Source organism: Gammaproteobacteria bacterium (genome assembly GCA_029882975.1).
GTDB lineage: Bacteria > Pseudomonadota > Gammaproteobacteria > SZUA-152 > SZUA-152 > JAJDNG01.
On the sequence record JAOUJW010000028.1, the window covers coordinates 1 to 55,349 of the forward strand.

61 protein-coding genes and 2 pseudogenes are annotated in these 55,349 nt (G+C 48.9%); 44 read left to right on the forward strand and 19 right to left on the reverse strand.

Features of this window, described 5'->3' with window-relative positions; all coding sequences use genetic code 11:
* The coding region (locus OEY58_17290) for a sodium-translocating pyrophosphatase (protein ID MDH5327214.1) at positions 1-1,513 on the reverse strand (1,513 nt) is incomplete at its 3' end.
* A gap of 261 nt (positions 1,514-1,774) precedes the next feature.
* On the opposite strand from OEY58_17290, the gene ppa reads away from it, so the two are divergent.
* Together ppa and OEY58_17300 are read left to right on the forward strand one after the other, a co-directional pair.
* Positions 1,775-2,323: an inorganic diphosphatase gene (gene ppa, locus OEY58_17295; protein MDH5327215.1), complete on the forward strand. Its 549-nt coding sequence runs from the start codon at positions 1,775-1,777 to the stop codon at positions 2,321-2,323.
* A gap of 24 nt (positions 2,324-2,347) precedes the next feature.
* Entirely contained in the window at positions 2,348-2,905 is a 558-nt protein-coding gene (locus OEY58_17300) for a metallophosphatase family protein (protein ID MDH5327216.1), read from the forward strand.
* Positions 2,906-2,950: 45 nt separating this feature from the next.
* Here OEY58_17300 and OEY58_17305 read toward each other — a convergent pair whose 3' ends face one another.
* Together OEY58_17305 and OEY58_17310 are read right to left on the reverse strand one after the other, a co-directional pair.
* The gene (locus tag OEY58_17305) at positions 2,951-3,379 is read right to left on the reverse strand and encodes a molybdenum cofactor biosynthesis protein MoaE (GenBank protein MDH5327217.1); all 429 of its coding nucleotides are present in this window, start codon (positions 3,377-3,379) and stop codon (positions 2,951-2,953) included.
* A 139-nt stretch (positions 3,380-3,518) separates the two neighbouring features.
* Entirely contained in the window at positions 3,519-3,752 is a 234-nt protein-coding gene (locus OEY58_17310; GenBank protein ID MDH5327218.1) for a MoaD/ThiS family protein, read from the reverse strand.
* A 220-nt stretch (positions 3,753-3,972) separates the two neighbouring features.
* On the opposite strand from OEY58_17310, the gene moaC reads away from it, so the two are divergent.
* The 12 genes from moaC (at position 3,973) to OEY58_17370 (ending at position 14,544) form a co-directional block, all read left to right on the forward strand.
* On the forward strand, positions 3,973-4,446 hold the full coding sequence (moaC, locus tag OEY58_17315) for a cyclic pyranopterin monophosphate synthase MoaC (GenBank protein ID MDH5327219.1): 474 nt from the start codon (positions 3,973-3,975) through the stop codon (positions 4,444-4,446).
* A 22-nt stretch (positions 4,447-4,468) separates the two neighbouring features.
* Positions 4,469-5,371, forward strand: coding sequence for a diaminopimelate epimerase (dapF, locus tag OEY58_17320; GenBank protein ID MDH5327220.1), 903 nt, complete (start codon positions 4,469-4,471; stop codon positions 5,369-5,371).
* Complete coding sequence (locus OEY58_17325) at positions 5,368-6,063, forward strand: DUF484 family protein (GenBank protein ID MDH5327221.1); 696 nt, start codon at positions 5,368-5,370, stop codon at positions 6,061-6,063. Before dapF ends, OEY58_17325 begins: the two co-directional genes overlap by 4 nt.
* Before the next feature lie 7 nt (positions 6,064-6,070).
* Positions 6,071-6,994: a tyrosine recombinase XerC gene (gene xerC / locus OEY58_17330; GenBank protein MDH5327222.1), complete on the forward strand. Its 924-nt coding sequence runs from the start codon at positions 6,071-6,073 to the stop codon at positions 6,992-6,994.
* Positions 6,995-7,097: 103 nt separating this feature from the next.
* Positions 7,098-7,640 (forward strand): ATP-dependent protease subunit HslV, encoded by a 543-nt coding sequence (gene hslV, locus OEY58_17335; protein ID MDH5327223.1) that lies wholly within the window; start codon positions 7,098-7,100, stop codon positions 7,638-7,640.
* Between the two features lie 31 nt (positions 7,641-7,671).
* The gene (gene hslU, locus OEY58_17340) at positions 7,672-9,012 is read left to right on the forward strand and encodes an ATP-dependent protease ATPase subunit HslU (GenBank protein ID MDH5327224.1); all 1,341 of its coding nucleotides are present in this window, start codon (positions 7,672-7,674) and stop codon (positions 9,010-9,012) included.
* A 26-nt stretch (positions 9,013-9,038) separates the two neighbouring features.
* Entirely contained in the window at positions 9,039-9,401 is a 363-nt protein-coding gene (locus OEY58_17345; protein ID MDH5327225.1) for a DUF971 domain-containing protein, read from the forward strand.
* 81 nt (positions 9,402-9,482) lie between these two features.
* Positions 9,483-10,241, forward strand: a complete 759-nt coding sequence (gene ubiE / locus OEY58_17350; GenBank protein MDH5327226.1) for a bifunctional demethylmenaquinone methyltransferase/2-methoxy-6-polyprenyl-1,4-benzoquinol methylase UbiE — start codon at positions 9,483-9,485, stop codon at positions 10,239-10,241.
* Positions 10,238-10,696: an RDD family protein gene (locus OEY58_17355; protein MDH5327227.1), complete on the forward strand. Its 459-nt coding sequence runs from the start codon at positions 10,238-10,240 to the stop codon at positions 10,694-10,696. Before ubiE ends, OEY58_17355 begins: the two co-directional genes overlap by 4 nt.
* Positions 10,693-11,373 (forward strand): SCP2 sterol-binding domain-containing protein, encoded by a 681-nt coding sequence (locus OEY58_17360; protein MDH5327228.1) that lies wholly within the window; start codon positions 10,693-10,695, stop codon positions 11,371-11,373. The genes OEY58_17355 and OEY58_17360 overlap by 4 nt, the downstream gene beginning before the upstream one ends.
* On the forward strand, positions 11,374-13,032 hold the full coding sequence (ubiB, locus tag OEY58_17365) for a ubiquinone biosynthesis regulatory protein kinase UbiB (GenBank protein ID MDH5327229.1): 1,659 nt from the start codon (positions 11,374-11,376) through the stop codon (positions 13,030-13,032).
* A gap of 96 nt (positions 13,033-13,128) precedes the next feature.
* Positions 13,129-14,544, forward strand: a complete 1,416-nt coding sequence (locus OEY58_17370; GenBank protein MDH5327230.1) for a HAMP domain-containing histidine kinase — start codon at positions 13,129-13,131, stop codon at positions 14,542-14,544.
* An 11-nt stretch (positions 14,545-14,555) separates the two neighbouring features.
* Here OEY58_17370 and OEY58_17375 read toward each other — a convergent pair whose 3' ends face one another.
* The 4 genes from OEY58_17375 to gpmI all read right to left on the reverse strand — a co-directional run bounded on the left by OEY58_17375 (position 14,556) and on the right by gpmI (position 19,515).
* Entirely contained in the window at positions 14,556-15,107 is a 552-nt protein-coding gene (locus OEY58_17375) for a DJ-1/PfpI family protein (GenBank protein MDH5327231.1), read from the reverse strand.
* Positions 15,104-16,432 carry a S41 family peptidase gene (locus OEY58_17380; protein MDH5327232.1) on the reverse strand — a complete coding sequence of 443 codons (1,329 nt, stop codon included), beginning with the start codon at positions 16,430-16,432 and terminating at the stop codon, positions 15,104-15,106. The genes OEY58_17375 and OEY58_17380 overlap by 4 nt, the downstream gene beginning before the upstream one ends.
* A gap of 322 nt (positions 16,433-16,754) precedes the next feature.
* Positions 16,755-17,885 (reverse strand): peptidoglycan DD-metalloendopeptidase family protein, encoded by a 1,131-nt coding sequence (locus OEY58_17385; GenBank protein ID MDH5327233.1) that lies wholly within the window; start codon positions 17,883-17,885, stop codon positions 16,755-16,757.
* Between the two features lie 25 nt (positions 17,886-17,910).
* Positions 17,911-19,515 (reverse strand): 2,3-bisphosphoglycerate-independent phosphoglycerate mutase, encoded by a 1,605-nt coding sequence (gene gpmI / locus OEY58_17390; protein ID MDH5327234.1) that lies wholly within the window; start codon positions 19,513-19,515, stop codon positions 17,911-17,913.
* A gap of 332 nt (positions 19,516-19,847) precedes the next feature.
* Between gpmI and OEY58_17395 the strand changes: the two genes are divergently transcribed.
* From OEY58_17395 to OEY58_17425, 7 genes and pseudogenes are all read left to right on the forward strand, one after another.
* A complete protein-coding gene (locus OEY58_17395; protein MDH5327235.1) occupies positions 19,848-20,156 on the forward strand; it encodes a metalloregulator ArsR/SmtB family transcription factor in 309 nt (102 codons plus the stop codon).
* A 325-nt stretch (positions 20,157-20,481) separates the two neighbouring features.
* Positions 20,482-20,856: pseudogene (locus OEY58_17400) on the forward strand (rhodanese-like domain-containing protein).
* Between the two features lie 132 nt (positions 20,857-20,988).
* On the forward strand, positions 20,989-21,285 hold the full coding sequence (gene grxC, locus OEY58_17405; GenBank protein ID MDH5327236.1) for a glutaredoxin 3: 297 nt from the start codon (positions 20,989-20,991) through the stop codon (positions 21,283-21,285).
* A 28-nt stretch (positions 21,286-21,313) separates the two neighbouring features.
* Positions 21,314-21,577 carry a glutaredoxin 3 gene (gene grxC / locus OEY58_17410; protein MDH5327237.1) on the forward strand — a complete coding sequence of 88 codons (264 nt, stop codon included), beginning with the start codon at positions 21,314-21,316 and terminating at the stop codon, positions 21,575-21,577.
* 22 nt (positions 21,578-21,599) lie between these two features.
* Positions 21,600-22,025 carry a thioredoxin TrxC gene (gene trxC, locus OEY58_17415; GenBank protein ID MDH5327238.1) on the forward strand — a complete coding sequence of 142 codons (426 nt, stop codon included), beginning with the start codon at positions 21,600-21,602 and terminating at the stop codon, positions 22,023-22,025.
* Between the two features lie 43 nt (positions 22,026-22,068).
* On the forward strand, positions 22,069-22,563 hold the full coding sequence (gene secB / locus OEY58_17420; GenBank protein ID MDH5327239.1) for a protein-export chaperone SecB: 495 nt from the start codon (positions 22,069-22,071) through the stop codon (positions 22,561-22,563).
* A 13-nt stretch (positions 22,564-22,576) separates the two neighbouring features.
* Complete coding sequence (locus OEY58_17425) at positions 22,577-23,590, forward strand: NAD(P)-dependent glycerol-3-phosphate dehydrogenase (protein ID MDH5327240.1); 1,014 nt, start codon at positions 22,577-22,579, stop codon at positions 23,588-23,590.
* On the opposite strand, the gene trmL is transcribed toward OEY58_17425, so the two are convergent.
* Entirely contained in the window at positions 23,587-24,048 is a 462-nt protein-coding gene (gene trmL / locus OEY58_17430; GenBank protein ID MDH5327241.1) for a tRNA (uridine(34)/cytosine(34)/5-carboxymethylaminomethyluridine(34)-2'-O)-methyltransferase TrmL, read from the reverse strand. The genes OEY58_17425 and trmL overlap by 4 nt on opposite strands.
* A gap of 152 nt (positions 24,049-24,200) precedes the next feature.
* Between trmL and OEY58_17435 the strand changes: the two genes are divergently transcribed.
* The 12 genes and pseudogenes from OEY58_17435 (at position 24,201) to OEY58_17490 (ending at position 34,742) form a co-directional block, all read left to right on the forward strand.
* Positions 24,201-25,142, forward strand: coding sequence for a dihydroorotate dehydrogenase (locus OEY58_17435; protein ID MDH5327242.1), 942 nt, complete (start codon positions 24,201-24,203; stop codon positions 25,140-25,142).
* A gap of 111 nt (positions 25,143-25,253) precedes the next feature.
* Positions 25,254-25,871, forward strand: a complete 618-nt coding sequence (locus tag OEY58_17440; GenBank protein MDH5327243.1) for a PilN domain-containing protein — start codon at positions 25,254-25,256, stop codon at positions 25,869-25,871.
* Positions 25,868-26,587, forward strand: a complete 720-nt coding sequence (locus OEY58_17445; protein ID MDH5327244.1) for a hypothetical protein — start codon at positions 25,868-25,870, stop codon at positions 26,585-26,587. Before OEY58_17440 ends, OEY58_17445 begins: the two co-directional genes overlap by 4 nt.
* On the forward strand, positions 26,580-26,948 hold the full coding sequence (locus tag OEY58_17450; GenBank protein ID MDH5327245.1) for a hypothetical protein: 369 nt from the start codon (positions 26,580-26,582) through the stop codon (positions 26,946-26,948). Before OEY58_17445 ends, OEY58_17450 begins: the two co-directional genes overlap by 8 nt.
* Positions 26,949-26,967: 19 nt before the next feature.
* On the forward strand, positions 26,968-28,632 hold the full coding sequence (gene mshL, locus OEY58_17455) for a pilus (MSHA type) biogenesis protein MshL (GenBank protein MDH5327246.1): 1,665 nt from the start codon (positions 26,968-26,970) through the stop codon (positions 28,630-28,632).
* A gap of 4 nt (positions 28,633-28,636) precedes the next feature.
* Positions 28,637-30,352 carry a GspE/PulE family protein gene (locus OEY58_17460; GenBank protein MDH5327247.1) on the forward strand — a complete coding sequence of 572 codons (1,716 nt, stop codon included), beginning with the start codon at positions 28,637-28,639 and terminating at the stop codon, positions 30,350-30,352.
* Positions 30,353-30,361: 9 nt separating this feature from the next.
* Positions 30,362-31,585 (forward strand): type II secretion system F family protein, encoded by a 1,224-nt coding sequence (locus tag OEY58_17465; protein MDH5327248.1) that lies wholly within the window; start codon positions 30,362-30,364, stop codon positions 31,583-31,585.
* Positions 31,586-31,795: 210 nt separating this feature from the next.
* Positions 31,796-31,954: pseudogene (locus tag OEY58_17470) on the forward strand (prepilin-type N-terminal cleavage/methylation domain-containing protein).
* Positions 31,955-32,196: 242 nt separating this feature from the next.
* On the forward strand, positions 32,197-32,715 hold the full coding sequence (locus OEY58_17475) for a prepilin-type N-terminal cleavage/methylation domain-containing protein (protein ID MDH5327249.1): 519 nt from the start codon (positions 32,197-32,199) through the stop codon (positions 32,713-32,715).
* Between the two features lie 11 nt (positions 32,716-32,726).
* On the forward strand, positions 32,727-33,137 hold the full coding sequence (locus OEY58_17480) for a type II secretion system GspH family protein (protein ID MDH5327250.1): 411 nt from the start codon (positions 32,727-32,729) through the stop codon (positions 33,135-33,137).
* A 1-nt stretch (position 33,138) separates the two neighbouring features.
* On the forward strand, positions 33,139-33,651 hold the full coding sequence (locus OEY58_17485; GenBank protein MDH5327251.1) for a prepilin-type N-terminal cleavage/methylation domain-containing protein: 513 nt from the start codon (positions 33,139-33,141) through the stop codon (positions 33,649-33,651).
* A complete protein-coding gene (locus OEY58_17490) occupies positions 33,651-34,742 on the forward strand; it encodes a hypothetical protein (GenBank protein ID MDH5327252.1) in 1,092 nt (363 codons plus the stop codon). The genes OEY58_17485 and OEY58_17490 overlap by 1 nt, the downstream gene beginning before the upstream one ends.
* 3 nt (positions 34,743-34,745) lie before the next feature.
* Here the strand turns inward: OEY58_17490 and OEY58_17495 are convergent, their stop codons facing one another.
* From OEY58_17495 to OEY58_17505, 3 genes are read right to left on the reverse strand one after another with little or no spacing between them, the layout of a single operon-like run.
* Complete coding sequence (locus OEY58_17495) at positions 34,746-35,069, reverse strand: hypothetical protein (GenBank protein ID MDH5327253.1); 324 nt, start codon at positions 35,067-35,069, stop codon at positions 34,746-34,748.
* Positions 35,070-35,093: 24 nt separating this feature from the next.
* Positions 35,094-35,399 (reverse strand): DUF3301 domain-containing protein, encoded by a 306-nt coding sequence (locus OEY58_17500; GenBank protein MDH5327254.1) that lies wholly within the window; start codon positions 35,397-35,399, stop codon positions 35,094-35,096.
* Positions 35,400-35,403: 4 nt separating this feature from the next.
* Positions 35,404-35,904, reverse strand: a complete 501-nt coding sequence (locus OEY58_17505; protein ID MDH5327255.1) for a sel1 repeat family protein — start codon at positions 35,902-35,904, stop codon at positions 35,404-35,406.
* Positions 35,905-36,437: 533 nt separating this feature from the next.
* Between OEY58_17505 and OEY58_17510 the strand changes: the two genes are divergently transcribed.
* A complete protein-coding gene (locus OEY58_17510) occupies positions 36,438-36,758 on the forward strand; it encodes a hypothetical protein (protein ID MDH5327256.1) in 321 nt (106 codons plus the stop codon).
* A gap of 12 nt (positions 36,759-36,770) precedes the next feature.
* On the opposite strand, the gene OEY58_17515 is transcribed toward OEY58_17510, so the two are convergent.
* A complete protein-coding gene (locus tag OEY58_17515) occupies positions 36,771-38,075 on the reverse strand; it encodes a tetratricopeptide repeat protein (protein ID MDH5327257.1) in 1,305 nt (434 codons plus the stop codon).
* Positions 38,076-38,524: 449 nt separating this feature from the next.
* Here OEY58_17515 and OEY58_17520 point away from each other — a divergent pair, with 449 nt between their 5' ends.
* The 4 genes from OEY58_17520 (at position 38,525) to OEY58_17535 (ending at position 41,421) form a co-directional block, all read left to right on the forward strand.
* Positions 38,525-40,057: a putative sulfate exporter family transporter gene (locus tag OEY58_17520; protein ID MDH5327258.1), complete on the forward strand. Its 1,533-nt coding sequence runs from the start codon at positions 38,525-38,527 to the stop codon at positions 40,055-40,057.
* 11 nt (positions 40,058-40,068) lie between these two features.
* Positions 40,069-40,191, forward strand: a complete 123-nt coding sequence (locus OEY58_17525) for a hypothetical protein (protein MDH5327259.1) — start codon at positions 40,069-40,071, stop codon at positions 40,189-40,191.
* 149 nt (positions 40,192-40,340) lie between these two features.
* Entirely contained in the window at positions 40,341-40,808 is a 468-nt protein-coding gene (locus OEY58_17530) for a universal stress protein (protein ID MDH5327260.1), read from the forward strand.
* The gene (locus OEY58_17535; protein ID MDH5327261.1) at positions 40,798-41,421 is read left to right on the forward strand and encodes a hypothetical protein; all 624 of its coding nucleotides are present in this window, start codon (positions 40,798-40,800) and stop codon (positions 41,419-41,421) included. Before OEY58_17530 ends, OEY58_17535 begins: the two co-directional genes overlap by 11 nt.
* Before the next feature lie 63 nt (positions 41,422-41,484).
* Here the strand turns inward: OEY58_17535 and OEY58_17540 are convergent, their stop codons facing one another.
* The 6 genes from OEY58_17540 to OEY58_17565 form a co-directional block, all read right to left on the reverse strand.
* Positions 41,485-42,837 (reverse strand): HAMP domain-containing histidine kinase, encoded by a 1,353-nt coding sequence (locus OEY58_17540; protein ID MDH5327262.1) that lies wholly within the window; start codon positions 42,835-42,837, stop codon positions 41,485-41,487.
* 2 nt (positions 42,838-42,839) lie between these two features.
* The gene (gene phnD, locus OEY58_17545) at positions 42,840-43,688 is read right to left on the reverse strand and encodes a phosphate/phosphite/phosphonate ABC transporter substrate-binding protein (GenBank protein MDH5327263.1); all 849 of its coding nucleotides are present in this window, start codon (positions 43,686-43,688) and stop codon (positions 42,840-42,842) included.
* A 106-nt stretch (positions 43,689-43,794) separates the two neighbouring features.
* On the reverse strand, positions 43,795-45,810 hold the full coding sequence (locus tag OEY58_17550; GenBank protein ID MDH5327264.1) for a DUF3488 and transglutaminase-like domain-containing protein: 2,016 nt from the start codon (positions 45,808-45,810) through the stop codon (positions 43,795-43,797).
* 14 nt (positions 45,811-45,824) lie between these two features.
* On the reverse strand, positions 45,825-46,802 hold the full coding sequence (locus OEY58_17555) for a DUF58 domain-containing protein (GenBank protein MDH5327265.1): 978 nt from the start codon (positions 46,800-46,802) through the stop codon (positions 45,825-45,827).
* Between the two features lie 13 nt (positions 46,803-46,815).
* Positions 46,816-47,766, reverse strand: a complete 951-nt coding sequence (locus tag OEY58_17560; protein MDH5327266.1) for a MoxR family ATPase — start codon at positions 47,764-47,766, stop codon at positions 46,816-46,818.
* A 38-nt stretch (positions 47,767-47,804) separates the two neighbouring features.
* Positions 47,805-47,993, reverse strand: coding sequence for a hypothetical protein (locus OEY58_17565; GenBank protein ID MDH5327267.1), 189 nt, complete (start codon positions 47,991-47,993; stop codon positions 47,805-47,807).
* Positions 47,994-48,177: 184 nt separating this feature from the next.
* On the opposite strand from OEY58_17565, the gene mnmG reads away from it, so the two are divergent.
* Genes mnmG through OEY58_17590 form a run of 5 tightly spaced genes read left to right on the forward strand, consistent with a single transcriptional unit; the run spans position 48,178 to position 53,105 of the window.
* Positions 48,178-50,112, forward strand: coding sequence for a tRNA uridine-5-carboxymethylaminomethyl(34) synthesis enzyme MnmG (mnmG, locus tag OEY58_17570; protein MDH5327268.1), 1,935 nt, complete (start codon positions 48,178-48,180; stop codon positions 50,110-50,112).
* 2 nt (positions 50,113-50,114) lie between these two features.
* Positions 50,115-50,573 (forward strand): DUF302 domain-containing protein, encoded by a 459-nt coding sequence (locus OEY58_17575; protein MDH5327269.1) that lies wholly within the window; start codon positions 50,115-50,117, stop codon positions 50,571-50,573.
* Between the two features lie 22 nt (positions 50,574-50,595).
* Positions 50,596-51,231, forward strand: coding sequence for a 16S rRNA (guanine(527)-N(7))-methyltransferase RsmG (gene rsmG / locus OEY58_17580; GenBank protein MDH5327270.1), 636 nt, complete (start codon positions 50,596-50,598; stop codon positions 51,229-51,231).
* 52 nt (positions 51,232-51,283) lie between these two features.
* Positions 51,284-52,087: an AAA family ATPase gene (locus OEY58_17585; GenBank protein ID MDH5327271.1), complete on the forward strand. Its 804-nt coding sequence runs from the start codon at positions 51,284-51,286 to the stop codon at positions 52,085-52,087.
* Between the two features lie 43 nt (positions 52,088-52,130).
* Positions 52,131-53,105, forward strand: coding sequence for a ParB/RepB/Spo0J family partition protein (locus OEY58_17590; protein MDH5327272.1), 975 nt, complete (start codon positions 52,131-52,133; stop codon positions 53,103-53,105).
* 53 nt (positions 53,106-53,158) lie between these two features.
* Here the strand turns inward: OEY58_17590 and OEY58_17595 are convergent, their stop codons facing one another.
* Positions 53,159-54,337: an FHA domain-containing protein gene (locus OEY58_17595; protein ID MDH5327273.1), complete on the reverse strand. Its 1,179-nt coding sequence runs from the start codon at positions 54,335-54,337 to the stop codon at positions 53,159-53,161.
* A 697-nt stretch (positions 54,338-55,034) separates the two neighbouring features.
* On the opposite strand from OEY58_17595, the gene OEY58_17600 reads away from it, so the two are divergent.
* A complete protein-coding gene (locus OEY58_17600) occupies positions 55,035-55,334 on the forward strand; it encodes a hypothetical protein (protein ID MDH5327274.1) in 300 nt (99 codons plus the stop codon).
* Positions 55,335-55,349: the final 15 nt, after the last annotated feature.

The following is a 55,349-nucleotide window of genomic DNA, read 5'->3' on the forward strand; positions in this document are numbered from 1 at the left end:
GGAAGATGTTGTCGATGAACATGCCCATTAACACTTCAGGGTTGTTGAGCTTGATCTCAAAGCCCTGAATGTTGTGGGACACGGTTTCCACGAACGCTGCGATGATTGCCAATGCGGCTAGTGCGGCAGCACCGATGGCGAAGCCTTTGCCAATAGCGGCTGTGGTATTGCCTAACTCATCCAAAGAGTCGGTAATTTTACGCGTATCTTCTCCCAGTCCAGCCATCTCCGCAATGCCACCGGCATTGTCAGCCACCGGACCGTAAGCATCAATGGCCATGGTGATACCTACCGTTGCCAGCATGCCAACGGCGGCAATACCCACGCCGTAGAGATCTACCAAAGAAGTGGAGATGTAAATAATGGCGGCAATGGTTAATAACGGTAGCACCACCGATTGCATGCCCACAGCCAAGCCGGTAATCATGACAGTGGCCGGTCCGGTTTCCCCGGATTTGGCAATATTTTTAACGGGTGTGGAAGCGGTGTAATATTCCGTTACCAGGCCGATAATGATACCGCCTACGCTGCCTGCCAAAACGGCTCCCCAAACCTTGGGTGAAACACCCGTTGCCGTTATCACGAAGTAGGCGACGATGATAAAGATTATGGAGGCGCCAATGGTTCCTGTGCGTAAAGCTTTTTCCGGCGCTTGTGCGGAAAACATTTTCACCATAAAAATACCAATGGCCGAACACAATAAACCGGCGGAGGCCAAAGCTAAGGGTAGAAACATCAGTGCGCCTTGGTCGCCGCCCAGTTTGGCAATAAGCGCTGCCGACATGGTAGAGGCAATGGCGATAGTGGCAATGATAGAGCCGCAATAGGACTCAAATATATCAGAACCCATTCCGGCAACATCGCCGACGTTGTCACCAACGTTATCGGCAATGACACCCGGGTTGCGGGGGTCGTCTTCCGGGATGCCGGCCTCTATTTTTCCTACCAAGTCGGCGCCTACGTCAGCGCTCTTGGTATAAATGCCGCCGCCTACACGTGAAAACAAGGCAACGGTGGAAGCACCCATGCCAAAGCCATGAATGACGTGGGCGGTTTCCGGGGACGAACCGAAAAACAAATACAATACGCCCAGGCCCAGTAAGCCGAAAGAGGCCACAGTCATTCCCATAATGGAACCGCCAAAAAACGCAACCGTTAGTGCCGAAGCGGCACCTTGTGTATGCGCAGCTGTGGTAGTTCGTACATTGGCTTTGGTGGCGGTGTACATGCCGATGTAACCCGCGCCTGCGGAGCACAATGCGCCTACGAGAAATGAAATGGCCGTTCCTGTACCCAGGGAGAAAAACAATAACACGATAAGGACGCTGGCAAATAGGGCCAGCATGGTGTATTCACGTCGCATAAAAACCATGGCGCCAAGATGAATTTGGTCTCCGATTTCTGCGACCTTGCCTTCACCCGCGGGATGTTTTTTTACAGACATGTAGATGATAAAGGCGATGGCCAACCCAAGTGAACCCAGGATAGGCGGTATAAGTGATACAGTGTTCATTACTGATACTTCCTCCGCGTTGTTGTTGTTTGCCTCAACCGCTGGCGCAATAGCCGGATTAACGGACCGGCCCCCTCCCTGCCTAGTGCCTTATTGTAAGGTAGGCCTCCTCTCGGACAAAAAACTAGGCTCCGCTATCATAACTGGGGTACAATTGTTCACACAACTAAAACTGCCCAAGAAAGTCTTTAAGCAAGCCTTTTCTTTGATTGTTCTTGTTCTAAGTCATCTATTTGATCAATTCATAAGCTGGAGTTACCGATGAATTTGGATAGAGTGACCTCCGGGAAAGATGTTCCCAATGAGGTAAATGTAATTATTGAAATACCGGCCCACAGCGACCCGGTAAAATACGAAGTTGATAAAGACACCGGTGCTATGTTCGTCGACCGGTTCATGAACACGGCCATGTATTACCCCTGTAATTACGGGTATATTCCCCACACCCTCTCGGAAGACGGTGATCCGGCCGATGTCTTGGTTGTCACGCCTCACCCTTTAATCAGTGGTTCTGTGATTCGATGTCGCCCGGTGGGAATGTTGAAAATGACCGATGAATCGGGGACAGATGCAAAGATTCTGGCGGTTCCCATTGATAAATTGTGTGTATCCTTCCGCTCCGTTCAACAGCTTTCGGACTTACCGGCCTTGTTAATCGAGCAAATTGCTCATTTCTTTGAACATTATAAGGATTTGGAAGCCAATAAATGGGTAAAAATAGAGGGTTGGGCCTCTGTGGATGAGGCAAAACAGGAGATAATTGAAGCGGTTACACGTTTTGAAGCGGCTCCGGAGAAGCCTTGTTTCTAATTAGCTATATATAAGTTGTACCAAATGAAAATATGCATAGTTTCTGACAGTCATGATAACCGCCGCTTGCTGGACGAAGCGGTATTGGATGCGAAAAAATCCGGCGCTGAGGCAGTATTACACTGTGGCGACGTTGTAGCTCCTACTACACTAAGGGTGTTACAGAAGCACGGACTTCCGGTACACGTCATCCACGGAAATAACACCGGCGATTTGTACAATATGTCCAAATTGGCACAAGAACCGGATAGTGTGATTGAGTTCTACGGTCAGGATGCCGGTTTAGAGCTGGTAGGTAAAAAAATCTTCCTGGTACATTATCCCCACTATGCTCATGCGATGGGCACCACCGGCGATTGGGACCTGGTTTGTTGTGGCCATGATCATCGAGCGGAAATCAAGGAATTGGATACTGTGAAACAGGGTAAAACCTGGTTGATTAATCCGGGGACAGTGGGGGGAGTGGGTGCAGCACCGACCTACGTCATGGGGGATCTGGAGAAAATGGAATTTGAAATTCGGGTTGTCCCGGTGGATGACTCCATGGCCTATAACAAACCCCACGTGACGGTTCATGATTAGAAGCTGTTTTCAATTACTGAAACACCCGGGGAGAGCTTCCCCTCGCTATTGTTGGACCCAACGGCGGCTGCTATCGGACAGAGTTTCTTTTTTCCAAAAAGGCGCACGTTTTTTCAGTTGTTCAATAATAAATCGACAGGCTTGAAACGCTCCATCCCGGTGCGCGGACCAAGCGGCGATTAATACGATAGTGTCACCAGGGTCAATATGCCCGAAACGATGCTGTATGAACACGTTTTCCAATGACCACTGTTGAGATGCTTCTGCCGCGATTTTTTCCAGGTGTTGTAATGTCATTTGTGGGTAGTGCTCCAAAAACATGGCACTTACCTCATCGCCGGCATTAAAGTCACGCATGGTTCCTACAAATAAGGAGCATGCGCCTATTTTGCCTTTCTGTTTATCCAGCTCAGACTGATAAGATTGCAGTTCCTGCCAGGGGTCAAACGTTTGTTCCTTCAGCTCAATTTTCATAGGCCTCTTTTGCTTGTGTGTGTTATTAACGCAGGATTTTCGTGATACCGCAATTGTTAGAGGTTTAACCGCAAGGGCTCAATATCCGGGATGTAAACGATTTTGGATATGCTTTAGTCAAGTACGGGTCAGCAGATGTTTAGCCGCCGGAGACCGGCGGGAAAAATGCTACTTCATCACCGTCGCTGACATTAAATTCCGTATCCACATACTCCATATTAACCGCTATTAAGGTATTGGGTGGCATATCCGCGCCTTTGGTGGCGTTTTTCCAAACATCGGCAACCGTAGTGCCGTCAGTGCAATTGACGACAGTCTGTTCCAAGTCCAGCGTTTCACGCAAACTGGCGAAAAATTTTGCGGTAACAGCCATAATGCATCCTCTACCGTTAATGAATTCGTACTGGATACTTTGGTGCAAAATATACTATAACTTCATCCTATTGTGACCGGAGCCAGGCAAAAAGTTCCTTGGATTTGCGTACAACCGCCATTGCAATACCTGCTACTATTCACCAATAATAGTTGATTGTAAGCAATTATTAACCACAGGATGATTCGCGTTGGGTGTTTAAGGATAAAAGTTGCGTAAAATGAATAAATTAACCCATTTTGATCAAGACGGAAAAGCCCATATGGTGGATGTGGGAAATAAGGCGGTAACGCAACGCCAAGCCGTGGCGGGCGGAAAAATTTGCATGCAAGCCGAAACTTTTGAGCTGGTACGCAGTGGCGGCCACAAAAAAGGTGACGTCTTGGCGGTGGCTCGTATTGCAGCAATTATGGCAGCGAAAAAAACCGCTGACTTGATTCCCTTGTGCCATCCCTTAAGTATCAGCAAAGTATCCGTAGAATTTGAGTTATTGGAACATGAACATGCGGTGGGCTGTATCGCCACAGTTCATTGCAGCGGACAAACCGGTGTGGAAATGGAAGCATTGACTGCGGTGAACATTGGATTGTTGACCATATATGACATGTGTAAGGCGGTGGACAAAGGCATGGTGATGAAGGAAATCGGTCTACACTCAAAAAGCGGCGGCAAGTCAGGCGATTGGCATAGATAGACGAGGGGTCGTAATTACCATTATGGAAGTACAATTTACCAAAATGCATGGTTTGGGTAATGACTTCGTTGTCATTGACGCTATCAACCAGAAAATAAGTTTAACCACGCAGCAGGTGCGGGCGATCGCCGATCGTCATACGGGTATTGGTTGTGACCAGGTTTTGATAGTGGCCCCAACGCAGGCGGAAAATACGGATTTCAGATATCGTATTTATAACCGTAACGGTGCGGAGGTGGAGCAATGCGGTAACGGTGCCCGCTGCTTCGCTCGATTTGTTCATGACAAAGGATTGAGCGATAAAAAAGAGCTGAAAGTACAAACGAAATCCGGGAACATTGTCTTGTATATGGAGGAAGACGGGCAGGTCAGAGTCAATATGGGGATGCCCGTGTTCGAACCGGATGATGTGCCTTTTGTTGCACAGGTGCGCAAAGACCGCTATGTTTTAGGATTGTCAGCGGATTTGTCGGGTGACCGTAACCCCCAAAAAACTGCCTTGGTGGCCACCAAGCCGGGAGAGGTTTCCATGCCGGATAGTGTTACTATTGGGGTTGTTTCCATGGGTAATCCCCATGCAGTAATTCACGTGGAAGACGTTGATGCCGCACCGGTGGCAAAGGTAGGCGCTGCTGTAGAAAGCCATAAGCGTTTTCCTAATCGTACCAATGTGGGTTTTATGCAGATTTTGGATCGAAACCATATTCGATTGCGGGTCTATGAGCGTGGCGTGGGAGAAACCCTGGCCTGTGGTACCGGCGCCTGTGCTGCGGTGGTATTGGGCCGAAAATGGGGATTGCTGGATGAAGTCGTGAATGTCAGTTTACCCGGCGGCGATTTGGTAATACAGTGGGGGTTTGAAGAGAAGCCTGTATGGATGACAGGGCCGGCGCAAAGTGTATTTGAAGGGCGGATATCGTTATGAGTATTCAGACAAGTCAAAATGTAGAACGGTCACCGGTTCAAGAAAAAGAAGTGGTCAGTTATTTACGACAGCACCCGGATTTTTTTGAACGTAATACCATGTTGTTGGCGGAGCTGAGCGTTCCCCATGTCAGTGGCAGTGCCGTCTCTCTGGTGGAACGTCAAGTGGCTGTATTGAGAGATAAAAATGAACACCTGCAAAAACAATTAGATGATTTTCTGCAAATTGCCGCTGACAATGAAAAACTGAGTCGCCAAGTTTACCGTTTTACCCTGGATCTGATTCAGGTTCAGGCCGCCAACCAATTGGCCGAAATGCTGCAACACAGCATGCGTAAGGATTTTCTGGCAGACGATGTGAATCTGCTGATTCTGGATGAACAACTGGCCGATATTTCATCCTGTACCCGAGTAGACTCCAGACAATTTCGAGCGCAGTTTGCCAAATTGTTGGAGGACGGCGGCGCCATGGTGGGGCGGTTTAACGATCGCCAACGGGAATTTCTATTTAAAGGCCGCGCAGAAAAAATTGCCTCTATGGCTTTATTGCCCTTAGTTGCCAAGCGACCGGTGGGCGTTCTCGCCATTGGCAGCTACGACGCGACCCGCTTCTACGCCGGCATGGGTACGGTCTATTTGAATCAAATGTCATCGCTGATTGGCAAAACCTTGGCGCGTTTTGCGCGCAAGTAACACTGGTGTGAGCCACCACACTCCAGCTGTTCTCGATGCTCTCGATCGTTATATCAGTTATCTAGAGCATCAAAAAAGGTTTTCACCACATACCTTGAGTAGCTACCGTCGCGATTTGGACCAGTTGCTGGGTTATCTCGAACAACACAATAAGCCATTACTGGAATTGGACGCGCACCAAGTACGGGCCTATGTGGCTTGGCGTCATCGTTGCGGTTTGGGAGGGCGCAGTCTGCAAAGAGAGCTTTCTTCCATTCGACAATTTTTTGCGTACCTGCAACGTGAAGGCGTGCTAAAGCATAATCCGGCTGTGGGAGTCGGTGCACCCAAAGCCCGGCGCAAATTACCCCTACCATTGGATGTGGATCAGATGGTGCAATTATTGGATTTGGAGACCGCCGGCGTGGTGGAGTTGCGCGATCAGGCTATGATGGAGCTCATGTACGGCGCCGGTTTGCGCTTATCGGAACTGGTGGGTTTGAATTGTGACCGTGTGGATTTTCAGCAATCCTTATTACCCGTTCTGGGTAAGGGTTCAAAAACCCGTTTGGTTCCTTTAGGGCGTTTTGCTTTGAATAGCCTGCAGCAGTGGCTGCAAGTTCGTGCGCAATGGGCGCATGGGGACGAGCCGGCACTGTTTGTGAGCAGGCGCGGTACACGCATTTCACAGCGCAGCGTACAGCAACGTATGAAAACCTGGGGTGAACGCCAGGGTTTAGACAGTCGGGTGCATCCCCATCGTTTGCGGCATTCCTTTGCCAGTCATTTACTGGAATCCAGTGGTGATTTGCGGGCAGTACAGGAATTGTTGGGACATGCCGATATATCAACGACTCAAATCTATACTCATGTGGATTTTCAGCATTTGGCCAAAATTTATGATCAAGCCCATCCGCGAGCCAAAACTCGGCGAAATAAACCACAAAAATAGCCAGGAAATGGTTTTTTAGCGGCGACTATTGAAAAACATGCCGATTCCACCCATTGTATTAAGGATGCGGTAGAATGCAGCGGCAAAGAAAAAGGACCAGTAAGTGGAACAATATCACGGAACCACCATCGTTAGTGTGAGACGGGGTAACAAGGTCGTCATCGGTGGTGACGGGCAAGTGTCTTTGGGCAACACGATAATGAAGGGGAACGCACGTAAGGTGCGGCGTTTGTATCATGACAAGGTAATCGCCGGTTTTGCAGGCGGTACGGCGGATGCCTTTACCTTGTTTGAACGCTTTGAAGCGAAGCTGGAAAAACACCACGGACATTTGACCCGTTCCGCAGTGGAATTGGCAAAAGACTGGCGGACAGATCGCATGTTACGTCGCTTGGAGGCCTTACTGGCCGTGGCTGACCACACTACCTCCCTGATCATTTCCGGGAACGGAGATGTAATTGAACCGGAGCACAGTCTTATCGCCATTGGTTCCGGAGGGCCCTATGCCCAATCAGCCGCTTTAGCTTTGCTGGAGAACACAGAAATGGATGCTCTGGATATAGTGCAGAAATCTTTGGCCATTGCTGCCAGTATTTGCGTGTTTACCAATACACATGTCACCATTGAAGAGCTGGAAATCAGTTAGTAAATAGTCAGCACAAGACGAGAATTCTATTATGTCGCAAATGACCCCACGGGAAATTGTTCAGGAACTGGATAAACACATTATTGGCCAGGCCGATGCCAAAAGAGCGGTTGCCATTGCCTTGCGCAATCGTTGGCGTCGTGGCCAGGTGGACGATGCCCTTAAATCGGAAATTACGCCCAAAAATATACTCATGATTGGGCCCACTGGCGTGGGTAAAACCGAAATCGCCAGACGTTTGGCCAAGTTGGCTCATGCTCCATTCATTAAGGTGGAAGCCACTAAATTTACCGAAGTGGGTTATGTAGGGCGAGATGTAGAATCTATAGTAAGGGATCTGGTGGATATTTCCATCAAAATGAGTCGTGAGTCGGAGATGGCTAAAGTACGTCATCGTGCTGAAGAGGCCGCTGAAGAGCGCATACTGGATATTTTACTGCCTCCGGCTCGAAGCATGAGTTTTGCTCCGGAAGCGGAAACCTTCGCCGAGGCTCAATCCACCACACGACAAAAATTCCGTAAGAAACTGCGCGAAGGCGAGCTGGATGACAAAGAAGTGGAAGTGGAATTAACAGCAAACCCCGTAGGGGTTGAGATTATGGCGCCGCCCGGTATGGAAGAAATGACCAACCAGCTACAGGGTATGTTTCAAAATATCGGTTCCGGCCGTACTAAAACCCGGAAATTACGCATCAGTGATGCCTTTAAGCTGTTGACGGATGAAGAAGCGGCAAAAATGCTTAATGAAGAAGACATTAAACTGCGTGCCGTCGCCAATGCAGAACAAAATGGTATTGTTTTTTTGGATGAAATGGACAAAATCTGTCGCCGTAGCGAGAGCAGTGGCCCGGATGTGTCCCGCGAAGGCGTGCAACGGGACCTGCTGCCTTTGGTGGAAGGGTCCACGGTCAGTACCAAGCACGGTATGGTTAAAACGGACCATATACTGTTCATTGCTTCCGGTGCGTTTCATTTAGCCAAACCCTCGGATCTGATCCCCGAACTGCAGGGACGTTTCCCCATTCGGGTAGAGCTCTCGGCTTTAACGGTGGAGGATTTTGTCCGCATACTGACCGAGCCGGATGCATCGCTCACCGAACAGTATTCCGCTTTGTTGGCAACCGAAGGCGTGACATTGAAGTTTTCCCAGGAAGGTTTGGCTCGTATCGCGGAAATTGCCTGGCAGGTGAATGAACGCACTGAAAACATTGGTGCCCGGCGTTTACATACGGTGTTAGAGCGTCTGTTAGAGGAAATATCCTTTGATGCCTCGGACAGCGGCGGTCAAACTCTGGAAATCAACGCGGAATACGTTAACGAGCAATTGAGTGCCTTGTCCATGGATGAGGACCTAAGCCGGTACATCTTGTAAGCCGGTTTCAATAACAGAGGTAGTACATCGTGACCACGGCAAGACCTACAGATATTAATTTACATCAAAAATCCCGCATGCTGGAAATCGCCTTTGATGACGGCAAGCGCTATTCTTTATCCTGTGAATTTCTTCGCGTGTATTCCCCTTCCGCAGAAGTTCGCGGTCATGGACCTGGCCAGGAAGTATTGCAGTTGGGCAAAGAGCAAGTGAATATCACAGCTATAGAGCCTATCGGTAACTATGCCATAAAACTGGTATTCGACGACGGCCATGACACCGGTATATACTCCTGGGAAACCTTGTATGAAATGGGGGAAAGCCAGGAAGCATTGTGGCAGGACTATTTGCAACGGTTGCAGCAAGCGGGACACAAACGCAAGGCTTAACCTCATATTATAGAGCTGCCAGCTCGCCCTTTATTGGCCACATACTGTTTAACTACGGTAACGGGGAGCCGTGTTGAAATTATGAATCAAGAAAAAGAAAAAGCACAAACCCATTTTGGTTATCAAAGTGTCCCTGTAGAGGAAAAAGCGGGGAAAGTCGCCGAAGTTTTTCATTCTGTAGCCTCCAAGTACGACATCATGAACGATCTGATGTCCATGGGTGTACACCGTTTATGGAAACGATTTACCGTCGAGGCCGCTTCCATTCGCCCGGGCCATAGGGTGCTGGATATCGCCGGGGGCACCGGTGATCTCACTCGCCAGTTTCTACAGCGCGTCGGCCCTCGGGGCGAAGTGGTGCTGGCAGACATAAATGAGTCCATGTTGCAACAAGGTCGGGTTCGTCTCACCGATGAGGGTTTGGTAGGAAACATTCGCTATGTGCAAGCCAATGCGCAATGCCTCCCTTTTACTGATAATCACTTCGATTGCATCAGCATCGCCTTTGGCTTGCGCAATGTAACGGATATTGATGCAGCTCTGCTATCCATGTATCGAGTGTTAAAGCCGGGCGGCAAGTTACTGGTCTTGGAGTTTTCCAAACCCGTTGCTCCAGGCTTAGCTCCTCTTTACGATATCTATTCGTTCAAAGTGCTGCCGTTCATAGGAAAGCTGGTGGCCAATGATGAGCACAGTTATCGCTATCTGGCTGAGTCCATACGAATGCATCCGGATCAACAGGCGCTGAAAGAAAAAATGCAACATGCCGGATTTGAGCGTTGCGATTACCATAATCTTAGCGGTGGGATTGTGGCTCTGCACACCGGATATAAGTTTTGAATTCAGGCACAGCCATTTCCTACGCTGGGTTTGGTCGACGCAGTGCGGCTGCCGTGCTAGACGGGCTGTTGCTGCTTGTGCTTTTTTCCCTAATCGGAGTATGGCAGTGGCAGGGCTATTGGCAGTTCACTGCGCAAATTGTTTTTGCTTTGCTGTTTTGCGGGTTCTGTTGGCTCTTTTTTAGTGGTACCCCCGGCAAATTGTTATTAGGGTGCACCGTTGTTGATATGCATAGCTTACAGCGTCTGGGGCCAAAACAAGTGCTATTGCGTTTTTTCGGTTATTATGTGTCGCAGTTTGTATTATTTCTGGGATTTTTCTGGATGCTGTGGGATGCAAAAAACCAGGGTTTTCATGACAAAATGGCTCGCAGTGTGGTGTTGTATCGACCGGATTTGTTTGAACACGACGAATCTAGAAAATCCATACAGCAGCTAGTGAGTGAACTCCGATGAATAAGGCGGCTCAACATAGCAGCGCCGGTAAAAGTCTGTTGCACAGCACATTTGCCCAGGCAATAGAGCAGGGAGTGAGGGCTGTGTTACAGCTGGACTCGGATAGTGCGGCGCAACTGCAGTTATTGCAGGGAAAAGTGCTGGCACTATGTGTTACTGATCTGGATATCCGTTTGTATTTTATTTTCGGCGACCCGATCCAGGTGGTGTCCTACTACGAAGGTTTCGTGAATACCGAATTACGTGCCGGCTCCGTGGCGTTTGCTGCGATGGGGCTGCAGCGCCAGGGCAGTGATGCTTTGTTTAAGGGCGATGTTACCCTGCAAGGTGAAATTCAAACAGGCGAGCAATTTCAAAAAATACTGCGTAATATGGATATCGACTGGGAAGAGCTTTTATCCAGAGTTACCGGCGACATCGTCGCGCATAAAGTCGGAAGCCTGTTTCACAATGTTTTTCATTGGGGTCGTAACACGCTCAGTACCCTGAGCGAAGACGTCGTGGAGTACGCTCAGCAGGAAATCCAGGTTTTGCCTTCTCCGTATGAAATTCAAAAATATCTGGCAGATGTGGATGTGTTGCGCGCTGATGTGGATCGCCTCAATGCACGATTGAACAAACTGCAACAATCAGCCTTCAAAGCAAATCGAAACGACAGCCAAACAGGGAAAAATTAAGTGGGAGCTCCGGCGCAATTTTTTCGCCTTATCAGTATCAACCGTGTTTTGGTGCGCCACGGTCTGGGTGAAATTATCCTGGCTACCCATTTGTTTCGTCCTTTACGATTTATCTTTTTACTGTCACCCTGGCGCTTGATGCGAAACAAATCCATTGGCCGCGGCGAGCGTATTCGCCGTACCCTGGAAGACCTGGGGCCGATTTTTGTTAAATTTGGGCAGATACTCTCCACGCGTATGGATTTGTTACCGGAAGATATTGCCGTGGAACTGGCTAAATTACAGGATCGAGTGCCGTCCTTTCCCGGGGCGCAAGCCCGTGCCATTGTGGAACAGGCCTATAGTCAACCCATAGACGAGCTGTTTTTAGAATTCAATGAACAACCGTTGGCATCGGCTTCCATTGCTCAGGTTCATGCGGCTCGTTTGCTCAATGGCAAAGAAGTCGTAGTCAAAGTGGTGCGCCCGGACATAGAGCCCACCATAAGACGGGATCTGGCCCTGTTATATACTTTGGCTGAGTTGGCGCAAACCTATTGGTCGGATGGTCGACGCTTGCGTCCGGTGGAGGTCGTGCGGGAGTACGAGAAAACCATATTGGACGAACTGGACTTGATGCGCGAAGCGGCTTCAGCGTCACAACTGCGGCGTAATTTTCTCAACTCCAATATTCTATATGTTCCCGAGATTCATTGGCCCTTGGCACGCAAAAATGTCATTGTTATGGAGAGAATTTCCGGTACCCCTATCAGTGATATCGATGCATTGCGTGAGCAGGGAGTAGATCTGAAACAATTAGCGGAAGATGGGGTAGAGATATTTTTTACCCAGGTTTTTCAAGACAACTTTTTCCATGCGGACATGCATCCGGGGAATATATTCGTTTCACCCCAGGGGATGTATTTGGCCGTGGATTTCGGCATTATGGGGACATTGGGTCCGCAGGACCAGCGCTATCTGGCGGAGAATTTCCTGGCTTTTTTCCATAGAGATTATCGCAAAGTGGCCCAATTGCACGTGGAATCCGGCTGGGTACCGGGTAATACTCGGGTGGATGAGTTTGAATCGGCCATACGCACGGTATGTGAGCCTATTTTTGAACGTCCGCTAAGTGAGATCTCATTTGGTCATTTGTTATTGCGCCTGTTTCAAACGGCGCGCCGCTTTAACATGGAGGTGCAACCGCAACTGGTTTTGTTGCAAAAAACCCTGCTGAATATTGAAGGCCTGGGACGGCGCCTGTATCCACAGTTGGATTTGTGGCAAACCGCTAAGCCCTTTTTGGAAAAATGGATGAGCGAACAAATCGGTCTTCGTTCCTTGGTATCCGGCGTAAAGGACAACGCTTCCTTTTGGACCGAAAAACTACCGGAATTACCCACCTTAATGTACAAAACTCTACACAACCTGCAATCACCGCGTGACAACTCCCAAGCAGAAATACACATGGCGCGTTTGCTAAGAGAAGTACGCCGTTCCAATCGCCGTATTGTCAAAGTCATTGTCGGTGCCAGCCTGATTTTGGGCGCTATTGTGCTGCTGCAAAGTTCACAAACCTACACGCCCGTCACTTGGGCCAACGCGCCTGTGCTGACCTGGATGTTAGGTGGCTTGGGCGCGTTAATACTGATTTTCGCGTGGCCGGGAGACCGGCGTTAAATAGTTGATTCAAATATTAAAGTTTTCTCTCTCCGTGGCCGTAATCTTAAAAAATCGTTAAAAAATTAGCCGTTCTATAAAAACAAACAATTCAATATGTTAAGACTTTCCAAGGCTTGGATGATCGCCGGGATACCATTGGCGTTGGTAATCATTATGCTATTAACATGGATGTACGGTTTGGTAGCCCACAGTGATATTGAACACTACTCGGAAAAGAGTAATGTGGTTTTGGGGCGTACGATGGCCAATGTGTTATGGCCTCAAATCAGGGGTTTGATGCATTCGGCGGACAAAAATGCGGATTTTGATAAGTCCTGGTTGAGTATGGCGCAGATAGTCATGGATGAAGCGGTGTTGGAGCTGATTCGTGAAACCAATGTGCTGGCAGTAGAATTGCACAACATGGAGGGATACACACTGTATTCCACTCTCAAAGATCACAGTGAGTCGCAACATCCGGACAAACTGGGGATAGTTCTCGAATCCTCCAAAGGTAAGTTACTGACCCACATTTCGCAGTATCGTGAATTTCGTTTTAGAAACGGTAAAGTGGTAAAAGATCGATATATTTTATCCAGTTTTCTTCCGGTGGCTGACCAGTCGGGCACAGCGGTTGTGGCGGTATTTGAGGTGTACAGTGATGTCACCGATCAATACGACAAGGTCAAACAGAGTCAGTTACGATTTGCCACGGTATTGGCGGGAGTCTTTTTTTCCATATACATCATTGTCTATTTTCTGATACGCCACTTGGACAAAATGATTCGAGACAATATAAATTTACGTGTGACGGTTGAAAGTGAGAAGGACGCCAATATAGCCAAGTCACAATTTTTAGCGAAAATGAGTCACGAGTTACGAACTCCTCTCAATGCCATTATCGGCTACAGTGAGTTGTTGGCGGAAGACTGTGAAGTCAACGGTGACGAGGAAACCATTGATGATTTGGAAAAGATTCACGCAGCCGCCAATCATTTATTGCACTTGATTAATGAAATTCTGGATCTGTCCAAAATAGAAGCGGGACAAATGTCACTGTACTTTGAGCGTGTGAATGTGGATGCCCTGGCTCGCGAGATTCTGCAAGTGATCAAGCCTCTGGTGTCGCAACGTAAAAACCGCGTTTCCTATGCCACCAATGGAATCTACGAAGTACAGACGGATGCTGTCAAGCTGCGTCAGATATTATTCAATTTGCTCAGTAATGCGTCCAAATTTACAGAAAATGGGCGTTTGGAATTGTATGTGACCTTGGAACACCAAATGTTAGTGGTGACTGTTAAGGATAACGGTATTGGCATGACTCAAGAGCAGCTCGCACGTTTGTTTAAGCCCTTTTCGCAAGGGGATGAGTCCACCACTCGCCGCTATGGAGGAACCGGGCTGGGCTTGGTTATTAGTAAGCAATATTGTGAAATGCTGGGGGGTAGTATCAAGGTGGAGAGTGTGCCGGGCTTTGGTACAGAGTTTGAGGTGCGTATGCCAGTGCAGCTCTGCTTAGGCAATTAACGTGAATAAAGTCAAGGGCGCTGTAAGGTGCTTTCTACATTATCCCGACACTGCTTCCCTTCGAGTTCCTCTATCAGCCGTAAGGCGAAATCCATCGCTGTTCCGGGGCCCCGCGAGGTAATCATTTTACCGTCTTGTACCCATGGTGCGGATTGAATTTGGATATCGTTCAGGCCCAGTTTTTCCAGAGTGCCTGGAAAAGCGGTGGCACATTTGCCGGATAACAGGCCTGCTTTAGCCAGTACTTTCGGTGCGGCACATATGGCGGCAATATACTTATCCTGTTGTGCCATGTATTGCAGCAATTCAATCACTCGGGCATCATCCCTGAGGTGATCGGCGCCGGGTAAGCCGCCCGGCAGCGCAATCATGTCATAGTCCTGTTCCAGTGCTTGGTCTAAGGTGGTGTCTGCTACGAGTACCGAGCCCCGGCTGGCCTTTATCGTGGTGTTGTCCAGACCGGCCGTGGTGACTTCAATGCCGGCCCGACGTAGTAAATCCACGATGGTTATGGCCTCAAGTTCCTCACAGCCTTGAGCCAGCGGTACCAGTACTTTTTTCATCGTTTTAGAATATGTATACCTTTTAGCAGATTCAATGCTTCATACAGTTGATAGTCGCTGGTGGCTAGAGACAAAATATCTTCTTTCTTGTCTTGCTTATCATTCTCGCCTTTCTTGTCCTTGGATTTTTTATTGGTGTTATCCAAGCGACCGGCCAGATCCGCTTCTTTGAGGCGGCCTGCACCTTGTTCTTCAGTGCTGGATATTTTTAACGGGGCCAGCTCAATGTCCGGCTGAATGCCTTCCGCCTGAATCGAGCGGCCTGACGGTGTAAAATAACGCGCGGTTGTTAGTTTTAAGGCGGTATTGCCTTGCAGTGGCAGTATGGTTTGTACGGACCCTTTACCGAATGTGCGGCTGCCCATGATGATGGCACGTTTGTGGTCCTGCAGTGCACCGGCGACAATTTCAGAGGCGGATGCAGAACCGCCGTTAACCAGCACTACGACAGGGATACCGCCTGATAAATCCTTGGCGGTGGCATTGAATTTGAGTTCAGAATCGGGAACCCGGCCCTTGGTATATACAATTAAGCCGCTTTTCAAAAAGGCATCACTCACATCCACAGCCGCCTGCAAAACCCCTCCCGGGTTGTTGCGCAGATCCAGCACCATACCTTTAAGGCCGCCGGATTTCTTGGATTCCTTGCGCAGTTTTTTAATCGCCTGTTCCAGGTTATCCCCGGTGTGGGACTGGAATTGGGAAATACGCACATAGCCGAAGCCCTCTTCCAGGGTTTTGTGTTTCACGCTGCGCACCTTGATGGTGTCACGGGTAATCTTGATTTCCAGGGGTTTGTCCGAGCCATCTCGTACTACGGTCAGTAAAATATCGGTACCCACCCGACCGCGCATGATATTGACCGCTTGGTGCAGGGTTAAGCCTTTGACCGGCTGGCTGTCCAGCCGCACGATTAAGTCTCCCGCCTGGATGCCGGCCCGTTGAGCCGGGGTGTCGTCTATGGGAGCGATGACCTTAACAAAACCATCTTCCATTCCCACTTCAATGCCCAGGCCGCCAAACTCTCCCGTGGTATTCACTTGTAAATCTTTATAACCCTCCACATCCAAATAGCTGGAGTGCGGGTCCAGACCTGACAGCATGCCCTTAATGGCATTATCCAGTAAGGTCTTATCGCTTACGGGCTCTACGTAGTCCTGCTTGATGCGGCCAAACACTTCCGTGAGACTGCGTAACTCGTTTAAGGGCAGGGCGGGTGCAGCGGCACGGTTTTTGTCCGCAAAGACACTGTGGCCTATGGTCAAAGTGATCCCCAGCAACAAACCGGTGGTGAGTAGAAGAATTTTGCTAGTCGTAGAGTTCATGTGATTTCCAAGTTAATAAACAAATGAAGTTGTAATCCGTTGTAATGTCGAAGGTTATTACCTTGCCTGGCCCAAATTTTAGCAGAAACTTATCTTGTACATTTATTTTAGACATTAATCAATATGGAATGCCAATGAAACCTTCGCAAAAAGGTGATTTAAGCAGCACTGATTAACTTCTGAGCGCAGTTTTGCCAAGCGCTTCCTTGTTTGCACGGATGTCGTTAAGGAGCGCTGAAGCGTTGAAAAACTTGGAAATATTCCTGCGTTTTTCGTTTTGTACAAACAAATCTGTGCTCGCATCTGTTCATCCGGAGGTGAATCAGGGATTCTTAAGCCATTTAGCGGGATTGACAGGTTTTCCTTTATGTCTAAGTTCAAAATACAGACCGCTGCTTTGTTGTCCACCGCTGGAGCCCACCGAGGCTATGACCTCACTGGGTTGTACCCAGGTGCCGGTGTCCTTGTACAGGCTTTCGTTGTGACCATATAAGCTCATGTAACCGTTGCCGTGGTCCAAAATGACCAGCAGGCCAAAACCTCTCAACCAATCCGAGTACGCAATGCGCCCCGCAGCGATCGCTCTAACCGCTTGGCCGGACTTGGAGCCAATTAATACGCCTTGCCACTTTAGGTCGCCAATATGGCGAGAGCTGCCAAATCGCGCCTTTAGATTGCCTATAGTGGGCCACGGTAACTGTCCTTTTAGCTGGTCAAAGGGACGTTGTTGTAGATCCGGTGGTTGGATTCGAATGGTTTGGACCAGATTTAGCAGCTCTTGCTCGTTTTGCAATAGCTTTTCAAGATCCAGTTTTTTTTCATCGAACTCTTTCCGGTATGCCAATAACGATTGGGCCCGCTGTACATGCAGCTGGCCTATGTGTTGTTTCTCTTTGAGCCGTTCCTCTTGCAGAGCCTGGAGCTGCTGGTTTTTATCGACAATAGCGTTACGAGTTTGGCGTAAGGAGCTTATATCATTTTGCCAGCGTTGAATTTGTTCCAGTCTGGCGCGATTGTAATAATCATAATAACGCAAGGCGCGCGATACTTTCTGTGGGTTTTGCTGATTCAACAGCAATTTGATGTAAGGTTGCCGACCCAGGCGATAACTGGTGCGCACGTGTCGGGCGATGGCCTGGGTATGGTTGCTGAGGCTGTGTTGCAGGGTTTGCTGGGTGTGGTTCAGTTGTTTCAGTCGGCCTTGTTGTTGATCCAGTTGCTGTTGCAGCTCCTGCAACAGGCGGTTGACCTTGCTGATGCCCAGTTCGGTGTAGCGTAATTGTTTTTCCGCGCGAATCTTATGCTGCTTACTTTGTTCCAAAGACCGGCGAATCTGTCCAATTTCGCGGCGTAGCGTCTCGAGTTTTGCATCAGATTCCTGTACGGATGGCGTGTCGAGTTTCGACTCCGGTGATGCGCCGGCATTGTTTGCTAACAGACCCACGGCCAGCATAAGGCTAACCACGGTGGGAGGGGTTCTAACCAATTTTCCGATCGTTACTGGCATCCTCAACAGGATGTAACTTAGGCGTTCCATCTCTTGCCAGGGTGATCAGGGAATCTCCACCCATCTCCGGTGGTTTGTCCAAACCCATGAGGTACAGCAGGCTGGGCGCCACATCAGACAATGCGCCACTTTGGACCAGCGTGGCCGGTCGACCCACATAAATCAAAGGTACCGGGTTGCTGGTATGCGCCGTGTGCGATTGACCGGTTTGTTTGTCGCGCATTTGTTCCGCATTGCCGTGGTCTGCGGTGATAATCGCTTCACCCCCCACTTGTTCCAAGGCAGTTATCACTTTAGCCAGGCAGGCGTCCAAGGCTTCAATGGCTTTTACTGTCGCTTCGTAGTTGCCGGTGTGACCCACCATATCGGGATTGGCATAGTTACAAATGATGGTGTCGTATTTGTCGCTCTTAATAGCTTCTATGAGTTTCTCGGTAAGTGCCGGGGCGCTCATTTCCGGTTGCAAGTCGTAGGTCGCTACATCAGGGGAGTTTATCAAAATACGATCTTCGCCTTCGGAAGCCGTTTCGGTGCCGCCGTTAAAAAAGAAGGTGACGTGAGCATATTTCTCCGTTTCCGCGATGCGCAATTGGCGTAATCCCAAAGAAGCAATATATTCGCCGAACACATTTTGCAGACGATCCGGTGGAAAGGCCACGGGGACGTCGAACTCCGAGCTGTATTCCGTGAGGCTGATAAAATCACCCAGGCTCGGTGTGCTGACGCGATCGAACTCAGCAAAATCGGTCTCTATGAATGGGCGAGTGATTTGGCGAGCGCGGTCGGAGCGATAATTCATGGAAATGACCACGTCACCGTCGTTGATGCACACCGGTTTGCCGTTAGTATCGATAATGCGGGTGGGTTTGACAAATTCGTCGGTCTCGCCCCGAGCATAGGCCATTTCCAATGCTTCGAGAGGGTTTTTTGCTTCATACTCGGCTGTGCCGGAGGTGAGCAAATCGTAAGCGGCTTTGACGCGGGGCCAGCGGTGGTCCCGGTCCATGGCGTAATATCTGCCAACTATGGACGCTATGCGGGCCGAAGGGGTCTCCTGGAAACACTGCATCATTTCTTCCAGAAATTTTGTCGCACTTTTTGGCGGGGTATCGCGACCGTCCAAAAAGGCATGTAAATAAATGGTTTTGGCTCCCCGTTGGTGAGCCAGTTGGACCATAGCTTGAATGTGTTCCTGGTGGCTGTGTACCCCACCATCTGATAACAGCCCAATAATATGTACCGCCTTGCCATTTTCTTTTGCCAAATCAACTGCATCGGTAAGAGTTTGGTTTTTAAAAAAGGAGCCGGTTCGAATGGCACGACTGACTCGGGTAAATTCCTGGTACACCACACGTCCGGCCCCCAGATTCAGGTGCCCTACTTCCGAATTGCCCATTTGTCCGGTGGGCAAGCCGACGTCAGCGCCGGAACCCTTGATCAGGGCGTGGGGGTGTTGTTTCCACAAACGGTCCCAGGTAGGTTTCTTGGCATGATAAATGGCGTTGTTCTCAGGATTTTCGCTGTATCCCCACCCATCGAGAACGATGAGTACGACTGGCTTGTGATCAATGGGCATAAAACTCTTTAACTGGTTGCAAGCGTGGTTAAACTGCTAATTTTAATAAACTCGGGTCTCGAAAACAAAGGTTATTATACATAAAGGTAACAGAGTTGTTTTGGGTAATCTCTGAGCTTTCGGTAGAAAATGGGATTAAATCGAGGTAAATCAAGGTTTCGTTTTATTTAAAAAGTGTAATAATTAGTAATATTAGTAATTACCTAATGAATTATATTGTTTTATAGTTTATTTCTTGTAATGATTGTTAATTATCATACAAAACTCATCGATGCGTAGCATGAAGGATATATGCCTACAATCAGTGGGGCAACAGAACTATGGTGGTAAATATGCATGAAGAAGCGTTAATAACACGGGATGAAGATATTGAGAGAGCATCCCGCTCGATCAAGGCTATGTCCCATCCATTACGATTAAAAATACTCTGTGCCCTGGGTGATCAGGAAGTGAGCGTACAGGATATCGTTTCCATGGTGGGGACCTCCCAAAGTAACATTTCGCAGCACTTGGCTATTTTGCGAGATAAAGGTATTCTTGCCTCGCGCAAGGACGCAAATCGGGTATACTATCGGGTTGGAGACTCACGTACTTTGCGTTTGATCGGGATGATGCGGGAAGTGTTTTGTAGCACGACTTAATGAAGTAACTGTGACTGCCGGCTGTAAGAGAATGCTGCGACTGTATCAGTATAGCGTTACCGGTATTAATGCCGCTTTACTGGGGTAGATACAGGATTGCAGGTTTTGGCAGAGTTTCAATCGGTCTCCATCGGGGTTTTTGGTGTTTGAGCTTGCGAGAGGTAATTTCACCGACCCAAGGACAGGAGTCCTGTCGCAGAAATGAATAAGTGGGTAACTTTAGCGGGGTGCTCGTATTCATTTCCCTCTTTGTATGCTTAAAGGCATACATAACTATCGGGTACATAATTAAAATTGGGTGCGTAACCAAAGGCAGTAAATCCTTATGGAACAATTTGCAGAATTTTTTGGGGAGAACTTGGTACTATTTGCCGCCTTGTTCGTCATATTGTTTTTTCTGATCCGTTCCTGGCTGCCGGGCAGTGTCATTGCCTTGCGGCCCACAGAAGCTGTGCGCCTTGCCAATAGTAAAGATGCTGTTTATCTGGATGTGCGCACAGATGAGGAATATAGCGAAGGCCATATCCTGGATGCCCTGCACATACCATTGGGCTTGTTGAGCGGGCGCATCAACGAAATCGATCAGTTAAAAACTACACCCATCATCATTTACTGCCGCAGCGGTGCGCGTTCAGCACAAGCCGGGTCTGTGTTGAAAAAGCAGGGTTTCACCGAGTTGTACCACATCGGTGGCGGTATTGCTGCCTGGCAGCAAGGTAACTTGCCGATTACAAAAAAAAACAAAAATAAAAGTCGCAAACTAAAACCGGTGAAAACCTCGGAACCGGTAAAAAATGCAGCTGTGGCCCAAAGCAATGAATCCGGAGTTTTGATGTACGTTACTCGGCGTTGTCCGTTTTGTTTGCAAGCGCAGCGTTTGCTGGATGACAAAGGTGTGGAGTATGCACAAATAGATTTGGATGTTGAGCCGGATAAGCGGGCGGAAATGGAACAACGTTCCGGTGGCAGAGATTCGGTGCCACAGATATTTATCGGTGCGCACCATGTGGGTGGATGTGACGATCTTTATGCATTGGACAAGCGCGGCGAATTGGACCCCCTCCTGGGACTGGTGCCGGTGGAAAAAAATTCCGTGATGGACGCCGAGGTAAAATCGCTGGTCCATTGATGTCGGGAGGAGGCTATTGGTTGAGGCTATGACTACTGTGAAGGTCGAAATGTACAGTACACGCTTCTGCCCTTACTGTGTACGGGCCCGGCGCTTGTTAAAGGAAAAAGGTGTTGAATACACCGAATATCGGGTGGATCAAGATGTGGAGCTACGCCACGAAATGGAACAGCGTAGTCAACGCACCAGTGTACCGCAAATTTTTATCGAAGACCGGCACATTGGTGGGTATGATGATATGGCCCAGCTGGATATGAGCCAAGAGTTGGATCTCCTGCTGGGATTGGAATAACGGAAATCGGCGGGGGGAAGTCATGGTGCACGTCGTGTGTCCCGCGTGTGATGCGGTCAATCGCTTACCTGAAGAGAAACTGGGTGCCGGAGGTAAATGCGGTGCCTGTCACCGGCCCTTGTTTACAGGGCAAGTTCTTGAGCTTAACAACGCTCGGTTTCAAAAGCATATACAAAAAAGCCAACTGCCCATTGTCGTGGATTTTTGGGCGTCCTGGTGCGGTCCCTGCAAAATGATGGCCCCGGTTTTTGCCCAATTGGCTCAGGAATTGGAACCACAGTTTCGTTTGGTGAAAGTCAATACGGAAACTGAGCAGGCGTTAGCAGCCCAATTTAATATCAGAAGTATTCCCAGCCTATTATTGTTTGAAAACGGGATAGAAAAAGCCCGCATTGCCGGAGCGATGGATAAGCAAAATTTACTGGCCTGGATACAGCAAAATCGCTAGACTGCTTTTTTCCGGTAAAAACCATAGAATGTAGGAAGTAATAATGACCGAATCCAATCAGGGCTCTGGGGAACAATCACAAGAGCAACCATCACAGCAATTTGTGCTGCAAAAAGTGTATTTGAAAGACGTTTCATTTGAGACGCCTAATTCGCCCGAAATTTTCACTGAGAAATGGGAGCCAACGGTTAATATTGAGCTGAAAACCAACGGCAAGGCTCTGGCCGCAGAGGTGCATGAAGTGGTGTTGGGCATCACTGTGACGGCAAAAGTGGGTGAAAAAGTCGCCTATTTAGTGGAGGTTCATCAAGCCGGTGTGTTTGGTGTCAGCGGTTTTTCCGAATCCGATATGGGGCCTTTGCTCGGTAGTTATTGTCCTAATTTACTGTTCCCTTTTGCCCGTGAAGCCATATCGGATTTGGTTACCAAGGGTGGTTTTCCGCAACTGCTGTTACAGCCTGTCAACTTTGATGCAATTTACCAGGACCACATAAGGCAGGCAAATCAGGAACCCGTTCAAGAAAACCCCGTACACTAGCCGAGCGAATACGGTGAATACCCGCAAGGACAGCATTTCTGTATTTGGCGCCGGTTCCTGGGGTACCGCCTTGGCAGTGCTATTGTCCCGCAATGGGTCCCCGGTGACCTTATGGTGTCGCAATAGCACTCAAGCGCAAACCATGCAGCAGCAACGCAATAATGCCCGCTATCTGCCGGATACCCCCTTTCCTGAGTCACTCCGAATTACGGCTGACCTGGGCGAAGCGGTTCGTGTTTCTCAGGAATTACTGGTGGTGGTTCCCAGTCACTCCTTTCGCGCTGTGGTGCAGGATATTGCCGGCGCCATGCGTCAAGGCCAACGCCTGGCTTGGGCTACCAAAGGATTTGAAAGCCATACCGGGTTGTTGCTTCACGATGTAGTGGCTGAAGTGGTCCACAAGAACTTGTGTACCGCTGTGGTGTCCGGACCCACCTTTGCGGTGGAGGTGGCCAAAGGCTTACCGACGGCAGTGACCGTGGCGTCTGAGTTTGATGAGTTTGCCTCTGATTTGGCCCAGCGGCTGCACGATGACACCTTTCGAGCCTACACCAGTCAGGATATTATCGGCGTGGAGGTGGGTGGCTGCGTCAAAAATGTTTTGGCCATTGCAGCAGGGATTGCCGATGGTCTGGGTTTTGGCGCCAATACTCGCGCGGCCTTGATTACTCGCGGTTTGGTCGAAGTGATGCGCCTGGGCTTAGCCTTGGGAGGGCGACAGGAGACTTTTATGGGTCTGGCCGGGTTAGGTGATCTGGTGTTAACTTGTACCGACGATCTATCCCGTAACCGTCGCCTGGGTCTGGCCATGGGCCGCGGTGCTTCGCTGCAACAGGCGTTGGCTTCTATCGATCAGGTTGTGGAAGGAGTGCAAGCGGCAAAAGAGGTGCGCTCGGTAGCGCAACGAATGAGTGTGGAAATGCCCATAACGGAACAGGTTTATGATGTTTTGTATAATGCCAAATTGCCCCGTGACGCCGTGCACGATCTGCTGGCGCGGGAACAAAAATCTGAAACACTCATTTAGAGTGATTTAAACTCATTTTGGCGCCAAGCTTCATAAACGACCACAGAGGCGGCATTGGCCAGATTGATGCTGCGGCTGTTGGGTCGCATAGGAATTCGTAATACTTGTGTCTCCTTTAGGCTGTGCAACAGCGACTCCGGCAGGCCTCGGGTTTCGGGTCCAAATAGGAGTGTATCGCCGCTTTGAAACCGAGCGTCGGCATATTGGGTTTTTCCCTTGGTGGATAGCGCGTAAACGGTTGTTTCACCGATTGCTGCAAAACAGGCTTGCACATTATCGTGCACTTGAATATTGGCGAACTCATGATAATCCAGTCCGGCACGCTTCAGATGTTTGTCAGACAGGGTAAAACCCAAAGGCTGTACCAGATGCAACTGCGAGCCACAATTGGCGCACAGACGAATGATGGCACCGGTGTTGTGCGGTATTTCCGGTTCATATAAAACAACATTGAACATCGAATTTCTCTAAGTGTCACGGCTTATTGGGAATCCCCTAAGGATTCATTATACCACCGTTACCTCAACAGGAACCCGGCGGCTCATGGAGCAAAAACGGGTTTCAGTGTAATATCGGTGTATTCAAATTCCAAAGCGCCAAGGACATCACCATGTTGAAAGAAGACAGGCCCAGCTTACATTCCCAGTTTTGCGGTATGGAGTTTCAAACGCCATTGGTTCTGTTATCCGGATGTGTGGGATTTGGTGAAGAATACACTCGGGTGGCGGGCTTTTCCAATAAGGATGTGGGGGCGGTGTGTTTAAAAGGTACAACACTGGAACCCCGGTTAGGGAACAAACCGCACCGTGTGGCGGAAACACCCATGGGAATGTTAAATGCCATTGGTTTGCAAAATCCCGGAGCAAAAGCGGTGGTGCAGGACATTTTGCCGCAGTTGGATTTTGAAGAAACTCGCTTTATCGCCAACGTTTCCGGTTCCACCCTGGAAGAGTATGCGGCTGTAACCCGTTTGTTTGATGATTCTCCCATTGACGCTATGGAGATCAATATTTCCTGTCCGAATGTAAAGGAAGGCGGGGTGCAATTTGGCAATGACCCGGATATGTCGGCCCGCGTCGTAGCGGCTTGTCGCGCAGTGACACAAAAACCGTTGATTACCAAATTATCACCCAATCAAACGGATATTGCGGAGAATGCACGTCGTTGTGTTGATGCGGGAACCGATGCTTTTGCAGTCATCAATACCTTAACCGGCATGGCCATCGATATCGAAAATCGCGTGCCGATTATTGGTAATAATCAAGGGGGGTTGTCCGGCCCGGCAATCAAACCGGTTGCCTTGCTGAAAGTGCACCAGGTTTACCAGGTATGCAAACATCACGATATTCCTATTATTGGCCAAGGTGGCATTTGCAGTGCGGAGGATGCCTTGGAATTTCTCATTGCCGGTGCCAGTGCGGTGGGCATAGGAACGGCATTATTTTACGATCCACTGGTCTGCCCTAAGATCAATCAAGGCATCGTCGATTATCTGAAGCGTCACGATCTGAGTGAAGTTTCTCAGTTGGTGGGCACGCTCTGTCTCAATTGAATTGTTGAAAAATTAACACTGTAGCCACAATTGCCCGAGGATTTCGACTCGAGTGGCATAGCAATTGCTCGTTCTAACATTCCTAGGTAAAGCGCATGATCAGGGATTGTTGTGCAACAGCAAATCAATTTATTTCAGCCTATTTTTTGCAAAGAACGCAAATTGCTCAGTTTTGCGGTGTTTCTGCAATTTTTGGCAATTGTGTTGCTCGCGCTAATCGGTTTGTACCTGTATAACTTTTGGCAAGTTCGCGCCACGCAATCACAAATCACGCAATTAAAACAACAACATAACCAGCGGCTGGGGCAATTGGAGCAGATCAGCCGGGAAGCGGCGTCCCGGGATCCGAAGGGCTCACCTGAATATAGAATCCAGGCGCTGCAAGCAGAACTGGATGCCGAAAAATACGTTTTGTCCGTGTTGAGCAGCGCACCCCAAAGCCAGACTCACGGATTCTCCCCTCTAATTCAGGGTATGGCCAACCAGGTTGTGCATGGTTTATGGCTGAAAAAATTCAATATTTCAGAGGGTGGTAAGGATCTGACCATTGTGGGCGCCTCGGTCAGTCCGGAACTGTTACCCAAGTTTCTCCAAGGCCTGTCTAAGGAACCGCAAATGATGGGCAAACAGTTTAGAGTCATGCATTTGGTGCGTGATGCACCGGACCGACCCTGGCTGGATTTCATTTTGTCCTCCGATATAAAAACCAAAACGGGGGAATCGCCATGAAAAGCTATATCCACTATCGGGATAGATTCGAAGCGCTGAGTCTGCGCGAACGCATTCTCATCCTTCTGAGTTTGTTGGCCATACTGTATATGATGTGGAACATGGTGTTGTTAAAGCCACTGGGCGCGCGTCATATAACCTTAAACCAACAAGTCAACACAGTCAGCAGCCAAATCCGCGATATAGATACCAAAATCCGATTTATGAGCCATTCCATCAGTGGGCTGGACCGGCAAAAAGAAAACTACATTCAAAGTTTGGAAAAACAAATCGCCGATATCCGTAATAAAAAGCAACAACTGGCTGTAGGGTTTGTAAAGCCCAAACAAATGGTAGAGATGTTGCAGGTCATGATGAGTAAGGAAAAATCTCTCAAAGTAACTCGTTTTAGGACTCTGGCACCACGCTTATTAGCCCAGAGTTATAAAGAAGAAGTGCAGCCTGTGGTTCCGAAAAAGCGTAAAAAGCCGACCAGGTCCGGGAAAGCGGCCGCAAAAAAGTCCGAAAAGAAAATACCCAAAGTGTACAAACACGGTCTGGAAGTGGAATTTCAAGGTGACTTTAAAAATACACTGGCCTATTTGCAAAAACTTGAAGCGTTACCGTGGCGTTTTTACTGGGATGAGCTCGACTACGAGGTGACGTCATTCCCCAATGCGATGGTGACTATTCGCATCTATACGCTCAGTCTGGACGAGGTATGGGTCAGTGTGTAATCCCTTGGGTAATAAGACTCGGCACAGCCTGTTGCTGGTTATTTTACTGTTTACCCACAGTGCAGCTACAGTCGCTGATCCTACCCGGCCTTTGTATTCCAAGGGGGCTAAGCAAAAGCGTGCCGCGATTCCGGCCCCAATCACACCCGCGTCGCGGTTTGATTTGTCTGCTGTGTTGGTGTCGGGGCAGCGTACTGTGGCGGTGGTTAATGGCCAAATATTGCTGCCGGGAGATAGGGTCGATGGTGCCGTGGTAGCCAAAATCGATCCCGGTTCGGTCACATTGGAGCACAACGGGCGTACCCTGGTGTTGCGTTTGCGAGAAGACGGCGTCAGTGGCTATATAGATATAAAACGATAGTGATTTTAAGGACAAAATCATGTGGTTCCAACTTGAAAGACTCAGTTACCTACTAGTTGTTTTCGCTCTAATTGCAATGCTCAGTGCCTGTGCTGCCACCGAGGTGGATACCAAGCCTTCAGACATGATGCGCAAGCAACTGGAATGGGCCAAGGCTGTTAACCGAAGTCTGGCGCAGGCGTCCAAACCGGCGAATCGGGACAGCGTTAAGACACCGGAACATCGGTTTGATCTCACCGTACATAACGCTCCGGCGCGAGCGGTTTTCCTCAGTCTGGTAAAAGGCACTCCATTTAATATGGTGGTTCATCCCGCGGTGCAGGGTGAGTTGAGCTTAAGCTTAAAGCAGGTAACGGTTACGGAGGTCTTGGATGCCTTGCGCCAAATTTATGGATTTGACTATCGGCGTACCGAAAGCGGTTATCAGGTGTTACCGTCCGGTATGCAAGCTCGAATCTTTCATATCGATTACTTGAATGTAAAGCGAACCGGTGCATCCCAGCTAAAAGTCAGTTCCGGCCGCTTGACCAATGGAGGCGCAGCCTCAGATCAAAAATCGCAAGGGAAAGAAACCGGCGGTAAAGCATTGTCAGGAAGTCGGGTGGATACGGTTTCCTCCGCAGATTTTTGGGCGGAACTGCGTGCTGCCCTGGAGACTATTGTGGGAGATACCGATGGCAGGCGGGTGGTGGTCAATCCTCAGTCGGGAGTGGTGGTGGTTAAGGCGATGCCTGCCGAGTTACGGGACGTGGAAGCCTATTTGGATGCCACTCAGATAATGATAAAACGGCAGGTGGTTTTGGAAGCCAAAATCCTCGAGGTGGAATTACGAGAAGGCTTTCAAGCAGGCATAAACTGGTCCTCATTGTTTACTCCCGGTAGTGATCAAATCGTTGCCGGGCAACACGGTTCCGGTAGCGTGTTTAACGGAACCGGTGTTGGTGATACGGCGGGACAAACAGGGCTGCTGGATACGACTCAACTTCAAAATACCTTACTGAGCCAGTCCTCGGCTTTTGGCGGAGTGTTCTCCATGGCATTAAACTTTGGAGATTTCAGTACTTTTATCGAGGCGCTGGAATCGCAAGGGGACGTTCAAGTTCTATCCAGTCCCAGAGTTTCCACCGTCAACAATCAAAAAGCGGTCATAAAAGTGGGCTCGGATGAGTACTTTGTTACAGGCGTGAAAACCGAAACCACCGTCAGTACCGCGTCATCCCCGCAACAGCAATCCGTCAATGTTGAGTTGACACCGTTTTTCTCTGGTGTGGCGCTGGATGTGATTCCGCAAATTGATGCCAATAATGAAATCACGTTGCATGTACATCCTTCCGTGACCGAAGTAAGGGAGCGTGTAAAAAATATCAATATCAACACCACAGATACCATGAGTGTACCGCTGGCGCTGAGCACCATACGGGAATCTGACAGCATTGTGCGAGCCCGCAGCGGCCAGGTGGTGGTAATCGGTGGTCTAATGCAAAGTTTAGCGCGTGAAGAAACCTACGGAGTTCCGGTGCTAAGTCGTATTCCTATCCTGGGTGGTCTATTTCGTCATCAGCGCCATTCGGTGATAAAAAGCGAACTGGTCATTTTGTTGCGCCCTTTCATTGTTGAGGATAATTCTCAGTGGCAACAGCTGATCGGAGAGTATTTGGAAGGCTCGAAAAACGGGAGTAACTAGTCTTATGGGAAACGCTCAACGTAAACCGACACAAAGAATCCGACTCGGAGATTTGTTGGTAGAGCACAAGCTGATTTCTGAAACACAACTGGCTGCGGCGTTGGATGAGCAGAAAAAAAGTGGTCGCAAACTGGGCCGGGTGTTGGTGGAGAGCGGATACGTCAATGAAGATATGTTGATGAACTTACTATCCACTCAGTTGGATCTGCCGTACTTGGATTTAACCACCTATACTTTTCAACCCGCTGTGTCCCAAACTATGCCGGAAACCCTGGCACGACGCTACCGCGTATTGGTGTTGGAGCAAACCCCAAAGGGTTATGTTGTGGCCATGGCTGATCCGACCAACATTTTTACCTATGATGAAGTGGTTCGGGTACTGAAAAAACCCATTGACGTGGTGGTGGTAAAAGAAAGTGATTTGGTGCTCGGGATTGATAAAGTGTACCAAAGAGAAAGTGATATCAAAAACCTGGCCAGCGAACTCGACGAAGAATTATCGGAGAACGTGTTTGATATAACCACTATGGAGCAATCGGTTGGTATCAGTGAAGCGCCGGTGGTCAAGTTGATTCAAACTCTGTTTGAGGAAGCGGCAAAGATTCATGTTTCAGATATCCACATCGAACCGGATGAAGATGTATTGAGAATCCGTCGCCGTATCGACGGCGTGCTTCACGAACAAGTCATGGATGAAAAACGCATTGCGACAGCATTGGTTTCCCGTTTAAAACTCATGGCCGGTTTGGATATTTCGGAAAAACGTTTGCCGCAGGACGGGCGCTTCAATTTGAAACTGAAGCAAAAGTCCATTGATGTGCGTCTATCCACATTACCTATATCGACCGGAGAAGCCGTCGTTATGCGTTTGTTGGACCAGCAGGGCTTGGTGTTGCGACTGAATAATATTGGATTAACGCCTGTAGTACAGCAGCGTTTTCGCAAAGCCATACATAAGCCCCATGGTTTGCTGCTGGTCACAGGGCCGACAGGTAGTGGTAAAACATCCACATTGTATGCGGTGTTGAACGAACTCAATGCACCGGAAAAAAAAATCATTACCGTGGAAGACCCGGTTGAATTTCAATTACCTCGGATTAACCAAGTGCAAGTCAACTCCAAGATAGGCTTGGATTTTGCCCGGGTGCTTCGCTCCAGTTTGCGACAGGATCCGGATGTGATTTTGATTGGTGAAATACGTGACAAGGAAACCGCAGAGATTGCTCTCAAAGCCGCAATCACCGGCCACTTGGTTTTATCCACGCTGCATACCAACGATGCGGCGGGTGCCGCGATGCGTCTAATTGATATGGGAATGGAGAGCTTCATGGTCAGCTCAGCCCTGCACGCGGTGCTGTCACAACGGTTGGTGCGCAAAGTGTGTGACCAGTGTGCTGAGGACTATATTCCATCTGCCCTTGAGAGGTCATGGTTGGAGCAGCACGGGGTTTTGATGGAAACAGAGGTAATCGGAAAAAAGGGCAAAGGGTGCTCGGCCTGCAGTTTCAGCGGATATCAAGGGCGTATAGCGGTACACGAATTTTTGCAAATCACAGGTGGTCTGGCAGAAACCTTGCGTCTTGGCGACTACACCCGATTCATACAGCAAACTCATGAAGACCCAGCTTATGAAAGTTTGCTGCAACGGGCTGTGCATCTTATGCAGGAAGGGGTGACTTCATTGGAAGAAGTCGTCCGCATAGCCGGCTGGGTGGACTAAGGCTGTATCATGCCCGTCTATCGTTATCAGGCGCGAGGTTCTCACGGAGACTCCATCGTAGGAGAACTGGAAGCGGTTAACGCCGATACGGTAGCATCGCAATTGCTCGATAATGGTTTGGTACCGGTCAACATCGATCCGGTGGAACCAACGTCTGCAGCCGAACTAAAATGGGAACGCCTGTTTGCGGAAAAAGTCAAAGATACGGATCTGATTCAATTCAGCCGCCAAATGTACAGCCTACTCAAAGCGGGAGTTCCGATTTTAACGGCGCTCACCGGATTGCAACAGACCACCCGCAATACCGCTTTGAGTACAGCGATCGGGGGTTTGCTTGATAGTTTGCGATCGGGCAGAGACCTGGCAACCGCAATGAGCGAGCATCCACAAGTGTTCAACCTGTTCTATATCAGCATGATTAAAGTGGGTGAAACCAGCGGTAGTCTGGATGCGGTTTTATTACAGTTGGCCAAATATCTGGAGCGAGATAAAAAAACCAAGGAACAGATTAAATCTGCAATTCGATATCCAATGTTTGTTATTGCGGCGATCGGTCTGGCGCTGGTGATTATCAACTTGTTCGTTATTCCTGAGTTTGCCAGTTTGTTCGCCAAGCTTGGGGGAGAGTTACCCTGGGCTTCTAAAATATTGATGGGAGTATCCCAATTTACAGTTCGGTTCTGGCCTGTGTTGTTGTTGCTCACGGTGGCGGCTGTATCGGGTACCCGCTACTACCTGGGTACAGTGGAGGGGAGGTATCTGTGGGATAAAACCAAATTGAAACTGCCTTTGGTGGGATGCTTGATTCATAAAGCCACGATGGCTCGGTTTACTCGTTTGATGGCCATGTCCATGCGAGCGGGCGTGCCGCTTATCACCGGTTTGACGGTGGTCGCCAGGGCATTGGATAACACCTATGTCGAAGATCGAGTGCTGAACATGCGCAGTGGTATAGAGCGAGGTGAATCCATCAATCGTTCTGCAACCACGGTGGGGATTTTCGATCATTTGGTACTGCAGATGATTGATGTAGGGGAGCAAAGCGGCGCCTTGGACAATTTATTGCAAGAGGTGGCGGAATACTACGAATTGGAAGTGGGCTATGAACTGGATCGAATCAGTGCATCCATAGAGCCCATACTCACGGTGGTGATCGGTGTCATCGTGCTGATCCTGGCGCTGGGCGTATTTCTACCTATGTGGAACATCGCTAACGTGGCTTTGCAAAAATAGTCGCACTGGTGGCATTAAAATGTGGCCGTCATAGTGTCTTTACTGTTAATTGTTTGTGGCCTGAAGTTAACACTTGGTGGATAGGGCAATGAATTCAGTGGGATGCGTCAAAGGTGATAATGTGTCCGTTTAAAGAGAGAAATAGGTTCGACGATATATGAGTATAAGTAACAGGGAGTTGGTAAGGTCATGGTACATTTCGGAGGAATTATGAAAGGCAATCAATCGGGTTTTACGCTAATTGAACTGGTGATGGTAATTGTTATTCTGGGGATTCTAGCGGCCACGGCCGTACCCAGTTTTGTTAATGTCAGCGGTGATGCACGGCAGGCAGCTACGGAAGGTATGGCCGGTGCATTGAGTTCTGCATCTTCCATAAACTATGCGGTTCGCTCTGCCAATGTAGCCAATGGCGTGGCTGTGGCAGCTTGTGCCGATGTGTCCGGCGCGCTTCAAGGTGGGCTGGATGCAGATTACTCCATCACTGAACCTGCAGCACCTAATGCAGATGGTTCGCTGACTTGCACCGTTGCACATGTGAACGGTGAAACAGCAACTTTTATTGGTATACCCATACCCTAAAGGACTGAGTTAAGCCCGGTTGCAAGGAAATGCGGCTGGGTCAATTCAGTCAGCAGCTGATGCAGGGATACCGTTTGCAGGGATTTACTCTAGTGGAGCTGGTCGTTGTTATGTTATTGGCCGGTATTTTATCCGCGTATGCGCTAACGCAATGGCCATCCAACGCTGAACTGAAGTTGCCCAATCAAACCCAACTGTTTGTCAGCGATATACGCCACATACAATCTTTGTCCTTGTCATGGGCACAACCGCTACGGTTGACCCTCAGTGCCGGCTCATACAGCGTCAGTTGTGTGACACCGGCAGCTACCGCGCCATGCAATAGCGCTCCTGTCATCGATCCGGTCACACGCAAACCCTATCAAGTGTTTTTGGAGCCGGGTATAAGTCTAAGCGGTGCCAATATAGATTTTGATGTTTGGGGTCGGCCCGTGGAGTCTGGTGTTTTAATTGGCGCAACCCCCGCCAGGATATTTACACTTTCGACACCAGGGGATTCGCAACAAGTGTTGCTGCAGCCGCTGACCGGGTTTTGTCAGCTGTTTTGAAAGGGCAGAGAATGACAAACGTCAAACTTAATCGCAGTTACAATCTCCGAGGTTTTACTCTGGTAGAACTCATCATGGTGATTATGTTGCTAAGCGTCAGCAGTGCGGTGTTTGTGAGCTTGCTGGGACAAATGGGTGTGGGTGTGCGCAGCAACAAGGATACACAGGCTGCGGCACAATTAGCACAGGAATGCGGCGAATATTTACTGGCCTTGCGCAGAATCCAAGGTTATGTCATGGGGGGTGTGAGTGATTGCAGTTCGTTGGGAGCGTTTGGTGCAGACGGTCCTGCCGCGGTGACTCTGACCGAGCCCTATCTGGGTAATGGTTGTCCGGTCGGTGCCGCGTGCAAACTATTTGATGTGGCCGTTAGTGTCGGGTCGGGTGCGGCGCGGGTTCAATTGATTTTGGTGGACTACTGATATGGCAGGTTATCGCGGTTTTACCTTGGTTGAAATGGTGATGGTGATGCTCATCATCGGTGTACTCGCCGGAGTGACAGCCCCCATATTTTCACAGGGTGTTGTGGCTGCAAGGCTTACGTCCGGTAATTTACAGACTCTGGAGAAACTGCGATATACTCTGGAACGGCTGGCACGTGAGCTGCGCCATGTGAACTACAACGGCTCCGCGTATGAAATGAGTGTGATGAATTCAACAGCGCTGACATTTACTAAAAGTGATGATGCCCTCACCACAGTTTCGGTTTGGCAAAATGCACAAGAGCTGTATTTATCCTATTCCAACCCGGCAGTCAGTGCCGTGCTGTGCGATGAAATTTCCTTATTTAGCCTTGCTTACTACGACAATAACAATGTCGCTACTCTCAATCCGACGGATGTGGCGTATGTGGAGTTGACCTTAAGTTTACAAAGTTCCCTGACCACTGAGGTATTTTCGCAGAGGACTCGAATCAGTTTGCGAGATCGTAGCTAATGCTGTGCAGTACAACGCCCATAAAACAAAACGGCGCGGTCAGCCTCATTACCGTACTGCTGTTATCGACAGTCGTCGTCGTGTTGTTGCTAAGCACGATCACGCAAAGTCGTATCGGTATCAGCGATTCACTTGACGAAAGAGCATCTGTAGCCGCTTTATTTTTAGCGGAAAGTGGGTTGGAGAATGCGGTGCAGCGTTTGTCATCGGCCTCTGTGGCATGTGATGCCAGTTTGGCAGACACGTTCCTTCTGAGTGGCGGAACCGTAAATATCGCGGCCGGTTCTTCCACACATTTTGACGGTGTGACTCCTTTGTCCGCAGGGGAGTGTCGCGTAAATGTCGAAGCGACCATGTCGTCACAGGTGACGCGTCGGATTCAGAGTATCGTCAGTTTTGCAAGCGGTGGCGGAGGTATCGCTGTGACCAATGTGGGTTCGCGGGAGCGGCGTAATCAGAATTTTACCAACTACAATTTCAGTGTGACCGGACCGGATCCGTTTTTAATGGTGGCTGTTGTGGTTTTTACCAGTGCCGGAGAAAGTGTTACGTCGGTAACTTATGATGGTATCCCAGTACCCCTGTTCGGAAGCATTGCTTCGGCGGATTCCCGTTTATTGCTACAGTTACACACGTTACCTGCGCCGGCTTTGGGAGCTAATAATTTACGCGTGGATTTGAGTGATCGTGCTAATTTTGTGGTCGGTGCTATTGCGATGAGTGGAGTGAATCAATCAAATCCGGTGGAGCCTCTGGGCGCAAATTTTGCGACCGGTAGCAGCAACACGTCCGTTTTGAATATTAATACAACCACCAATTCTGCATGGGTTGTGGATGCGTTTGGAGCCCTGTTGCAAACGGCAACCCCTGCTCCCGACGTATCCCAAACTATTCAATGGAGTCTGCGCAATAACGGTGGTGCCAATCGGGTCTGGGCGGCTTCCTCCAGTGTGGGGCCGGTGTCACCGGGCTCGGTGCCCTTGGGCTGGAGCTGGGCGGGTGCCGCCGCCACCTGGATTCAAGGTGCTTTGGCCGTACGCCCAGCCGGTACCGCAACGGCAGTACTGGCTTGGCGTGAATCGGGCTTGTGATCCCTAGTTGGATTTGGCTTCGTGGTCAGCCTGCAGTTGCAGCAGGGTAATGACACACTGAGCCAGATCATCATATTCTCTGCGGCCGGTCCCGTAGTGTTCCTTGCGCCCATAAAAAAACTGGCAGTGAAACCGTTCATCGGAGATTTTGCTGATCACGAAATGGCAGTTTCTGGCTTCCCAGTAAACGGCCGGGCATTCGGTTAAATGGGGTGAATCGGGATCCAGACGCAGTTCCGTGTCTGCCAACTGCAATTCTACGGGCTGTCCGTAGCGCTCGTTTACGGTTTGTTGAATGATGTCCAGTTCCTGATGACTAAATTCCATACTCACGTGTTACCTCAATTCGATTTATAAACGGTAAGCGTCCATGGACAAATCGGCCAATTGGTGGCCTGTCAGTACAATACGTCCTTGGTAACGTAGAGCCCCGTCACTGGTAAACTCAAACAAGTACATGCGGCATAATTGCAACCGCCCGTGTTCATTTCGACGCACCCAGGTTCTTTTCTTAATAACAGTGTCGTCAAGAAACTGCACTTGATAACGCTCACAAGCATCTTTGCCGACACGGTGGGCGATTTCCTTGCAATGAGTGGAATCCCACCAATACCAACTGATGGCCGCCAGAGCAAGCAGGGGCGCCAGCCCTTCCATACCTCTATTTTTTAGATTTCAGGTATTTTTTCTCGTATTCAGCGCTCAGTTTTTTGGCTTTCTTCAGCTGGGCCGGGCTCATTTGTGTCGCCAAGTAATCTATCCCCCACAAGGCGCTGCCCATTTTTTCGACGGCCAAAGCTGAAGCCGCCACACTATACCAGGCATAACTTTGCACAAAATCCCGTTTGGTGCCGGTGCCTTTGGCATACATTACCCCCAGATTGGCTTGAGCTGAAGTAACACCCTGGAGAGCGGCCTTTTGATACCAGTAAAATGCCTTTTCGTAGTTCTTTTTAACGCCGGTTCCGGTGTGATACATAACAGCGATGGTGGATTGCACCTGCGGATCACCTTTTTCCGCTAATTTTTTCCATTCAGAATATGCGGTTTTAAAATCGTACTTTTTGAAGGCGGTCAATCCCTTGTCATAGTTGGCTACTATAGGGGAACTTATGACAAAACTTAGTAGTACTACGGTATAAATAACTACGGCTTTTTTCATTCCTTGCCTCACGATTATTCTCTGGAAACAATGCATTGGGCAAAATATACCATAATCCTGGAGATTGGTGTGAATTCTGGACCCAAAACCAGGGGGCAAAAAAAAGGCCGTAACAGGGCGGCGTCACGGCCGGACAAACATAAATGGGGGCATGGGTTATGTTTGTCTGCGGGGTACGATACAAGAACTTCTATGTCATTGGAAGTAATTTATATCGATATGTATATAATATTGTATTATATGTAACCAATAACCATGAGAAAATTGGCGGTTAGCAAATGGAGTAAAACTCCAGCCTGCGCCATAAAAAATTACGTACGTAGTGCATAAGTAGTTTAGTGCGGGGCAAATAATAGGAATTAAAGCTTTTGTGCTGTTTACCGTTACCCGTATAGGACGCAAAACCACCCGTTTAGTTCCCGGATTTGGGTCCGCGCAATTTGCGGTTGCTGTACAGAAAATTTGGTGTAACATCTGCAGCAAGCAGGAAGTCCGAATTTTAACTTAATTACTGACACTTGGAAGTGAGCTTGATGATGAGAGTAAGCGCATGTTTCTTCATTGCTGTGTTTATGGTGGCTGCGCCGGCAAGCGCTGCAGATAGCGCCAATTCGCCGGAGTATGAAAAAAATCTTGAACAGTTAATGAAAGTGGAAAAACAAATTCGGGAAGAACAAACCAGTAACGAACAAAAAAAAGAACAGATTAAAAAAATGGAAAAAAAAGTGGATTGCAATTTTAATCTGTTAAACGCTTATAAAAGTTGCGATGAAAGTTTTAAAAAGGGCACCGATCCTTATTGGGCTTGCATAAAAGAGGCGAAAAAAGACTTCGAGCAGTGTACTTTTGAGTAAGGCAGACTGGTCCTATTTGACCAAACACACCGCATATCCCCGTTGCGGTTCCCCAAAATCGTATTCGTGTATGACTTCATCCAACCGGGCAACTCTCAGTCCTGCTGCCCCGGCGGTTTTCCGTATATGATCTGCGCTGTGGGCAAAATGCAAATTGTTGCGAATTTGCACCGCGTCGCCCTGGCTTTTGTAAGTCGTAAATAGAAATACCCCATTCGGTGAGATAGCCTGGGCGGCCGCCTGCATCATAGCGGACAGGTCGCCAAAAAATATCAGTACACCTGAAGCGCATACTAACTGGTACCGGCCTGGATTCTGCCGCAAAAACCACTCTGCGTCGCCTTCAGTGAGATGATCATAGAGAGATTTGCTCGCGGCAATTTGCAGCATCTGCTTTGACAGATCGACGCCGTCGAGTTGTTGGGAAAACGGTTTTAGGGCAGGCCCGCAGAGTCCGGTGCCACAACCGAGATCCAACACCGTGTTTTCCATTGGTCGTAAGGAAAGGTCCTTCAACATTGCTTGGATCAACTGTGGTCCCAAAAACTCCATATTGGGACGAGAGACATTTTGGTCCCAGTCGCGTGCCTTTAGGGCATAGCTTTGCCGCACCAATTCGGTAGGGTGTCTATCCGGTAATTCGCCTTCTGACAATCGCGCCATCTTCAGTGCCACACCGCAATCATCTTGCTTGCACAGATGAAGATATTCTTTAAAGTGATACAAAGCCAGGTCTTTTTGTTGCAGTGACATATAGCAGTCACCCAGTTCATTGTGGCTCAGTATATGGTGCGGATGCAATTTGAGCGCTTGTGTAAAGCAGTCAATTGCGTGTTGCGTGTTTTGTTCATCCTTATAGGTTTTGCCTAAATTGTAATAGGCAGCCACAAAAGTCGGGTCGGCATTAATGGCGCCTAGGTAATATTGTATGGCCTGCTCATTACAGTTCAGACGGCGGTATAGAATGCCCAGATTGTTAAGTGCTTCCGGCATTCCCGGGTCAATAGCCAGTGCATCATTAAAATACTTTTCTGCCTGAGTGTCGTCACCACTCATGCGATATAGGTTGCCAAGGTTGTTTTTGATGTATGGAGATCGCGTTGTAACTGATTCGGCTTTTAGAGTGTAATGCAAAGCTTTTCGGGTTTCTCCTTTTTCGGCCAGTAAAGCGCCCAGCAAATAATTGGCGTCGACATGATCCGGGTTGAGTTTAAGGATTTTCTTATACAGTACCTTAGCCGTTGTATGGTCGCCGGCTGAATGTTTATTTTCCGCTTTTTTCAGCCATTTCTTAATCTGCATTGACTGCTGATCCATGTTGCGTTTACCGTCCTAAGTGTGTTAATTATGATATGTTGTTTGTAAGTCTTTGCTCTTTATAACCCAGTTAAACAAGCTTTTAAACCCAGTTGATTCGTTTTTACTAATATAGAATCTTTCTACAGGCCCAAGAAATTTTTAATGATTCTCTTGTGTTGGAGAGGTTAAGTTAGCAGACATGCTAAGGGGTTTTTTACCTGGGGTTAGTGAGTAAAAACTTGATTGGTAAAGGAAAAATAGTTTCATATGGACTGCGTAGGGAATATTGATGTTAGCAGATGCTAATATAATTAAAGTATTAAGCTTTTATATTCCAATATTGTTATGGTTCTTGCGTTAACATTTGTAAAAATGCGTTAATTGCAAAATAAATTATTTCATAATAGAGGTGCATCGCTATGGTATATACCAAGAAAAGTCCAGCGTTGTTCATTATAGGGGTCATAATGTTAGCCATCTGGTTTTTGGCTGATTCAGGTACGATGGCACCCTATATTGAACACTTAGGTGGTAAAAAGTATAAATATCTGAGTGAATTAACTTCACTGCCCTTATATTTCGGCTCTATTGCCGCACTAATTGGTTTGTGGCAATGGTTGGGCTCACACAAAGAAGGCCACTTTGACTACTACTCCTCCACTATCGCGGGTGGAATGTTCATCCTGTTGATCGCCATGTTGGTTCGTTGGTTTATCGCGCCGGAAGTTGCCGTTGCCAGCGTAGCCATGGGTAAAGTGGGAGACACCGATAAATACATTCACAAATTACTGGGTCTGAACTATGTGGTTATGGGGATTGTGACCGGTATTATCATCGTCAACGTTTTCAAAGTACCCGCATGGGCTGAAAATGGTGTACGTCTTTCCCGTTTGGGTTTGAAAACCGGTGTAATCTTGCTGGGTACTCTTTACAGTGCCGCTGAGCTGAAAAATCTGGGTGGATTGTCCATCGTCATGATCGGCTTCTTCGTATTGGGTTCTGTCGGCCTGGTATTGTGGTTGGGCGCTAAACGCAATATTCCCAACTCCATGGGTGGAGTGCTCTCGGCCGGTATGGGTGTTTGCGGTGTGTCCGCCACCGTTGCCGCAGCACCGGTAGTACAGGCCAAGTCAGTGGAGATCGCGTACACCATCGGTACCATTTTGTTGTGGGGTGTTGGCTGTATGTTCCTGTTCCCCATTATCGGTAACCTGTTAGGTATGTCCTATGTGCAGTTCGGTGCCTGGGCAGGTACCGGTATTCTGAACTCTGCACAGGTCGCCGGTGCCGCGTTGGCTTATCAACCGGATGGTATTGAAACCCTGAAAGTCGCGGAAATCTTCAACATTACCCGCGTACTGGTATTGCCGATTATCGTATTGTGGTTGGCGGTTTGGTACGTCAAACGTGAAGAAAGCGCAACTCACACGGTTAGTGTCGGGCGTGTGGTGTTTGAAAAATTTCCCGTGTTTGTGCTGGGCTTCATCCTGTTGTTTGCCTTGTCCACCACCGGTATTTTCGCTCCAGCTAACCACTACAAGGGCAAGTACTTCGGCAACACAGCTGAGACCGGCTTCAAAGACTCTAAGCTGCTGAAGGCAGATCAAGTGGCATTATTGCAAGGCGAGATGTCAAAAGTGCAACGAGAAGATCGCAAGGCAGCGTTGACCCGACTGCTGGAAAACAAGAAGGTCATGTCTATCGATGATGATGACATTCTGCGCGGTCTGGTAAACGCCAAAGTGTTGTCCAAAGATGCAAATGGCATTCTTAAAGGCGCACACAAAGCCGTTCGACACACGGCCAAGAAAATAAAGGCATTTCGTGAGTGGATTACCTGGTTGTTCGCGTTCGGCTTAGTGGGGCTGGGTATGCAAATTACCGTGTCTTCCATGAAACAGGCCGGTGGCCAACCTGCCGTCATAGGCGGTATCGTGGGTTTGATCAAAGCAGTGGCTTCACTGGTTGTGGTCATGCTGATTGTTAAAGAAACCATTTAAGGAGTGGGATCATGAGTGAATTAAAATTTGATCGTGGATCTGCTTTGTCCATCTTCGGTAGTGATCGAAAAGAAGACGGCATGGCTTTGGTCTTTGCTCTGATAATCGCAGCAGCCGTTTACGTAGTTTATTAAGAACGTCTGATTCGCGGTATGAAGAACCGGCGTCTGTTCCAGGCGCCGGTTTTTTCTTGATGGAATTTAAACAGGTTTTTAAGGCAGGTTTTTTAAAAACTTAGAAGCAGGCTTAGAAACAGTAAAGTGGTTTTTGACAGGGTTCCAAGATGAAGTTTTCGAAAATTCTATTAGCCAGTCACGGCAGTGACGGCGCCCAAGCCGCGACTCGTTTAGCGGTAGAGGTTTGCGATGCAGGCGGGTGTGTGCACCATTTATATGTGGTGCCCAAGTTGTGGGATGGCATAATGGGCGATGACTGGCTCAATAATGGCGTGTCTCGCGATCGATTTGCCGGACACATTGAAACTCAGTTGGGTCAGGAAGTGGACCAGCACGCCCAATGGGTACAGGAAATAGTTGAGGCTGCGGGACTGCAATATGAGAGCACATTTATTTATGGTGATCCCGAAGATTGTTTGTTGAAAGTGGGGCAGCAAATCAGTCCCGAGTTATTGGTTTTGGGGGCACCACGTCCCAAAGGCGTTTCCGGCCTGCGTTCGCGTTTGTTGACCGATAAGGTCATGCGGGCGTTAAATGTTCCAATGATGATAGCACCTTATCCCCATGAGTCCTGAAGCTGCAACAACAACTCCGGATAGTGAGGAGCAGGATCGTGCCTGGGTTTGCGTGGAGCTTCCCATATCAGAGGCCGAATTATTCGAATTTTGTCAGGACATTGAGCGTTTGTTCCGCATTAATCCCCACTTAGTGTTTAACGAATGGTCTGTTTTGGGAAAGAATGAGTATCGCTTTACGGGTGTAAATTCCAGTCAGGAACAACCCTTCGAGTTCGATGTTACCATGAGAGTAGAGCCGCAAGATGACGGATTGCTGATTCTTTACAGCGACGGCTTAAAGAAATCCACACGCTTAAAAGTAGAACCCCATAGCACCGGCTCAAAACTGACGATTACGGACGAGTATACCGAACTGGGCGCTGAAGAAAAGCAAGAACGACTGCATGAAGTGGATCGCAGTCTGGTGATTTGGGCGACGGACATTCGTTCTTATCTGCAACAATGGAAACGTTGGGGAAAGCTTGGTTTTTATCGTTGGTACATGCGTCGCATCTGGCAACCCTTAAAGCCCATGGGGCGTCGAATCACCTATATGTTGATTTGGATCAGCATATTCGAAGTGGCTCTCATTGCTTTAGGTTTCGCCATTTATTGGGCAGAAAACAGTTGACCTGAGCCGGGAGCGCCGGCGTAAGCCAAAATCGTGCTGAACACTCCCAATTAACTCTCTGGTTCAGGCCTCGGTAAGTGCGCTTTTTCGGCTGGACTTTTTTTGAGTGTTTATGACAGTGTTTTCAATGTCGGGGAGTCTAATTTGAAATGTGCTGCCTTTACCCAAAGTGCTTTGTACCGTTAATGTTCCGCCTAAGCGGTCTATATAATGAGCGCAAATTGCCAGCCCCAGGCCTGTCCCTTGTTGCTCTCGGGTATCGCTGCCGTCTACTTGCTGAAAGGCATAGAAAATAGAATGTTGTTGTGACTCGGCGATACCGATACCGGTATCCTGGATCTCGATAGTCAGTTCGTCTTTTGTTTGTCGGCAGCTGATGACAATATTACCTTGAGTGGTGAATTTGATAGCATTGCTCAACAGGTTTAAAATCACTTGCCGCAATTTTTGTTTGTCGGTATAGAAGTTCGCTGCATCTTGCTGTGGGTTTAGCTTTATTGTCAGGTCTTTTTGTCGTGCGAGTGCTTGCATGATTCCGATGCAGTCTTGCAACAATGCAATCACATCAAAATGACTTTTAACGATCTCTATTTTTCCTGCCTCGACCTTGGCCAAGTCCAGAATACTGTTGATCAGCTGCAGCAGATGATGGCTGCAATTGTAAACAATACTAAGTTGCTTTTTTTGCTCCTCATTGACAGGGCCAACTTGTTCTTCCTTTATCAGGCTGGTGAAGCCGATGATGGAGTTAAGGGGAGTGCGCAGTTCATGACTCATATTGGCTAAAAATTCGGATTTGGCCTGAGTGGCAGCGATCGCCATGTCTCTGGCTTGGGCTAATTGCATGCTGTATTCGGACAATTGCTGTTGAACTCGTTTTTTTTCGGTGATTTCCTCTTGTAACGGGGTTATGGCATTTTTTAACAAAGACCGCCATAACAATACTCCCATGATGGCCACCAAAATAATTGATGCGCTAAATAACTGTAAAGCGAGATATTGGATGTTGTCGTGGATGTGGGTCAGATCTGCAACAATTTGCAATGTGAGTGTCTTGCCGTCAGTGTAAGCAATATCTTGTTTGACTTCATACGGGCTGGATTGCTCGCTGTCACGTTCATATTGAGCCAAAACAAAACCGTTGACAGCGGTGACGTGGACCTTGTCGATGTGTGGGCGCTCTTTGGCCCACTGGGCCAGGAAGTATTCCACGGTGCTGTAGTCGCCTTTCAGCAGGGCTTCGCTGACAAGCTTGCTGATGAGTAAGGACTCGTGGTCGACGTGCTGTTTAGCATAATCGAGCCACATGGTACGTTGTTGGTATACGGCCAGCAGATTGCTAATCAATAAAAACAGCACCAGTATTCCCATAAAGGAAAATAACGCCTTTCTATTGGTGCTGAATGCCTTTTGCATGATTATGGAATGCCTTGTAGCTTCAGCTGGGAGATGACCGAACGAAGATTGTCATAGTCCGCGTCCGCAGCGGGTTGCATGGAAGTAATGTCTGCTTTGATACGGGACAGAATGGTGCGGCCTTGTTGACTTTCGTGTAAAACATAAAGCAGACCGCGCAAGCGTTGCACCAGCTCCGGTGGCATGTTTTTACGGGTGACGAACAAATGTTCGGAAAAAGCCGGTGTGGAGGCTAAAACCTTGAGGCCTTTGTTTTTGTATTTATAGAACACGGCTTCTTTCACGGCTCCGGCATCATAGTCACCGGTAAGGACGGCGAGCGCCACATTGTCGTGTGAGCCAAGGAATGAGTGCGATGCCAATTGATCGGTGTCAACACCGGACTGGATTAACATATATCGTGGCACCAAGTGGCTCATGGTAGAAGAAGGGTCGCCAAAGGCAAAGCGGGTTCCTTTTAGCTCCGACAAACTGCGGTAAGGGCTGTTATTTCGAATAATAATTTTACCTTGGAACGTGGGTTTACCGTTGATTGCCTGGCGCGCCAAAATGGGTTTTTGCCCAAATTTTTCCACCATTTCCACATAGGAAGCGGGTCCTAAATAGGCGATGTCTATTTCATCCCTGCCAATTTTCTGAATATGGGTCAAATAGTCCGGAGCGATGGTAATGCTTACTTGCATGTTCAGCTTTTGGTGAAGGTAATCAGCTAAGGGACTGTAAGCTTTGATAATTTTAGATGCGGATTTGTAGGGGTGGACGCCAAGGGTCAGAGTTTCTCCGGCGATAGCGTTACCCAGAGGCACACAAACGAGTGTAATTATCAGCTGGGTAAAGCGGTGTAGGCTCATATTCCCGTCCTATGGGTGGCTGGAGGATGTCAAATCCACACTAGTGAGTATAGTCTCGGTTGGTGACTGTTGGCTAACTGAAATTTGTTGGGGGGTGGGGTGGCGGTTAAAGTTTTAAATCGTTGACGGCACGGCGCAGCTTGGTTAGCTCGGTTTTGCTATTTCCCATATTACCGTAGCGGATATTGTTGTAAATCTCTCCAACGTACTGTAATCCCTCCTGCCATTGTGGTTTGACCTTACCAACTCTGGCGGCAAAGGTCAGCGCACCTTCGCTTGCTTGTTTTTCGATACCGTGGCGTCGTAATTTTCTGCAGAGACGGTCGTAAATTCTTTGCGCCGGATCATATTGCCGGTTGCTGCGGTAGAATATAAACATAGCGATCAAGGCCAAGCTAAGTCCCAATGCGCAAAATAGGAGCGTCACCAGTGTTTGTTGGCTCACATTTTTTAGACCGATCCATGCCAGCAGAGCTTGCTGTAAGTCACCGTTGTAACCGATGAACCATTTATTCCAATAAAGATCTGCATTGTCTAAAGCCAGGCCAATGTTTTTCACCAGGCCGGCAAACCAACCGGGGCCTTGAATTGCCAAACCGTCGGCACGTTGGCGCCGCTCCAGGCTACGGCGGTCTTCAATCCGGTGTGCTGGAATAGCGGCTGTTGGATCTACCCGCGTCCAACCTTGGTTTTCCAGCCAAACTTCGGCCCAGGCATGGGCGTCTGATTGTTTAATGAGGAAGTAATTCCCCATCGGGTTATATTCACCGCCCTGGTAGCCGGTGACCACGCGCGCGGGTATGCCGGAAGCTCGCATTAAAAACACAAACGCAGAGGCATAGTGTTCACAAAACCCTCGACGGGAAGAGAACAGAAATTCATCGATGGGGTCATCATCCAGTAGAGGTGCATTACGGGTATAAAAAAACGGTTGTTGTTTGAAATAGTTAATCACCGCTTGTACCAACGCGGCATCCCGGTGGCTGCCGTTGATTTGTGCTGCCATTTGATTGGATAACGCCTGCGCCTTGACGCCATAACCCGAGGGTAGCTGTAAATAGGTGTGTCGATTGATTAAACTTTGCTTTGATAAAGTGTATTCCAATGCGGATTCGATGTGGTATTGCGCCAGGTGGACCACCGGTTTAGGGGCTCGGAGTTCAAATTCACCATTCAAATAGCTGTTTTTAGGTATGTTGACGGGTACATCCAGGGCAAATAACCAAGTCAGTTTATGCGGCTCCAAAGTGATGCGGTAACTCAGAGGCTGGCTGCCGGAGGTGACGGGTAATTGATTGTGATCCAGTTTGATATTGATATTGTTTGTTTGAGTCCACGTGCGGCCATCATAGGTATTTAATACCGGGCCACGCCAGTACAGTTGCCAGGGAAAGGGGTTGGTTCCGTCAAACTCTACTCGAAAGGCGGTTTCATCATTGTCGCTCAAGTTGCTTATTTTCCCGGGGGACATTTGGTCGGTGAGTCCGGTTTTAGCGCCGGCACTGTTTTGTGCCAGCCCCCATGCGGCGTCTTGTACTCGCGGAAATAGCGCGAACAAGATCAACGCTAACGGAATCGACTGCACCAGCAAGGTAAATCCTAATCGTAAACATTCTTTTTCGCGACGTGGTGTGGAGGTCGTTCTGATGCTGTTGTGCGAAATAAGAGCCGTGGTTAGTAAGACAACGGCAAGTAACAGGTACACGCCAATAAGCATGGTTTGGTTATACAAAAACCCGGCTATGACACCAAAGTAGCCTAAGCAAACAATGATCATAAAATCACGATCCGTACGGACCTCCAGCAATTTTAGACAGATCATCATTAAGAGCAGTGAAACTCCCGGGTCGCGACCCAGTACAGATTTGTACATGGTTGCTACCGTCAGTAGGGCACCAAGAGCAATAATCATGCGTACTAATTTTGATGGCAGCGGTACCCACCCGAAGTCATAAATTACCCTCCAGGTGAAAAGAGCAATACAAACGCTCGTAATGGATGGGGTTTGGTAGGCGACATGGGGCAACAACACCAGACCCAGGCCGACATAGAGCCAGGCAAAATCGGCGGCGATCGGGTTGCGGTGGGATATGCGGTGTGAGATACGAAATGTGCGAAACATAGGTGCGGCAGGTATCACAATAAGGCCAGGGCTTTGAGGCAGCGGGCTTTGTGAGCCCCGCCATTACCGGGTTCGAGACTCAGGTGGGGCAGTTGCAGGCCATAGCCCAGTCCCTGTTGTTCTGCATCTATGACCCAGCGTGTCAGTAATGACAGGCGCTGCTCCGTTTCCATGGCGTCTAAGGTATACCAGTTCAGCCATAGCTCATCGCTGCGGTCGCCGCCGAATTGTTTGATAACCAGATTTTGATTGCGTGCGGCGGCTTTCCAGTAGATATGCCCCGGATGATCGCCGCGGTTGTAGTTGCGAAAACCGGCGAAATCATCCGAGCCACGTCCTTTATCACCGCTTTGCTTGGTGTATACCGGTTGCTGTGGGAAGGGGCAGCGCGCCGCAGGCGCAGGGTAAACAATGAAGGTATGGTAAACCGGGATGCGAGACCAGGCGACAAACAAACCCAAAGGAAAGGTTGATGAAAGTTTTAGTTCATCCACCTGTTGCTTGCCTCGCTTAAGCGCGGTAACGGGTACTGCTGCAGTGGTGAATGCATTTGCCTCCGCATCAACTCGGACACTGTGAGGCGCCGGATTGGTCTGGGGCCGTGAAAACAGCATGTTGTACCAGCGCCTAAAAGAGATAGAGGGCGTTCTGGTAGACACCTGTATTTTGAGGTTGCGTTTGCCTGCGGCGTCATTTTCAATTACCACAGGAATCCAAGTGCGCTCACCAGTGTGGACATCGGCAATGGGCCGTACCGACACACGCAACCCATAAAGATTTTTGTGTGTGTGGAATATGGATACCGTTGCCAGACCCGCCAGTAAAAACGTCAGTACAAAACCCAGGCTGTTGCTGTAATTAATGGAGCCACTCAGCATGACGCCCAATAGCATGGCGAACAAAATACCTTGTTTGGTGGGCAGCACATAAATAGTGCGCATCCCCAATCGGTATTTACCGTCAAGCACTGTTGCTGGTATTGCGGTTCGCATAACAACCCCCGCTTCAGGGGATGGGTATATCCATGAGTTTTTGAACCAGATCAGAGCTGCCGCTGTCTGATGCGGACCGAAGTCGGTGGTTGACCACATGGGGGAGTATGGTTTGAATGTCTTCGGGGATAGCGTGGTCACGGCCTTGCATCATGGCCCAAGCTTTGGCGCAATGCAGCATGGCCAGTCCGGCGCGCGGTGACAGTCCGTTGGCCAGTTCCGGGGCACAGCGGGTGTATTCCAGCAGTGCCTGCACATAATCCAGCAGTGCATCACTGACATGTATGGTGCTGACATGCTGCTGCAGGGCGATGAGTTGCTCCTGGGATATACAGGGTACTATGCGTTCCAGCATATCACGACGATCCTCGCCGTTGAGCAGAGCCCGTTCCGCTTGCCTGTCCGGATAACCCAGTCCAATGCAAATTAAAAATCGATCCAGTTGCGATTCCGGGAGAGGAAACGTCCCTATTTGGTGGGTGGGGTTTTGGGTGGCAATGACAAAAAACGGGTCGGGTAAAGGGCGAGTTTGACCCTCCAGGCTCACTTGTTTTTCTTCCATCGCCTCCAGCAAGGCACTTTGTGCTTTGGGTGTGGCACGATTCACCTCATCGGCCAAAACCAATTGCGAAAATATGGGGCCGGGGTGAAATTGGAACCCTTTTTGATGATCGTAGACGGAAACTCCGAGAATATCTCCGGGCAACAAATCGCTGGTAAACTGAATCCGAGAAAATTCCAAGCCCAATACCTTGGCGAAAACATGAGCCAGGGTGGTTTTTCCCACGCCGGGGAGGTCCTCGATCAGTATATGTCCTTTGGACAATATACAGGCCAAAGCCAGGCGAATTTGCTGCTCCTTGCCCAGGATGATACCGCAAGCCTGGGCGACGATGGTTTCGGTTAATAGTTGTGGGTCGTCTGTTTGTTGTGCTGCTTGCGCCATGTGTTTTGGGTTACTCATTTAGTGGGTGATTGTGCCGGCCGTAAAGGTCGCTTGCCTCAGCGGGGCTTGCAGGTTTGGTTTTTCCAGCTTTCCCAGGCGTTAATGTATTTTTCAAAGGCCAGTTGCAGCATTTTTTCCGTAATAGGAATTTCCTTACCGGATTTATCAATGATTCCGCCTTGATGGAAATCCGTATTGATGCAACAAAACTGCGCCCCATCTTTTGGGTTGTTTTTCATGGCCATGATAATTGCCTCTTTGTCGAACTATCGGAAAATGCACAGCATTTTTTAGACCAAACTGGGTTCTTTAGGGACATTTATAATTTTCAGAGCGGCATGAAAAGCAGGTTTTATTGGATCTACGACGAGTGGGGGCGTAAAATGGATGGGTTTTAACTCTTTTCTTGTTTTCCATGATGAGTTTTCCATGAACAATTCCGGGTTTTATGATGTGATTGTGGTCGGCGGTGGCCACGCAGGTACGGAGGCGGCTTTGGCGGCAGCACGTATGGGTGCGCGTACCTTATTATTGACCCACAATGTGGATACCCTGGGTCAAATGTCGTGCAATCCGGCGATCGGTGGGATTGGAAAAGGGCATTTAGTCAAAGAAATCGATGCTTTGGGTGGGATTATGGCCCTGGCAGCCGACCAGGCCGGGATTCAGTTTCGTCGCCTCAATGCACGCAAGGGGCCTGCAGTGCGGGCAACCCGGGCTCAGGCGGATCGGGTATTGTACAAACAGGCCATTCGATCGGCTCTGGAACAACAGCAAGGTTTGTACCTGTTTCAGCAGGCTGTCGATGATTTAATTGTGGAAAATCAAACCGTAAAAGGTGTGGTCACGCAAGCCGGTCTGCGTTTTCTCGCCTCCACAGTGGTGTTGACCGTGGGTACTTTTTTGGGTGGTCGCATTCATGTGGGTTTGTCCAACTACGAAGGCGGCCGTGCCGGCGATCCTCCCGCCAACGCGCTGGCGCAACGGCTGCGCAGTCTGCCATTTCGGGTGGATCGACTCAAAACCGGTACACCACCCAGGATTGATTCCAAAACCATCAATTACGAAGAGCTGGAAGAGCAGCCGGGAGACGAGCCGGTGCCGGTGTTTTCCTTTATGGGTGCAGCATCACTGCATCCGCAACAAGTGAGTTGCCACATTACCCATACCAATGAGCATACTCATGACATCATCCGGCAAGGCTTGGACCGCTCACCCATGTTTACCGGTGTTATTGAGGGGGTTGGGCCGCGTTATTGTCCTTCTATCGAAGACAAAATCGTCCGGTTTGCCGATAAAAGCTCACATCAAATATTCATTGAGCCGGAGGGGCTGAACAGCTGCGAAGTGTATCCCAACGGAATTTCCACCAGCTTGCCGTTTGATGTACAGCTGGATTTTGTCCGTTCCATGAAGGGCTTTGAAAACGCACATATAACCCGCCCGGGCTACGCGATTGAATACGATTACTTTGATCCCCGCGATTTGCAATCCTCCTTGGAAACTAAGCATATGCAGGGATTGTTTTTCGCCGGTCAGATTAACGGTACCACAGGATATGAAGAAGCGGCTGCGCAGGGTTTGATCGCCGGGATGAATGCGGCATTACAGTGCCAGGGTAAAGCGCCTTGGTGTCCGCGTCGGGATGAGGCCTATATGGGAGTTTTAATTGACGATCTTATCACCAGCGGCACCATTGAACCGTATCGCATGTTTACCAGCCGAGCGGAGTACCGCTTGTTGTTGCGGGAAGATAATGCGGACTTGCGTCTGACCCCCAAAGGACAGGAGCTGGGGCTGGTGTCGCCGCAGCGCTGGCAGCGCTTTGAGGCCAAACGGTGTGCGGTTGAGGCGGAGAACCGGCGCCTGGCCACGACTTGGTTGCGCCCTGAACAGATTGCCCCGGAGGATGCGCAGCGGGTGTTGGGAACGGAGCTGAATCGCGAGCATAAGCTCTTGGATTTACTGCGACGTCCGGAAGTGACTTATGACCGTCTTATGAGTTTGCCGCAAGCGAAAGGTGGGCCCATTGATCCCTTGGCGGCGGAGCAGGTGGAAATTCAAGCCAAATATGCCGGTTATATCCAAAGGCAGACAGAAGAAATTCAGCGGCAGCGTCGGTACGAAGACCTCAATTTACCCAAGGATTTGGACTACAATGCCGTCAGCGGTTTGTCCAATGAGGTGCGCCAAAAGTTGCAGCAGCATCGGCCGGAAACCATAGGCCAAGCGTCTCGCGTGTCGGGTGTAACCCCCGCAGCGGTATCATTATTACTGGTGCATTTAAAAAAACGGGCAAAATCGTGTAATAAAGAACCGGTCCAACCGTCATTGGATTCGGTATCATCAAAAACTGGAGGTTGATAATGAAAAAAGTATTAGTAGCCACTGTATTGTTGGTTTTAAGTGCGCCTTTTGCCACCCTTGCTGCGGATAATGGTTTGATCACTAAAAAGAGTAAATACAGCGCTACCGAAACCTTAGATCGTCTCAGTAATGTGTTAAAGAAAAAAGGAATCAATATTTTTGCTCGAGTCAGTCATAAAAAAAATGCCGAAGGGGTGAATTTGAAGCTGCGCCCAACCGAGTTATTGATATTCGGTAATCCCAAGTTGGGAACGCACTTTTTCACCAGCCGGCAAACCGCCGGTATCGATTTGCCCATGAAGGCCCTGGCTTGGGAAGATGCCGATGGGCAAGTCTGGTTGACTTACAATGATCCTGCTTATATTGCCAAGCGCCACGGTATTAGCGACCGCGACGATGTTGCCGCCAAGATGTCCAAAGCCTTGGACAAAATGAGTTCGGCGGCATCTGGTAACTAGTTGTTTTATAATAGATAGCTGCATGGAATCTTTGTTAACCCAGTCCTTGCGACAACAGGGGCTGGAACTTGGTCCGCAAGCGATACAAAAAATTGTTGCGTATCTGCAGCTGCTGCAAAAGTGGAACCGGGTCTATAATTTAACTGCTGTACGTGAAATCACGGATATGGTGCCCTTGCACATTATGGATGCGCTGTCGGCACTGCCGTTCCTACGGGGGCATCGCATACTGGATGTGGGTTCGGGGGCCGGGTTGCCCGGCATACCGTTGGCCATCGCGGCGCCGGAAAGGTCTTTTAAGCTATTGGACAGTAACGCGAAAAAAACCCGGTTTTTACAACAAGTTAAAATGGAGTTGGCTCTGGAAAATGTCAGCGTGGAAACACAGCGTGCGGAAAATTACGCAATTGACGAAAAATTTGATACCGTTATCTCTAGAGCGTTTGCTTCCATTAGTAACATGCTACAATTCACGGAACATTTGTGCGGTCAATCCGGCATTTTTCTCGCCATGAAAGGGGAATATCCGCAAGATGAGTTACAGCTGGAAGCGCGGTTCCAGGTGGAAGAAGTGCACAAGGTAAACGTGGCTGGACTTGGGGCACAAAGACATATAGTTTGTATAAGAGCGAATCCAAATGTGGCATTATCCTTGTAAGGGCATTAGATATGTATAACGATTATCCAACTCGGGTCAAATTCCTATGACTATTGGAAAAATTATTGCGATTGCCAATCAAAAAGGCGGGGTAGCTAAAACCACGACCAGTGTTAATCTGGCGGCGTCATTGGTAGCAACCAAGCGCAAAGTGCTGCTCATTGATTTGGATCCTCAGGGCAATGCCACTATGGGCAGCGGTATCGATAAGCAGAAGCTGACCTATTCCAGCTACCACGTGTTAATGGAAGAATGCGATATTGTAACCGCTATTACGGCAACCGAAGAAGCCGGGTATGATTTGTTGCCGGCCAATGCCGATTTGACCGCGGCTGAAGTTCAACTGTTGGAAATCGACGGCAGAGAACGTAAGTTGAGTAATGCCTTGGCCGAGATACGCAATCAATACCATTATATTTTTATAGATTGTCCGCCTTCATTGAATATGCTGACCTTGAACGCATTAGTGGCGGCAGATGCGGTACTGATACCAATTCAATGTGAATACTATGCGTTGGAAGGTCTGACAGCACTGGTAAATACTATCGATGAGATTCGCAGTTCGCTCAATCCCAGCCTGAAAATTGAAGGTTTGTTGCGAACCATGTATGACCCACGCAATCGCTTGGCGGCGGATGTGACCATGCAGTTGCAAAAATATTTCGGTGATCGCTTATATCGTACCGTGATCCCCAGAAACGTAAGGTTGGCTGAGGCCCCCAGTTACGGAGTACCCGTTTTGGTTTACGACCGCACTTCCCGTGGCGCGCAAGCCTATTTGGCGCTGGCGGGTGAGATTGTAAGACGGGAACAACAACAACAACGGGTACGGCCCACTAATGCTGTTCTGGCATAGTCGTCCATTGCTTTAACAATATAATAAGCATAAAGAGTCAGTCATGATTGTAAAGAAAAGAGGTTTAGGGAGAGGCTTGGATGCGCTGATGGGTGGGTCGTCCAGAACCCGGTCCAACGCAGAAGAATCTCAGGATCAAACCGCGGATTTGCCCCCGGCAGCAGAGCTTCCCCAAGCTGCAGAAATTCCTCCGGCAGCAGAAATTTCTCAGGCTGCACAAGTCAAAGAGCCTAAAGACAGCGAATTGCGGGAATTGCCCATTGATTTGCTGCAACCGGGTAAATACCAGCCGCGTACCGACATGCATAATGAAAGCCTGGAAGATTTAGCCAATTCCATCCGGGCCCAAGGAATATTGCAACCTATTGTTGTACGCAAGCTGGCCGGTAGCGATCGATTTGAAATCATTGCCGGCGAGCGTCGTTGGCGTGCGGCGCAGTTGGCTGAATTGCATGAAGTGCCTGCCGTTGTGCGCGATGTGTCAGACAACGCCGCTATTGCCATGGCCTTGATTGAAAATATTCAACGGGAAGATCTCAATCCGGTTGAAGAAGCAACCGCGTTACAACGGTTAATCAATGAATTCGAAATGACTCACCAGCAAGCGGCGGATGCCGTGGGTCGTTCCCGTGCGGCGGTGAGTAATTTATTGCGTTTGTTGTCATTGGCGGCAGATGTACGCGTTTTACTGGAAAAAGGCGAGCTGGAAATGGGGCATGCCCGTGCCATACTCAGCTTGGAAAGCAGCGTACAAAGCAGCGTGGCCAGAGAGATTGCCACCAAGCGACTGTCGGTGCGCGAAGCCGAACAATTGGTGAGAAAGCTGCGCTCAGATAAGGGCGACACCAAACCGAAAAAGAAAGAAATCGATCCCAATATCCAGCAACTACAGGACGGCATCTCAGAAAAACTGGGTGCTAAAGTCCAATTTCACCATTTGCCTAACGGTAAGGGTAAAGTGGTGGTGCATTACAACAGTCTGGATGAGCTGGACGGAATTCTGGCGCACATCAAATAGCCGTTGCTGGTAAAGACAATAATCCGACACGGAATCGGATTATTGTACTCGGATTAATTAAGTGCGCGATAAACGATGTAAACAACTTCCACCAACAAAGCCACAATAATCACTGCCCATAGGGCGCTGAGCACACCTTTACGGGGTTTTGGTTCAGTAAATACGATATTGCGGGCTCCGTGAAATGCAGGGTCCGGCTTAGGTTCGTTCAAATTACGCGCCGCGACAGCCCCGCCAAAATCACTGAAATCCTGGCTGCCAATATTAACTGCGGCCGCTGCGCTGTCTGTGTCTATCACCGCCGACGCAATATCCGGTTTTGTCTGGGATAAAGGTCTTTCGGTTATAACGGCTTTGGGTTCGCCGGCGGGTATGGCTGCCGTGTTGTGAATCGGAATATCATACGGTGCCGGTTTGGGGCGGTCGGTATCCACTTGGATCACCGGTTTGCTATTGCCTTTAGGGCGACGCCCTAAAATTAAGCGTGTATCCGGAACAGTTTTCTTGCCGGTGTCCATACTGGCAACAGCGACATCCGGTTCGGTTGTCTTCTGTACCGTGGCTTTGGGGGGAGCGGCAGAAGCTACTGCCGGGGTATCGTGTTTGGCAACGGTTTGCGCCGCTGCTTTTAAGTGTTCCACATAGTGTTGTGGGATCACCGGTTTTGCGACCGGTCCGTTTTGAGCTTGGGCCGGGTTTTGGGCATGTGTCGGGCCCTGAGCCTGGTGGGCTTGACTGCCGGCCATGGCCCCGGTTGGGCTAATCTTTGCTGCAGCTGCAGCTGCAGCTGCTTCCGGCTTGCCGGATTTTGCGGCTGTTGCCCCTGGCTTGGATTCTTGTGGGTTAGTAAATGTCTGAGAGTGCATGTATTCTTTTAAGCTGCGTTCGATGTCATCTTGCTGCAATAACATGGTACTGTCGTTTTCGGCGGATGCAGTTGCCGGATTGTCGGACTGATACAGCAACTGATGTTTTCCCAAAGAAATTATATCTCCGGAATACAGGCTTCGCTTGTGGGTTTTTTTACCGTTTACCAGGGTGCCGTTGGTGCTATTCAAGTCTTGGATATAGCAAGTGTTTAAAATCTTGACGATTTTAGCGTGGTGATTACTCACAGACGCATCATCCAGTTTGATGTCGTTGTCGGCGGCCCTGCCGATCGTTAGGGAGTTTTGGATAAAGTCGAACTCTTCGAGTTTAAAAGAGCCTCGGTTAACGATAATTTTGTTCATACTCATTGCCTGTTCTTTTTTAGTTGCCCCGAAATATATCTGTGACTAAAGACAATCATTTACCCCGTGGGCCCGCATTTGGTGCCACAATATTAGCGCCACAATATTAGTGCCACAGCACTAAGTGCCGTCGAAGGGGCATGTGTCTTCTTACATGTGCACTTAAAACAAGTACCCCGAATCGAGAACCCTCATGGCTACCATGGGCAGTATAAAGGGTATGGGTCTGCACTTAGGTTTCATCCCAGAGTCAACTCCGGAATCATGCGGTTTCACGCGGTTATCATATGGGTATCCTGTCGTAAACAGTTTCCCGTCTGAATCCGTCTTTTAGCCACAATATCTGCCATTACCGGGCATTCGGGATCCATGAATGCTTGGCTGGCGTTATAGTTGTTATTCGCTCTAAATAATAAACCATTGCCCTGCCAAGGGGTAGATAAAAACCGGGGTAAATATTAACAATTTGAGAAATGAAAAAAAGTAAGGCATTCGCAATAAAAACAGCAGGATAGCATCTCGATTTTACGGGCTTATATCAGCAATACTTATAATAATCGTTAGTATTGTATGGAGAATTGGATTTGAATGGGCGTTTGGTCGCGGCTTTTCGTGATGAGGGTCGCGTCTTTATTGTGTTGTTGTGGCCGACGGCGTCGATATTAAAGGCTGGAACTACAAAATGAGGCAGTAGCAGATGCAAAAATTATTGATTGTTTTAACCGCCGCTTTGGCTTTGATTGCCACCCAGGCTCCGGCAAAACCGGGCAATTCCCAGTTGCCACCGGGTTTGGCGAAGAAAGCTGCCAAAGGCCAGGAGTTGCCCCCCGGTTGGAAGAAAAAGCTGGCGAAAGGTACCACCTTGGATCCGCTGGTATTTGCCGCCGCGGTTGAAGTGAGTCAACCGGATAGCAAAGGTTTGATTTCCGTTAAAGTTGAAGACAAAGTCCTGCGCTTGGTTAAGGAAACTCGCGAGATCATTGATATCTTACGATAGGCTTCGTAGTATTTT

What these genes read in the sequence shown, in the direction of transcription:
- ppa (MDH5327215.1), top strand. Translation starts at nt 1,775, where the DNA reads ATGAATTTGGATAGAGTGACCTCCGGGAAAGATGTTCCCAATGAGGTA.
- OEY58_17300 (MDH5327216.1), top strand. Translation starts at nt 2,348, where the DNA reads ATGAAAATATGCATAGTTTCTGACAGTCATGATAACCGCCGCTTGCTG.
- OEY58_17305 (MDH5327217.1), bottom strand. Translation starts at nt 3,379, where the DNA reads ATGAAAATTGAGCTGAAGGAACAAACGTTTGACCCCTGGCAGGAACTG.
- OEY58_17310 (MDH5327218.1), bottom strand. Translation starts at nt 3,752, where the DNA reads ATGGCTGTTACCGCAAAATTTTTCGCCAGTTTGCGTGAAACGCTGGAC.
- moaC (MDH5327219.1), top strand. Translation starts at nt 3,973, where the DNA reads ATGAATAAATTAACCCATTTTGATCAAGACGGAAAAGCCCATATGGTG.
- dapF (MDH5327220.1), top strand. Translation starts at nt 4,469, where the DNA reads ATGGAAGTACAATTTACCAAAATGCATGGTTTGGGTAATGACTTCGTT.
- OEY58_17325 (MDH5327221.1), top strand. Translation starts at nt 5,368, where the DNA reads ATGAGTATTCAGACAAGTCAAAATGTAGAACGGTCACCGGTTCAAGAA.
- hslU (MDH5327224.1), top strand. Translation starts at nt 7,672, where the DNA reads ATGTCGCAAATGACCCCACGGGAAATTGTTCAGGAACTGGATAAACAC.
- ubiE (MDH5327226.1), top strand. Translation starts at nt 9,483, where the DNA reads ATGAATCAAGAAAAAGAAAAAGCACAAACCCATTTTGGTTATCAAAGT.
- OEY58_17360 (MDH5327228.1), top strand. Translation starts at nt 10,693, where the DNA reads ATGAATAAGGCGGCTCAACATAGCAGCGCCGGTAAAAGTCTGTTGCAC.
- OEY58_17370 (MDH5327230.1), top strand. Translation starts at nt 13,129, where the DNA reads ATGTTAAGACTTTCCAAGGCTTGGATGATCGCCGGGATACCATTGGCG.
- OEY58_17375 (MDH5327231.1), bottom strand. Translation starts at nt 15,107, where the DNA reads ATGAAAAAAGTACTGGTACCGCTGGCTCAAGGCTGTGAGGAACTTGAG.
- OEY58_17380 (MDH5327232.1), bottom strand. Translation starts at nt 16,432, where the DNA reads ATGAACTCTACGACTAGCAAAATTCTTCTACTCACCACCGGTTTGTTG.
- OEY58_17385 (MDH5327233.1), bottom strand. Translation starts at nt 17,885, where the DNA reads ATGCTGGCCGTGGGTCTGTTAGCAAACAATGCCGGCGCATCACCGGAG.
- gpmI (MDH5327234.1), bottom strand. Translation starts at nt 19,515, where the DNA reads ATGCCCATTGATCACAAGCCAGTCGTACTCATCGTTCTCGATGGGTGG.
- OEY58_17395 (MDH5327235.1), top strand. Translation starts at nt 19,848, where the DNA reads ATGCATGAAGAAGCGTTAATAACACGGGATGAAGATATTGAGAGAGCA.
- grxC (MDH5327236.1), top strand. Translation starts at nt 20,989, where the DNA reads ATGTACGTTACTCGGCGTTGTCCGTTTTGTTTGCAAGCGCAGCGTTTG.
- grxC (MDH5327237.1), top strand. Translation starts at nt 21,314, where the DNA reads ATGACTACTGTGAAGGTCGAAATGTACAGTACACGCTTCTGCCCTTAC.
- trxC (MDH5327238.1), top strand. Translation starts at nt 21,600, where the DNA reads ATGGTGCACGTCGTGTGTCCCGCGTGTGATGCGGTCAATCGCTTACCT.
- secB (MDH5327239.1), top strand. Translation starts at nt 22,069, where the DNA reads ATGACCGAATCCAATCAGGGCTCTGGGGAACAATCACAAGAGCAACCA.
- trmL (MDH5327241.1), bottom strand. Translation starts at nt 24,048, where the DNA reads ATGTTCAATGTTGTTTTATATGAACCGGAAATACCGCACAACACCGGT.
- OEY58_17435 (MDH5327242.1), top strand. Translation starts at nt 24,201, where the DNA reads ATGTTGAAAGAAGACAGGCCCAGCTTACATTCCCAGTTTTGCGGTATG.
- OEY58_17445 (MDH5327244.1), top strand. Translation starts at nt 25,868, where the DNA reads ATGAAAAGCTATATCCACTATCGGGATAGATTCGAAGCGCTGAGTCTG.
- mshL (MDH5327246.1), top strand. Translation starts at nt 26,968, where the DNA reads ATGTGGTTCCAACTTGAAAGACTCAGTTACCTACTAGTTGTTTTCGCT.
- OEY58_17460 (MDH5327247.1), top strand. Translation starts at nt 28,637, where the DNA reads ATGGGAAACGCTCAACGTAAACCGACACAAAGAATCCGACTCGGAGAT.
- OEY58_17465 (MDH5327248.1), top strand. Translation starts at nt 30,362, where the DNA reads ATGCCCGTCTATCGTTATCAGGCGCGAGGTTCTCACGGAGACTCCATC.
- OEY58_17475 (MDH5327249.1), top strand. Translation starts at nt 32,197, where the DNA reads ATGCGGCTGGGTCAATTCAGTCAGCAGCTGATGCAGGGATACCGTTTG.
- OEY58_17480 (MDH5327250.1), top strand. Translation starts at nt 32,727, where the DNA reads ATGACAAACGTCAAACTTAATCGCAGTTACAATCTCCGAGGTTTTACT.
- OEY58_17485 (MDH5327251.1), top strand. Translation starts at nt 33,139, where the DNA reads ATGGCAGGTTATCGCGGTTTTACCTTGGTTGAAATGGTGATGGTGATG.
- OEY58_17490 (MDH5327252.1), top strand. Translation starts at nt 33,651, where the DNA reads ATGCTGTGCAGTACAACGCCCATAAAACAAAACGGCGCGGTCAGCCTC.
- OEY58_17495 (MDH5327253.1), bottom strand. Translation starts at nt 35,069, where the DNA reads ATGGAATTTAGTCATCAGGAACTGGACATCATTCAACAAACCGTAAAC.
- OEY58_17500 (MDH5327254.1), bottom strand. Translation starts at nt 35,399, where the DNA reads ATGGAAGGGCTGGCGCCCCTGCTTGCTCTGGCGGCCATCAGTTGGTAT.
- OEY58_17505 (MDH5327255.1), bottom strand. Translation starts at nt 35,904, where the DNA reads ATGAAAAAAGCCGTAGTTATTTATACCGTAGTACTACTAAGTTTTGTC.
- OEY58_17510 (MDH5327256.1), top strand. Translation starts at nt 36,438, where the DNA reads ATGATGAGAGTAAGCGCATGTTTCTTCATTGCTGTGTTTATGGTGGCT.
- OEY58_17515 (MDH5327257.1), bottom strand. Translation starts at nt 38,075, where the DNA reads ATGGATCAGCAGTCAATGCAGATTAAGAAATGGCTGAAAAAAGCGGAA.
- OEY58_17520 (MDH5327258.1), top strand. Translation starts at nt 38,525, where the DNA reads ATGTTAGCCATCTGGTTTTTGGCTGATTCAGGTACGATGGCACCCTAT.
- OEY58_17525 (MDH5327259.1), top strand. Translation starts at nt 40,069, where the DNA reads ATGAGTGAATTAAAATTTGATCGTGGATCTGCTTTGTCCATCTTCGGT.
- OEY58_17530 (MDH5327260.1), top strand. Translation starts at nt 40,341, where the DNA reads ATGAAGTTTTCGAAAATTCTATTAGCCAGTCACGGCAGTGACGGCGCC.
- OEY58_17535 (MDH5327261.1), top strand. Translation starts at nt 40,798, where the DNA reads ATGAGTCCTGAAGCTGCAACAACAACTCCGGATAGTGAGGAGCAGGAT.
- OEY58_17540 (MDH5327262.1), bottom strand. Translation starts at nt 42,837, where the DNA reads ATGCAAAAGGCATTCAGCACCAATAGAAAGGCGTTATTTTCCTTTATG.
- phnD (MDH5327263.1), bottom strand. Translation starts at nt 43,688, where the DNA reads ATGAGCCTACACCGCTTTACCCAGCTGATAATTACACTCGTTTGTGTG.
- OEY58_17550 (MDH5327264.1), bottom strand. Translation starts at nt 45,810, where the DNA reads ATGTTTCGCACATTTCGTATCTCACACCGCATATCCCACCGCAACCCG.
- OEY58_17555 (MDH5327265.1), bottom strand. Translation starts at nt 46,802, where the DNA reads ATGCGAACCGCAATACCAGCAACAGTGCTTGACGGTAAATACCGATTG.
- OEY58_17560 (MDH5327266.1), bottom strand. Translation starts at nt 47,766, where the DNA reads ATGAGTAACCCAAAACACATGGCGCAAGCAGCACAACAAACAGACGAC.
- OEY58_17565 (MDH5327267.1), bottom strand. Translation starts at nt 47,993, where the DNA reads ATGGCCATGAAAAACAACCCAAAAGATGGGGCGCAGTTTTGTTGCATC.
- mnmG (MDH5327268.1), top strand. Translation starts at nt 48,178, where the DNA reads ATGAACAATTCCGGGTTTTATGATGTGATTGTGGTCGGCGGTGGCCAC.
- OEY58_17575 (MDH5327269.1), top strand. Translation starts at nt 50,115, where the DNA reads ATGAAAAAAGTATTAGTAGCCACTGTATTGTTGGTTTTAAGTGCGCCT.
- rsmG (MDH5327270.1), top strand. Translation starts at nt 50,596, where the DNA reads ATGGAATCTTTGTTAACCCAGTCCTTGCGACAACAGGGGCTGGAACTT.
- OEY58_17590 (MDH5327272.1), top strand. Translation starts at nt 52,131, where the DNA reads ATGATTGTAAAGAAAAGAGGTTTAGGGAGAGGCTTGGATGCGCTGATG.
- OEY58_17595 (MDH5327273.1), bottom strand. Translation starts at nt 54,337, where the DNA reads ATGAACAAAATTATCGTTAACCGAGGCTCTTTTAAACTCGAAGAGTTC.
- OEY58_17600 (MDH5327274.1), top strand. Translation starts at nt 55,035, where the DNA reads ATGCAAAAATTATTGATTGTTTTAACCGCCGCTTTGGCTTTGATTGCC.